Raw genomic sequence first — 57,671 nt, forward strand, 5'->3', positions numbered from 1 at the left:
TTTGTCCAAAAGCGAGGAGTGAAATCTTGTTAAGTTGGTCACGCTACAAAACAAGCATTTGCCCTCGCTTTTTCCTATTCTACCCCCTCAATGTCCAGCACTGAGTCGCAGTATTACCCTGGGGCCATAACTTACTGCTGCTCAATAAGATACAATCACTGGATGCAGTCGAATTTTACGCCAACGAAACCTTGACGAAAGGTTGGTCCAGAGACTTGCTGCTCAATGCCATCAAAATGGATAGCTACAGCCTGGCCGGAAAACCACTGAAAACCCACAATTTTGACCAGACGCTGCCGGCGGCCCATGCCGATTATGCCAATGAGGTGTTCAAAAGCAGCTATAATCTGGGCTTTCTAGGCATTACCGAACCCCTCAAAGAGTTGGAACTGGAAAACAGACTCATCACCAAAATCAGAGCCTTTATACTGGAGTTGGGGAAAGGGTTTAGTTTCATTGGCAACCAATACCGGCTGGAATACAATGGCAAGGAATATTTTGTCGATATGCTTTTCTTTCACCGGGGCCTTCGCTCACTGGTGGCCATCGAATTAAAAATTGGCAGCTTTAAAGCCGAATATGTAGGGAAAATGAATTTGTATCTCTCCCTGCTTGACCGCCTGGAAAAGAGTGTAGACGAAAACCCGTCCATCGGTATCATTCTCTGCGCCGATAAAGACCATCTTGACGTTGAAATTGCCCTGCAAGACATCAATAAACCTATTGGCGTAGCTGACTACCAGCTTTTGCTTCCCAAAGACGAGTTGCAAACCCTGGTGCTCAATGAGCTACATGCGAATGAACAACAAACTAAAAGCTCCGAATGAGTAACGAGAAAAATAAATTGATACCCCAATTGCGTTTTCCTGAGTTTGTGAATGAGGGGGAATGGGAAGAAAATAAATTGGGGAATATGACTATTAAAGTTGGTAGCGGAGTTACCCCATTAGGAGGAGAATCAAATTATAAAAAAACAGGTCGGCCGTTTGTTAGGAGCCAAAATGTAGGTTGGGGAGTTTTTCTCTTAGACAACATCGCATTTATTGATGAGGTAACCCATCAAAATTCTATCAGTACAGAAATTGAGTTAGAAGATGTATTGCTAAATATCACAGGAGCATCAATTGGAAGAAGTGCGGTAGCAAACGAACTGGTTTCTGGCGGAAATGTAAATCAGCATGTTTGTATAATTAGAACCCCAAAAGATATTCTAAATCCGTTTTTTGCTAATCAATTTCTGATTTCAGATTTAGGACAAAAACAAATCAATAGTTTTCAAGCTGGTGGTAATCGACAGGGACTAAACTTCGAACAGATTCGTTCTTTCACAATACCGATTCCGCCAACAACATTAGAACAACAAAAAATCGCTTCCTGCCTTTCTTCCCTAGATGAAGTAATTACAGCCCACAGTCAGAAGTTGGAAGCCTTAAAAGAGCACAAAAAAGCCCTGATGCAAAACCTTTTCCCGCAAGAAGGCGAAACCGTTCCGAAGTATCGTTTCCCGGAGTTTGTGAATGAGGGGGAATGGGAAAAGAAAGTATTGGGAGAGTGCTTAATGAACAGTCCTGAATACGGCCTTAACGCACCAGCTGTAGCATACTCAGAAAAGCTTCCTACCTACCTAAGAATAACAGATATTTCTGAAGATGGGCATTTTCTATCAAGTGATAAAGTCTCGGTTGACAGAGCAGTAAGTGAAAATAATTATTTATCAGATGGCGATATAGTTTTAGCACGAACAGGAGCAAGCGTTGGCAAATCCTATAAGTACAGAAATAAGGATGGAAAACTTGTTTTTGCTGGTTTCCTGATTAGGATAAGACCCAATCCCAATAAGCTTGACTCAGAATTATTATTTCAATTTCTTTCAACAACAAAGTATTGGAGATGGGTAAGTTTCATTTCTGCAAGAAGTGGACAGCCTGGAATCAATGGGACCGAATATTCATCTTTGCCGATATTTCTACCTCCAACAATAAAAGAACAGCAAAAAATTGCTTCTTGCCTTTCTTCCTTAGATGAAGTGATTACAGCACAAGCAGAGAAGATAGAGCAATTGAAGTTGCATAAAAAAGGATTGATGCAGGGGTTGTTTCCAAAAGAAATTGGGTAGAAAATGAAGCACCAACTAATTATATCAGCCCTGAAAGGGCGATGTATCTTAGAAATGGGAGTAGCCCATTAACGATTAACCAAACGGATGTGTGTAGCTACCCCACCCATAAAGCCCTGAAAGGGCGTAATAACCAGAGCATCCTATCTAAATTATGGGACAGTCATTAGTGCAAAATTATATCCACTTAGTATTCAGCACCAAACACAGGCAGCCATTCATCCATCCGCCGGTAGAACAAGAATTACATAGCTACCTGGGAGGCATTTGCAACAAGCTAGAATGTCAGGCTATCAAAGTGGGGGGCTATATCGACCACATACACATCCTTTGTAAACTCTCCAAGAAAATAGCCTTGATGAAGCTGGTAGAAGAAGTAAAGTCACATTCGTCCAAATGGATAAAAACCAAAGGAGACGATTACCATACTTTTTATTGGCAAGATGGCTATGGTGCTTTTTCGGTCAATCCCTCTCAAGTGGATACGGTGATCGCTTATATCGCCAATCAGCACGAGCACCACAGCAAGAAGAGCTTTCAAGATGAATATCGGGCTTTTCTGAAGAAGTACGCTGTAGATTACGATGAACGATATGTTTGGGATTGATATGACTTGGGGAGTTCTATAGTTCGCCCTTTCAGGGCTTAGTTACAGGTTTTGATGACCATCACATCAGCACAGGGAGCACAGGGCTGTTGCCCTGTGTTAAGAGATATAGCCCTTTCAGGGCTACACATTCAGCCCTGAAAGGGCGTAATGCCATAGGGATGGGTAACGCCCATTCCGTAATGCCATAGGGATGGGTAACGCCCATTCCGTATATCATCCGATTAGCAAAACAAGAAATGTCAAATAAAGAACAACAAAGGCTGGGTAAAACCCTTTGGGATATAGCCGATAACCTGCGCGGGGCAATGAATGCGGATGATTTCCGTGATTATATGCTTTCGTTTCTCTTCCTGCGTTATTTGTCATACAACTATGAAGAGTCGGCGAAAAAGGAATTAGGAGCAGACTATCCAAAGTTGGATGAGAAGGATACCCGTACACCTTTATCGGTTTGGTATGCAACCAATGCAGTTGATGTGCCGGAGTTTGAAAAGCAAATGCGCAGAAAAGTGCATTATGTGATAAAGCCCGAACACCTATGGAGTAGCATAACCGAGTTGGCCCGCACACAAAGCACGGAGTTGCTGGTAACGCTTGAAGCCGGTTTTCGCTACATCGAAAACGAGTCATTCGAACGGGCCTTTCAGGGGTTGTTCTCTGAAATCAATCTGAACTCTGAAAAACTCGGCAAAACGTCAGCCGAACGGAATAAAAAACTCTGCACCATTATTCAGAAGATTGCAGAGGGCATAGCCGACTTTTCGCCTGATTCAGATACCCTCGGCGATGCGTATGAATACCTAATCGGTGAGTTTGCTGCCGGTTCTGGCAAAAAGGCTGGTGAGTTTTATACACCCCAGCAAATCTCTACCATACTGTCCGAAATCGTCGTTTTAGACAGTCAGGACCCTACCCTAGGTAAAAAGAAGAAGTTCGACAAGGTGCTCGATTTTGCCTGTGGCTCAGGTTCACTACTGCTGAATGTCAGAAAGCAGATCAGGGCTAATGGCGGTAGTATCGGCAAACTGTATGGGCAGGAAAAAAACATTACCACCTATAACCTGGCCCGGATGAATATGCTTTTGCACGGTATGAAAGACACCGAGTTTGAGATCTTCCACGGAGACACGTTAGAAAACCAGTGGGATTTGCTGAATGAAATGAATCCGGCCAAAAAGATCGAGTTCGATGCCATTGTCGCCAATCCACCGTTTAGCCTGCGCTGGGAACCAAACGACACCCTGGCCGAGGATTTTCGGTTCAAGAGTTACGGGTTAGCCCCCAAATCAGCCGCCGATTTTGCCTTTTTACTACACGGGTTCCATTTTCTGGGACAAGAGGGTACCATGGCAATTATCTTACCACACGGCGTTTTATTCAGGGGCGGTGCCGAGGAGCGAATACGTACTAAACTAATAAAAGACAATAACATCGATACAGTTATTGGATTACCTTCCAACCTCTTTTACTCAACGGGCATTCCGGTTTGTATTCTGGTTTTGAAAAAATGTAAAAAACAGGATGATGTCTTGTTCATCAATGCCAGTTCGGATGAGAATTTCGAGAAGGGAAAGAGGCAGAACAGCTTACGAGAAAATCATATAAGTCGCATCATCAATACGTATAAAAATCGTCCTGAGCACATTGAACGTTATGCACGCCGGGTTTCGTTGGACGAAATTAAAAGCAACGCCTACAACCTAAACATTTCTAGATATGTAAGCACGTCGTTTGACGAAGTACAAATTGACTTAACAGCAGTACATGCAAGATTGACTTTAATCAATGAAAGCATTATAGCTAATACCGACAAGCACAACGGATTTTTGAAAGAGTTGGGATTGCCAACAATCTGAATATGACAACAACTAACGGCATGAAATTGGTTGCAACCGACACGTAGTGATGCCGGTCGATATAGAGCACCAATGCTGTCCACCAGTGTACGGTACGTTGTCCGTTTCTGGACAAGAAATCAATAATATATTTTGGTAAAAGCCTCACGCACGCTGATTTGACCTGTGCTCAACTCTGGCAAAGGATTTGTTATACATTTACACAACTAATCGCTTACCATGAAAGGAACGTACCTGGGCGAGTTTGAGGAAGTGGTCTTGCTCGCCGTAGCCATTCGGGCGGGGGATGCTTATGGGGCAGCCATCGTCAGCGAGATTGAGCAGCAGATGGGCCGCGCCGTTAATCTCGGTGCCGTGCATTCCGCCCTGAACCGCCTACAGGAAAAAGGGCTGGTTACGTCCCAGATGGGGGGCGTTACCCAGGAACGGGGCGGTCGCCGGAAACGACTGTACTCGGTAACCGGGGCCGGTCGGCGAGCCCTGGAAGAGATACGGGTATTGCGCAATCAGATGTGGGATGCCATTCCAAAAGCTGCCTGGTCATGAACACGCCTTCAACTCCAAACCGTCCGCAGTACCCGACTGCTCCGCGCTGGGCTACACGCCTGCTGCATTGGTTCTGCGCTCCGCATCTGGTCGAAGAAATGGAAGGCGACCTCCACGAGCTATTCTGCCAGCGTGTTGAATTAGTCGGATTGCGCCAGGCCCAATGGCGCTACGTGCGGGATGTATTCAGCCTGATGCGGCCTTTCATCATAAAGCGACAACCAAACGGTCCGGCGTACCGGGAATATCCACATCCAAACCATACTGACATGTTACAAAACTATCTTAAAATCGCCTGGCGGGGTCTCATTAAGCACAAGGCGTATTCGTTTATCAATATTGGCGGGCTGGCCGTTGGTATGGCCGTAGCCATGCTGATTGGCTTGTGGATGTACGATGAACTGACGTACAACCGCTATTTCCAGAACTACAACCGTATCGCGAAGGTCATGCAGCGCGGTACAGCTGAGGGTATCGTATTTAACGGAGGGTACATGCCACTGCCGTTAGGTAATGAACTCCGTACGGCATACGCCGGTGATTTTAAACACGTGGTTATGTCATCCTGGACCGGAGAGCATATTCTGGCGTATGGCAATGAAAAATTTACCAAAACCGGTAATTACCTGAGCCCGGAAGCCCCTGAGATGCTGACGCTGAAGATGCTCAGCGGTACACGGGCCGGCTTACATGACCCGGCATCCATTTTGTTATCTCAATCGGTTGCTCAGGCTTTGTTCGGCACTACCGACCCGGTGGGCAAAATCGTTAAGCTCGATAATAAGCTGAACGTTAAAGTAACGGGCGTTTACGAGGACTTTCCGGTTAATACGGAGTTTCGGGATATGAAGTTTATGGCACCATGGGCGTTGTATGTCTCCTCGGAAGAGTGGGTAAAGCGGGCTCAGGACAATGCCGAATGGAACAATAACTCCTGGCAAATTCTGGCTCAGCTTGCCCCAAATGCTGACTTTGATGCAGTATCGGCCAAAATCAAAGATTTACGGGTGAAGCATGTACCCGAAACGGCCTATATGAAGCCGGAATTTTACTTGCAGCCCATGAGCCGCTGGCATTTGTACACAGGCTGGGATAAGGCCGGGAATGTAGACGGCCGGATTCAGTATGTTTGGCTGTTTGGGATCATCGGCGTATTTGTGCTATTGCTGGCCTGCATCAATTTTATGAATCTGAGTACGGCCCGGAGCGAAAAGCGGGCTAAAGAGGTCGGTATCCGCAAATCGGTTGGCTCGGTGCGGAGCCAGTTAATTGGCCAGTTCTTCAGCGAGTCGATACTGGTGGCCGGGTTGGCGTTCATTATATCCCTGCTGCTGGTTGCTATCGCGCTACCTTTCTTTAATGAGGTCGCCGACAAACAGCTGGACATTTTATGGACTAACCCTGTTTTCTGGCTGTCCGGTCTGGTCTTTAGTCTGCTTACCGGTTTAATCGCCGGTAGTTATCCGGCCTTGTATTTGTCTTCTTTTCAGGCGGTGAAGGTGCTAAAGGGAACCTTCCGGGTGGGGCGGCTGGCTTCGCTGCCCCGGCAGGTATTAGTCGTCGTTCAGTTTGCGGTATCGGTAACGCTCATTATCGGGACCCTCATCGTGTTCCGCCAAATTCAGCACGCCAAAAACCGGCCCATCGGCTACGACCGTAATGGACTGATTACGGTCGCGATGAACACGCCCGAGTTGTATCAGCAGTATAATGTCCTGCGGGGCGAGTTACTGCAAACCGGAGCGGTGGTGGAAATGTCTACCTCATCGGCACCGGCCACAAATCTCAACTCAAATAATGGCGGATTCGACTGGGAGGGCAAAGACCCTAATTTCAAAGACAGCTTTGGAACCATTGCCGTCACGCATGACTTTGGCAAAACAGTAGGCTGGCAGTTTGTGGAAGGACGCGACTTCTCGCGGGCATTTGCAACCGATTCATCGGGTATGGTGCTGAACCAGACGGCCGTTAAATACATGGGACTGAAAGACCCGGTTGGTAAAATAGTTACCTGGAGGGGTAGGCCTTTCCGTGTAGTTGGCGTGGTTAAGGATATGGTGATGAAGTCGCCGTTTGAACCAACCTATCAAACGGTTTTCATGCTCGATTACGGCTGGGCAAACGTCATCAACATCAAGCTGAACCCCACCCTAAGCGCCAGCGAATCACTGGCCAAAATCAAAGCGATATTTAACCGGTTCAATCCCGGCAGTCCGTTCGACTATAAGTTCACGGACCAGGAGTATGCCCTAAAATTTGCCGCCGAGGAACGCATTGGTACCCTGGCTTCAGGCTTCGCTATACTCGCTGTATTCATCTCCTGCCTGGGACTGTTCGGGCTGGCGTCGTTCGTAGCCGAGCAACGCACCAAGGAGATTGGTATTCGCAAGGTATTGGGCGCAACGGTTTTTAACCTATGGCAGATGCTCTCGAAAGATTTTGTGGTGCTGGTCTTTATCGCGTTTGGCATAGCGACGCCGGTAGCCTGGTATCTGCTCTCGGGCTGGCTCCAGAAGTACGAGTATCATACGGAGATTTCGTGGTGGATTTTTGCCGTAACCGGAGCAGGTGCGTTGCTTATTACGGTATTGACCGTCAGTTTCCAGAGCATCAAAGCAGCTTTGATGAATCCGGTGAAGTCACTTCGTTCGGAGTAAGCCACATAGCCAATCTGCCGCAGCCTACTAGACAAACAGCCTAAGTAAGTAAGAACCTATCGAACAAAACCTAATTGCTTATGAAACCATCCTATATTTTCCTGCTTCGGCTATGCTGCGTAGTCGGTTTGCTGATAACTTCACCGGCCATCGCTCAGAAGAAGACATCTCCTGACTTAGCTACCCTGGCTCAGGATCCCAAAATCGTTGTAGTAAATCGTTCGGCGACTGCCCTAAGCGAGGGTCCTCAAAAAGGTGTTCGCTTAGATCAGCGTCCCGGCGAGGGCCTGCTCTGGCTACCGGATGTGACGTTTACCAACGGCAGCATTGAATTTGATGTACGCGGTAAAGATGTCTTGCAGCAGAGCTTTGTAGGCATTGCCTTTCACGGGCAGAATGACTCAACGTACGAGGCTGTCTACTTCCGTCCGTTCAACTTTCGGAGCGAAGACCCTGTCCGGCGGATTCATGCCGTTCAGTACATATCTCATCCTACCTATAGCTGGCAGAAGTTACGGACCGAGTTTCCTAATAAATATGAAGCAGCCGTTGCGCCGGCGCCGGACCCCAACGGCTGGTTTCATGTACGGATAGAGGTTACGGGCTCCAACGTACGCGCTTTTGTGAACCAGAGCACAACTGCGGCCCTGGAAGTAGAGCCTATTCAAAAGCGTCCCGGTAACCGGATAGGGCTATGGGTCGGCAATGCCTCCGGGGGCGATTTCGCCAATCTGACCATCACACCCGTTCCGTAATGGGACTGCGAACGCCCCCTACAGTAGCTTATTCTATTGTATTATACCTGATATAAGCTGTCCACTATCGTCCGAATCCTGTCCGTTTCTGGACAAATGAGATTTGTTGCAAATCGCTAAAACTGCCTAAACTATATCAGAAAGCCAGTAACAGAATTTTGGCAGATTATTTGACATACCGAAATAGAAGAAATGCTTTTTACAAAGAACTCTTAACCTGCTGCCCATGCGACGGAGCGATTTAGGCGAGTTTGAAGAAGTTGTTTTGCTGGCTGTGGCCGTACTTTCTCCCACGGCTTACTCGGTAGTGATTGCCGAAGAACTCGAACAGGAGACTGGCCAGACAGTCAGCACCGGAGCCGTGCATGCGGCTCTGCAACGGCTCGAACAGAAGGGATACCTCACCTCGCACCTCGGCGAGGCTACCCCCGAACGGGGCGGCCGACGTAAACGTCTGTTCACTGTCACCGCCCTGGGCGGACGCGTGCTGAATGAGGTACGGTCGGTGCGCAACCGGCTGTGGGAGCGAATCACCCCGCAAACCACCCTAAAGTGGAGTTAGCCAGTCTGCACTATGTACCCTGAGGACTTTAATCAATCGAAAATACCGGCTCCACCCAGGTGGCTCGATACGCTGTTAGGCTGGTTTGTGGCGCCACACCTGAGGGAGGAGGTGCTGGGTGACATCCACGAGCGCTATTACCGACGGGCTCAGCGATTGGGTCAGCAAAAAGCCCGGCGGACCTACTGGCGGGAGGTGCTGGCTTACCTGCGCCCGTCAATGATTAAACGTAAACCCAACCAGTACAGAAAACCTCTTTTTTCAGATATGCTACGAAATTATTTAAAAATCGCTTTTCGGAACCTGGTAAAAAACAAAGCGTATTCGTTTATCAACATTGCCGGTCTGGCGACCGGTATGGCCGTGGCTATGCTGATTGGGTTGTGGATCTGGGACGAATTATCGTACAACAAATACCACCAGCACTACAACCGCATTGCGCAGGTGATGCAGCACATGACATTCAACACAGAAAAGGATACCTGGGCTTCTATTCCTATCCCGGTGGGGGATGAACTGCGTAAATCCTATGGGCAGTATTTCGAACGAGTGGTGCTGGCATCGCACACGGGTGAACACATACTGGCGGCCCGAGAGCAGAAACTCACGACAAGCGGCAAATACATGGAACCCGCAGTGACTGAGCTGCTCTCGCTCAATATGCTGAAAGGTACCCGGGCCGGACTCACAGACCCAAACTCCATTATTCTTTCGGAATCCCTGGCCAAATCCCTCTTCGGAGCCGATAACCCGATGGGTAAGTTCGTAAAGATGGATAATAAGCTGGATGTAAAGGTAACTGGCGTGTACGAAGACCTGCCTTACAACACCAACCTTAAAAGTGTGGCATTTATGGCTCCCTGGGCTTTATTTGTTTCCTCCGAGGGCTGGGTCAAAGCTGCCCAGGAGGAGCCCCAATGGAATAATAATTCCTGGCAGATTTTTGTACAACTCGCTCCCCGTGCCGATTTTGAGCAAGTCTCCGCCCTAATTAAGGATGTAAAGCTAAACCATCTTAAACCGGAGGAGGCTAAAGACAAGCCCGAGCTTTTTCTGCAGCCGATGCGCAAATGGCACCTCTATTCAGAATTCCAAAATGGGGTAAATACCGGAGGAGGTATCCAGTTTGTCTGGCTGTTTGGCATCACCGGCGCTTTCATTTTGCTACTGGCCTGCATCAATTTCATGAATCTATCCACCGCCCGGTCGGAGAAACGGGCGAAGGAGGTAGGCATTCGCAAAGCCGTTGGTTCGGTACGGTCTCAGCTAATCAGTCAGTTTTTCAGTGAGTCGCTGCTGGTGGTGAGTATTGCCTTTCTGCTGTCTATAGGATTGGTGTTGCTGATGCTGCCTTTCTTTAACGAGGTGGCCGATAAGAAACTGTCGATGCTATGGACGAATCCTGTGTTCTGGCTGATGGGACTGAGCTTTGTTCTGCTTACGGGATTCCTGGCGGGGAGTTACCCAGCCCTCTACCTGTCTGCATTTCAACCCGTGAAGGTTCTGAAGGGTACTTTCCGGATGGGGCGGTTAGCGGCTCTGCCCCGTAAGGTGCTGGTGGTCGTTCAGTTTACGGTATCGGTAGCTTTAATCATTGGTACCATTGTGGTCTATCGTCAGATTGAACATGCCAAAGACCGGCCGGTCGGCTATGTCAGGCAGGGGTTAATTACTGTGCCAATCATCACACCGGAACTACGCGACCATTATGAGGTCTTACGGAATGATTTGCTACAGAGTGGCGCCGTTGCCCAGGTTGGTGCTTCGGTAGGTGAACCCACGCAGGTGTATTCAGCGAATGGAGACTTCGAGTGGGAGGGAAAGGACCCCGGCTTCAAAGATATGTTCGGCACCATTGGCGTCACTCATGATTTCGGCAAAACGGTAGGCTGGCAGTTTGTGCAGGGCCGTGACTTCTCCCGCGAGTATGCTACTGACTCAACGGGTATTGTTCTCAATGAGACCGCGGTGAAGTACATGGGTCTTAAAGACCCGGTCGGGAAAACAGTTCGGTGGCCCCGTGCCAACAAAAGTTGGCAGATAGTCGGCGTTATTAAAGACATGGTGATGGCGTCGCCGTTTGAGCCTGTGTATCCTACCTTTTTCTTGCTGGGGTATGATTCACCGAACACCATAACGGTTCGGTTAGCTCCCCAACTCAGCACCAGTGAGTCACTGGACAGGATTAGTCCTATTTTCAAAAAGTACAATCCGGCGGTTCCTTTCGAATACAAATTTGTGGATGACGAATACGCCAGTAAGTTTGGTCAGGAGGAACGCATCAGTAAACTGGCCAGTTTCTTTGCCATATTAGCCATATTCATCAGTTGCCTTGGCTTGTTTGGTCTAGCCTCGTTCGTCGCTGAACAGCGGACCAAAGAGATTGGTGTACGTAAAGTACTGGGCGCATCGGTTGCCAACCTGTGGCAGTTGCTGTCTAAAGACTTTGTGGTCCTGGTGCTGATTTCGCTGGTGATTGCCTCTCCTATCGCTTATTATCTGCTAAGCAACTGGCTTGAGAACTACTCGTACCGCACCGATATTCCGTGGTGGGTATTTGCCGTAGCCGGATCCGGAGCGGTACTGATTACGTTACTGACCGTCAGCTTCCAGGCGCTCAAAGCCGCCTTGATTGACCCGGTGAAGTCCCTGCGCACTGAATAACCATTTACAAGGCTTAACAATTATTAACAGCCTGTGTATAAACCAAGTCCGTATCTTGACCACCGAATCAGGATACGGACTTTTGTATGTGAATGAAGGGCTTATCCTTCGAAGATGTCACTCAAGTTTAGCTCAATGCCGGTTACAGGGTCCTTTACAACACCGGCAGCGAAATTCATCTGCCGCCGGTCAGGAAGGAGGATGGAGACAGTCTGCACGGTGGGGATTACCAGCCAAACTGATTTAACGCCGGCCGGGAAGTGTTTTTTGTAAATACGCTCGGTTAAGCTGTTCAGGCTCTGTTCGGGAGAGAGAATTTCAATCGTGGTCAGAGGAACATCCTGAACAACAATTTCGTCGGCCAGCCAATCGGCTTTGCGTTTCGGCAGGATGCTCAGGTCTGGGCGGGTTTTACCAGAGGCAAATTCAAAATCAAGTTCTGTATAGATGCTGTATTGCTGGCGATAGGACGCACGTAGGAGAAAAGACAGATGGCTTTGTAACTCAGCATGATTAATGCTTGACATTTTTTCGTCTTCGAAGTCGGTAGGATTTTGGGCGACAGCTTCCATAGCATGAGTGTTTCCGGTTTTTAAAGATAACCAAAAAGTACGACAATATGCTGCATAACTACCTTACCATCGCCTGGCGGAACCTGTGGAAGCAACGCACCTATACGCTGCTGAACACGGTCGGATTGTCGGTAGGTATAGCGGGTGGACTGCTCATCTTTCTCTTCCTGCGCCATCACCTCAGCACCGACCGGCACCACGCCAGGTTCGACCGGATTTTTCGAATTGATACAGACCTGTACCTCGAAGACGGCTCTATTGAGTACAACCCCGAAGCACCCCCACCCATGGCTCAGGTGTTGCGTACGGAGTACCCGCAGGTTGAGCAAGCCGCTTTCCTGATGATGAACCGTGACCTGACCGTGAGTGTCCAGCGACCGGAGCAGCCGGAGCCTTTACGCTTTCGGGAACATAAAGGTACGGGCCTTGTAGAGCCGGAGTGGTTCGACATAATGAGTTATACCTGGCTTCAGGGAAACCCTAAAACAGCCCTTCGCCAACCAAACACAGTCGTTTTGACTGAATCATGGGCGAAGCGGTATTTTGGGGATGCCAATCCAATGGGGCAAGTGGTAACCCTCAATAACAAGGTCAATGCCACCGTTACCGGAATTCTGGCGGATCCACCCTCAACAACTGATACTGATCTGGACCTGTTTATCTCACTGGCCACGATGAACAAGCTGTTTCCGGATTTTAAACTAACTGATTGGCAATTTCTAAACAGTTCTCAACGACTCTATTTTACGCTAAAAGACCCAAGTACCGCAGCCAGCCTCCAGCAGGCATTACCAGCCTTATCGAAGAAGCATTATGGCGAGATGGCCAGTATTTTCCGGTTTCACATCCAGCCGATGCGCGAGTTTCACTTCGATGTCCAGCGGGGCGGGGCAGCCATCCGACAGTCACTGCTCTGGGCGCTGGGAGTCGTGGGCCTGCTTTTGGTAGGAGCAGCCTGTATCAACTTCGTCAATCTGGCTACGGTGCAGGTGCTCCGACGCAGCAAAGAAGTGGGTGTACGTAAAACGCTGGGGAGTTCACGGATTCAACTGATTCTGCAATTCCTGCTCGAAACGGCGCTGATTAGCGTAACTGCAACTACGCTGGCGCTGCTGCTGGTGGCCATCCTGCTTCCGCTGTTCAACGACTGGGTTCAATTAAGTCTGGTCCTCCGGCTCGACGGACTACTTGTAGCTTTTATTACTATTCTCCTTCTCGGTGTAATCCTGCTGGCGGGTGGGTATCCAGCCGCAGTGTTGTCGGGTTTTTCACCTTGGGCGGCACTTCGGGGGAAACTGGTGGCTACGTCGGGGCATGGTTTCACCGTCAGACGCGTCCTGGTGGTGGTACAGTTTGCCGTCTGCCAGGTGCTTATTCTTGGTTCATTTATCGTAGCAAACCAGATGCGCTACATGCAGCAGGCCGATTTAGGATTTCGAAAAGATAACGTTGTCGTAGTGCCTCTGCCGCAAAATACCAAACTGGCTCAGGATGCTTTTAAGGAAAAGCTCACGCAGTATTCCGATATTCAGGCGGTCAGTCTTCACCACCGCCCGCCGGCCAGTGACCAGTTGTTTGGGGGCTCGTTTAAGTTCGACGGGAAAGCCGACTGGGAGCCTTACCCAATTCGCGAGCGGCTGGCCGATGCCGATTACCTGCCCACGTACGACATGACCTTGCTGGCCGGCCGCAACATCATGCCCAGCGACACCATCCGCGAATACCTGATCAACGAAAACTTACTCCATAAACTTGGTTTCCAGAACCCGCAGCAGGTGCTGGGCAAACGGTTACAGCATTACCTCTCACCCGTTCCTCTGCCAATTGTGGGCGTAGTCAAAGACTTTCACCAGAAATCGCTACGGGAAGAAATCGGCCCCTGCATCATCGCCAGTCGTGCCGACTGGTACGAACGGGCAGGTATTCGCATTTCAGGACAGAATCCTGCGCAGACGCTCCAACGCATCCGCCAGACGTGGCAGCAACTCTATCCCAATGAAGTATTCGAGTATCAGTTTTTAGACGAGCAGGTAGCGAAGTTCTACGAGACAGAAAACCTGGTTAACCGACTGGTCAACGTCTTCACCGGTATTGCCATCCTGATTTGCTGCCTGGGGCTATATGGGCTGATCTCTCAGGTAGTTGTTCAGCGAACCAAAGAGATTGGGATCAGGAAAGTACTGGGTGCCTCGGTACCGGGACTTGTCTCGCTGCTCAGCCGCGACTTTCTGAAACTGGTGCTGATTGCCATTCTCATTGCTACGCCGATTGCCTGGTACGCCATGGACCAGTGGCTAGATGATTTTGCTTACAAGATCGCTATTTCCTGGTGGTCTTTTGTGGTGACAGGCCTGCTGCTTACCGGTATCGCTTTGCTGACTATAAGCTATGAGAGTATTAAAGCAGCCTCGGCAAACCCGGTCACCTCATTGCGGAGCGAGTAACCGGCCCGGCTTTTGCTATTTGTTTGAGCTAAGGGAAGTTTCTCGCTGCTCAACCAGCATTGTCCGGTTAGGAATTATCTTGGACAGCGAATCTGCCAATAGCCCGGCCGCAAACTCATTACCGGCTATATTCCAGTGCGAATCAGACGGTTTATACAACTCCTGTGCCGGTATAGCCGCCCTGAAAGCGTCATACAGGTCCAGGTACGGAATCTGGTTTTCGCGAAGCCGCTGCGCCAGCATACGGGTAGGGGTCAGCACATCGTAGGGTAATTTACCAGTATCAGCGAAATAAGCGGCTGCGACATCCTGTTGCAGCCGTTCGTCTACCTGTAGTTCGTCGGGTATAATAACAATGACAAATTCCGCTCCCTGCTGTTTGCAGTAATCGCGGGTACGCAGCAGCGTTTCTACGGTTTTCTCAAAAAAACCCTCTTTGCCTGCCGGATACCGACCATCCTGCGGAATATGGTATTGCCACGAGTCCAGGCGCTCCTTTTCAATACGCAGGTATTCGTTGCGTTCAAAGGTATCACAGCTATCGCAGTAAGGCTGATGACCCGCAAAATCTTTTACTTTCCAGGCTACTTTTCCAATATAGTTCAGGGCCGTCAGCATATACGAATGCCGGTACCAGGGCTTGCGTGGCACATCAAAATCATTCCCCATAAAAAACGACAGCAGCACCATATCGGGCTTAAGGTCAGCGCCTTCCTGGGTCAGAATGGTATAGTAATCTGTCGGATTCGTTTGGGAGATACCCATATTGAACAGGCTAACTTTACCAACGCGGTCCCTGAGCTTACTTTCCAGTTTGGTCAGATAGGTCTGGTTCTGGGGCACAATACCAAAAGCAAACGAATCGCCAAGCCCTACAATGCGATAGGCATCGGGTTCAGCGATGAATTCAGTATCGTTGAACCCGCCGGCATTCAGTTTAAAGCCATACAGATTTACGTGAGGTTTCCCCCGATACCGGTTATAGGAGCCATCGTAAAATACATGCGAATGAGCGAAATAGTTGTACACTCTCAATACCACCTCGCCCAACAGAAAGGTAACTATGAGTAAAATGACACCGAATATTATGGAGTAGATAATTGTCCTGAACATAAGCAGACAGCGGACAGGCTTTTAATATAAAGTAAATGGTTTTACAAATACTTATACAATAAATCTCATAATTTTTTATTGATAATTAGCCCCTGTAAAAGCCCGGCTGGTAATCAGGGTATAATTTACGACAAATAATAAAGCAACCCTACCGCTGTATACGTTTTTCGTACGTAACAAAGTCAAATGCCGTTTCGTGACGATTGTCGGCCGGGTGATGCCGTCGGCTTACCTCATCCCATTCGGTCCGGTCAAAGTCCGGAAAGCGGGTTTCACCGTCGTATGCTTTTTCGATCTCGGTCAGGTACAGTGTAGTCGCCAAAGGCATTGCCATGCTATAGATTTCTCCTCCGCCTATAACAAAGATTTCTTCCTGCTCCACCTTTCGGGCTTCGTCAAGTGCCTCTTCCAGGGAATGCACGACAACACAGCCGTCGGCTTGAAAGTCGGCGCTGCGGGTAATGACAATGTTGGTCCGGTTGGGCAGGGGCTTGCCCAGGGCTTCCAGCGTCCGGCGGCCCATGATAATGGGATGGTGACTGGTCTTCTGCTTGAAAAACCGGAAGTCGTCGGGCAGGTGCCAGGGCATATCCGGCCCGCCATCGCTTTTATTCTGACCAATAACGCCGTTCTGCGCAACGGCGGCAATGAGGCTGATTTTCATAAGTGTAAAACGGATTTTCAATCCGTTAAAAAACGTTGAATTAATTTTCAGGGTAGCTGGAAACGGAACAGCGCGTTGGTAGCAACGGATTGGAATCGCATCGGCGCACCGATCCGTTTTACAGGTGATTCCCCCTTAAAAATTCCTTTACTCCCATCCGGCGCTTGCCTTCGGCCTGAAGGTCGTCAATAGAGATCCAGCCATCGGCCACGGCGACGTTGATATACGTTTTGTCGTCGGTATCTATGGTGCCCGGCGAGAATGTACCCAGGCGATTTTCGGCCCGACTGACGGTATACAGCTTATAGAACTTACCGTTCAGAATGGTCCAGGCGGTAGGGTAAGGAGACAATCCACGCACAAAGTTACGCACCACTTCGGCCGGCTGGTTCCAGTTCACCTCACAGGTCTCCCGGTGAAGCTTCGGAGCCGGTTTGAGGTCCGTGGCGCTTGGCTGCGGCATGCGGGGGTAGTCACCGGCTTCAATAGCCCGAACCGTTTTCAGCACCAGATCAGCACCCTTTTCCATTAGCCGGTCGTGGAGGGTTCCGGCGGTATCATCGGGATAGATGGGTTCAGTTTCCTGGAAGATCATCTGACCGGTATCGATCTCTTTCTCAATAAAGAAAGTAGTCACGCCCGTTTCGGTTTCGCCGTTGATAACCGCCCAGTTAATCGGAGCCGCACCCCGGTACTGCGGCAGCAGCGATGCGTGCAGGTTAAACGTACCAACGGTGGGCATGGCCCAGACTACTTCGGGCAGCATCCGGAAGGCGACCACTACCTGCAGGTCGGCCTGGTAGCTGCGGAGTTGTTCCAGAAATGCCGGGTCGCGCAGCTTTTCGGGTTGCAGGACCGGCAGACCAGCGGCTTCGGCGGCTTTCTTTACCGGCGAAGCAATCACCTGCAGCCCCCGCCCCGAAGGCCGGTCGGGAGCCGTTACGACAGCTACCACCTGAGAGCCGGCATCCAGCAGCCGCTGGAGGCTGGCGACGGCAAAATCAGGAGTACCCATAAAAATGATCCGTAAAGACCTGCTCATATTCCGTTCAGTATGTTTTTATTCAGAGGCATCGACAGGTATTGCCCGTGCCAGTAAGTATTGCTATTTTTGTCGTCCCGACTGGATCATCCGGAGTTGATCAAACCCGATCCCAAAGTCTCGGCATTTGCCTGAAACGGTTTAACTGCCGTAGGGAGAGCGGAGTAAATATGCAAAAAACGAACGCTTACATACACCGACCGTTTCGCCGACCGGCTGTGTTCCGACGGCGTTTCTGACGTGGCTGCAAATAAAACCACTTTTGTTGCAGAACGGTCAGTGTACCGTTCTTTTCTTTTTTATAGCCTCTGACCCGTTGAGAGGCTACCGAATAAGTTGGATTACATAGCATAGAATTAAATACATGGGAAAGATTTCGTATTACACCGAAGAAGGGCTTAACCGACTGAAAGCAGAATTAAGCGACCTGAAAACCAAAGGCCGCGCTGATATTGCCCGCCAGATTGCCGAAGCCCGCGATAAAGGAGACCTGAGTGAAAACGCCGAATATGATGCCGCCAAAGATGCACAGGGTCTGCTGGAGATGAAGATTGCCAAACTGGAAGAAATTGTGGCTAATGCCCGGCTGCTCGATGAGTCGACTATTGATGCCTCACAGGTATCTGTCTTGTCGAAGGTAACGATCAAAAATAAAAAAAACGGGGCCAAAATGACCTACACCCTGGTCTCCGAAGAAGAAGCCGACCTGAAACAGGGTAAAATTTCGGTTGGTTCGCCCATTGGCAAAGGACTGCTGGGCAAGAAAGTCGGCGACTCCGCCGAAATCACCGTACCCGCCGGCGTTATGGAGTTTGAAATCGTTGAAATAGACCGATAAGATGCCTTCTATCTTCACCCGCATTGTAAACGGCGAAATTCCGGCGCATACAATAGCCGAAACCGACAACTACCTGGCGTTTCTGGATGCCTTTCCAACGGCCGTTGGTCACACTCTTGTCATTCCTAAGAAGGAGGTTGATTACCTCTTTGACCTGGATAATGACCTCTATACCGGTCTTATGCAGTTTGCCAAACAGATTGCCCCGGCCATTGAGAAGGCCGTCCCCTGCAAACGCATTGGCGTAGCCGTTGTGGGCCTGGAGGTACCGCACGCGCATGTACATCTGATTCCGCTCAACAGCATGGCGGATATGAACTTCAATAATAAGCTGAAGCTGAGTCAGGAGGAACTGGCCGCAACGGCCGGGAAGATACGAAGCTTTTTGTAGCAACCCGCGGAACGCGGGTTGCTACTTCAGCAGCATCTTCAACCGATTCATCGCAGCGCCGGGTGAGACCTTTTCGTACAGGATATTGTACACCGCTTCAATAATGGGCATCGGCACCTGGTACTGCTGGTTGAACTCGTGGATGCTCTTTACGGCATAATACCCTTCCGCAATCATATTCATCTCCATCTGGGCCGACTGCACGCTGTACCCCCTCCCAATCAGGCTGCCAAATGTCCGGTTGCGGCTAAAGGGCGAATAAGCCGTCACGAGCAGATCGCCCAGGTAAGCGGAAGCACTGAGGTCACGCAGTTTGGGGTAGATCGTATCGACGAAGCGACGGATCTCCTGCATAGCGTTTGAGACCAGTACGGCCTGAAAGTTATCGCCGTAGCCCAAGCCGTGGGTGATCCCACAGGCCAGCGCCACAATGTTCTTCATCACCGCACTGTATTCAACCCCGTAAATATCGTCCAGGGGTGATGCCTGCACAAAGCGGCAGGTAAGCAGCTGGGCCACGGTACCGGCGCAGTCGGGGCCAGACGAGGCAATGGTCAGGTACGATTGTTTTTCCAGCGCTACCTCTTCGGCATGACAGGGACCCGCAATCACGCAAATCCGCTCGGCGGGTACGCCGTAAACTTCCTCTACCCAGTCGGTAACGAGTTGGTTCCGCTCCGGAATCATACCTTTTATGGCAGAAACCACGTGCTTTCCCTCAAAATCTTTGGATCGGGCACCGGTCAGCGCATCGGCGATAAACGCAGCCGGTACGGCCAGCACAATGTAATCGCTGTTCCGGAAGGCATCGCGGATGCTGGTGCAGACACGAACCTTCCGTGGATTAATCTGCACATCGCTCAGGTAACTGGGGTTATGGTGGTATTTGCGGATATGGTCGGCATCGGCTTGCTGGCGCAGCCACCAGCGGATACTGACGTTGTTTTCGGAAAATATCTTAACCAGAGCAGTGGCCCAGCTACCGCCCCCAACAACCGTCAGCCGTGTGGGTTCATGAGGTTTCATGGCGTAAAGGTACCGGACTGCCTCCCTGCTGTCCAAACCGGCAACGCAATAAAATGTTCATAGTTTCCAGGTAGCGTAAGTAAAAAGGCCAGCAAGGATGCTGGCCGGACCCTTACAACGCTCCTTCCAGCTTAAACACCCAGGCGTACTGGCTGGGGTTTGCAGAGGGCGATACGGCAGGCGGAGTAATGCTGAGGCCGTTGCCGCGAGCCGCCGTCGTGACAGCGCCTTTGTAGCCCAGCAGCGTAACTTTGCCGGCTTTACGAACGCCACTGATTACCACCGGCTGCTCGGGCCATTTGGTGCAGAGCAGGTACAGGTCATTGCCTTTCCGGGTAAAATACGTAGTGGTACTTTTCCCGATGGCAGGCGCTTTATCCCACTCGCGGGTTTCGTAAATAGCCTCTCCGTTGACCGACAGCCAGTCGCCGATGTCTTTCAGACGCTGCTGCATAATTACGGGTATACGGCCGTCGGCGGTAGGGCCAATGTTCAGCAGCAGGTTACCCCCGCGAGCTACTTTGTCAATCAGCACATCGATGAGTTGTTTGGAGGTGGAGTAGTCAGCCAGGTTTTCCTTGCGGTTAAAGCCAAACGAGCCACCAATGCCCCGGCATTCTTCCCACGGCCGCGCAAATTTCACACCCTCCGACGTTCCTTCATGCACCAGATCATATTCTGTCGTGAAAAATCCGCCATGCTTGCCACGGGTTTCCTTACCCCAGCGGTCGTTGATGACAACGTCATTTTTGATGGGAGAATCGTTATACAGCCACGACAGAAACTGGGTGCTTCTCCAGACATCGCTGGGGTGATCCCACTCCCCGTCGGTCCAGAGAATATCGGGTTTATAACGGGTCACCAGGTCTTTCATCTGCGGGATCATGTGGTTGTCTACGTAGGCATTCACATCAGCCTGATAGAGCGGATTGAACCACTCATACAGCGAATAGTAGTAACCCATGCGCAGACCTTTATCCTTTACGGCTTTAATCAGATCACCAGCGAGGTCGCGGTGCGGTCCTACGTCCATGACGTTCCAGTTCCAGGCCTGAGCGCTGGGCCAGAGCGTAAAGCCCTCGTGGTGTTTGGAGGTCAGCACCACGTATTTCGCCCCTGATTGCCGGAATACATCTGCCCACTCGGTTGGATTGAACAGCTCGGCTTTAAACTGACTGGCAAAATCTTGGTATTTAACATCCTCGCCGTACACCGAGTTATGAAATTTGGTAAAAAGCGGATACGTCTTGGCGTTGGGGTCGGTGAGTTTCCGCCAGTACCACTCGGCATAGCGGTCATAAATGCCCACACCATCACGCTCGGTAGGGCCCCAGGCAGGTACGGAGAAAAGGCCCCAGTGTATGAAAATGCCAAACTTGGCGTCTTCGAACCACTTCGGTACGGGCCGGCTGTCAATAGATTGCCAGGTAGGTTCGTAGCGGGTCTGAGCTAGCGAGGATATACTGGTTGCCAGTAGTAGCAGTAAAGGAAATAGCCGTCTCATAGAAGAAAAGCGTTTTCCTCTATAAGTAGAAACGCCGGAGGTTTTACCACGGAGTAGACCGGAGTTGTACTCCGGTCTACATTACTCGTCCTTCTCTGGCTTGGCCTGCTTCTTCGGATCGCGTTTGATCACGGCATCGCCTTCTTTCAACCGCTTGGAGACCGCCAGGAAGGGGCCGGAAATGACCTGCTCGCCTTCCTTCAGTCCGGAAGTGATCTCAATATTTTCGTAGTCACTGATGCCGGTTTTGACTACCCGGCGTTCGGCTTTACCATCTTTGTTGACAAACACCAGCTCCTGCACCACCTCTTTTTTGGCAGCCAGTTTCGCTTTCTGCTCGTCGACGACTGTGTTATTGTTATTTTGATTGGGCTTGTCCTTTTCGGCTTCTTCGTCATCGGTACCCCGCGTGGTTACGGCGGCAATGGGTACCGACAACACATCCGATTTACGCTCGGTGATAATTTCGACTGAGGCTGTCATACCAGGTTTAAAGGGGTAGCCTTTGCGCTGTTGATTGGAAAGCAGGTCCTGGTAGGAATTATTCAGAATGCGCACTTTCACCTCAAACTCCGTCACGGCATCAGTTGAGAGCGATGAGGCCGACGAAGCCGATGAACTGGCTAAACCAATGGCCGTATTGGCAATTTCTGTCACAATGCCCTTGAACTTCCGGCCGGATGTCGTGTAGGAATCAACCTCAATATCGGCCGTATCGCCCATGCTGACACGCACAATGTCATTTTCGTTCACGTTGACACGCACCTCCATGTTACTGAGGTTAGCCAGCCGCATGATTTCGGTACCGGCCATTTGAGACGTACCAACCACGCGTTCCCCGAGTTCGACATTCAGTTTAGAGACGGTACCGGTAACGGGGGCATAGATAGTCGTTTTACGGAGGTTTTCGCTGGCGTCGCGCAGACCGGCTTCGGCGCTGCGGATGTTGAACTGGGCCGCTTTAGCATTGGAGCGGGCGGCTTCTACATCCTGCCGGGCCACGTTGTAGTTAGCTTCAATCTGTTCAAAATCGGCCTGGGAGATCACTTTATCGGCCAGTAGCTTTCGGTTGCGCTCGTAGTCGGCTTTGGCGCGAATGAGCCGGGCTTCAGCCTGAGCGATAGAGGCCCGCGCCTGCTCGTACTGCGCCCGGTTGGCGTTGACGGTCGCCTGCGCCCGCGACAGCAATGATTCGTAATTATCCGGCCTGATCTTCACCAGAAGTTGCCCCTTGGTAACCGGATCACCTTCGTTGACATACAGCCCAATGATTTCACCGGACACATCCGGGCTGAGTTTCACTTCCACCTCCGGCTGCACCCGCCCCGACGCGCTGACGCGCTCAATAATATCAATACGCTTGACGCTGGCAAACTCTACTTCAACAGCTTTGGGCTTACCGATGATACCGGTCTGTTTGGCCGCTACCAATCCAACAATCAGCAGCACTGTAATGCCGCCCAGAATCCACCAGATACGATTTGATTTACGCTTCATCGGTTAAGAAAAGTGAACCCTCCGGCGCAGAAGAACGAATGAACTCGTATAACTGATGCAGGAACAGGATTAACCTGTCCCCCTTTAGTCAGTTATTCCGGTTTGCCGGGCAGTTCACCATTCCTCAAAACGACAGCGGTTTGTTTTGATAAAAATCCAGGATTTTCGTCCTGAAAATATAATCGTACTTGGCCTGCACCAGGTTCGCCCTGGACCGGTCAAGGTTTGTTTTAGCGATATTATAATCCACGGAGTTCAGCGCCCCGGCATTCAGTCGGCTTTCGGCCGCCCGGAATGCCTGTTCCAGCGAGGCTACCTGTACCTGCGTAGCCCGGTATCGATTGGCCGAAGCCAGCATGTTGGTATAGGCCTGCTCAATCTGCTGACGAAGTTGCAATCGGGCATTATCAGCGGCAATTTCGGAATTTTGTTTCGTAATTGTAGCAGATGTCACCCGGGTTCTTGCCTGCATGTTGTTAAAAATCGGGATGCGCAAATTTAAAGATACCGAACGGTTAAGGTTATTTCTCAATTGTTCACCATATGCATAGGGTACAAAAGTGCCTCCCTGCTGCGTTTGAAAAACCTGTTGCGGTGTGCCGTTCATATTCACAAAAAGACCCGGCACTGGCTGCTGAATCAGCGTTCCATCCGAGACCAGACGCTGTAAACCAACACTGGAATACAGGGTACTCAGGTTTCCGTTCAGCGTTAAGGACGGATACATGGAAGCACGGGCCACATCAATACCCAGGGCATCACTCTTCACCCGCAGTTCGGCCGCCTTTATTTCGGGCATAATACCCAGCGCTGTTTCATAGACTTGCTGCGGAGATGCCGTATACGGGGCAACCGCAGGATCATCAAACTGGATGCGTTCCACTTCTATCGCTCCCGGACTTCCCGTACCAGGCAGGTTCATGGTCTGCAACAGGGCCAGTTTTGCCAAGTCCAGGTTGTTCTGGGCGTTTACTATTGCCAGTTCGTCGTTGGCCAATTGCGCCCGGATATCATACAGCGTAGCCTCGGCCACCGTACCGGCATTCACCAGCCGCTGCGTCCGCTCTACCTGGCCACGGGTAGCCTCTACCTGCCGGCGGGCAATATCTAACTGATCTTCATTATTCAGCACATTCAGGTAATTCTGGACCACCGTCAGGGCCACGGTGTTTTGCGTTGCTTTCAGGCTTTCCTCCGACGACTGCAGGAATAAATCCGTCTGTTTAATGTTATTTTGAATGGCAAACCCGTTAAACACGGTTACGCTGGTTGAAAGCTGGTAGTTATTAGAACTCACCGCCCGCTCCACAAACGTATTGGTGGTGGGGTTAATATTCCGCCCGGAACTGAAGGCCTGCGAGCCAAAGGCGTTCAGGGTTGGAATGCGGTTCATTTTAGCCTGATAGAACTGCAGGTCGCTGTTCTGCACCTGCAACTGCCCCTGCTTCACCGTCAGGTTATTTTGCAGCGCAATGTCAATGGCCTGCCGGAGCGAAAAGCGGTTACTGTTCGGGCCGGCGCTTTGCGTTGGCTGTGCATAGGCAGCGCTTACCAGCAACACCCCGGCCAGCCATTTCGGGCTTCGAAACAATCGATTGGCTACCGTTCTCATCATGGCTACACGTTTCATGGTTTAATATTACAAAGTTAAATTTGACCGCTCTACCGTTTTGGGATAAACGGCAGAAAAAGATTATGTATCTGGTTTATAATTCTGATATACTGCCTGAGAGCAACCTGCTGCTAACTGCCGACAACCGGGCCTTCCGGTACGGCGATGGCCTGTTTGAAACTATCCGCTTTGAACAGGGGCAGCTTTGGTTCTGGGCCGACCACTACACCCGTTTAAGTCGGGGGATGCAGGCGCTGCAGCTGCAGGCCCGCCCCGATATGACGCCGGATGTTCTGGAAGGCCATATTACCGCCCTGCTATATCTGAATGGTCTGGCCGGTCAGGCTGCCCGTATCAAACTGCAAGTGTGGCGGCAGCCGGGGGGGCTGTATACACCGGCCGGCAACGAATCGGAGTACCTGCTAACGGTACTGCCTGGCCAACCCTTCACTATAACAGCCCGTAATCGTCTGGGTGTGTACGATGCGGTTCGCCTGACCTCCTCGCCGGTCTCAGCGTTTAAGACGCTTAATGCGCTGCCGTATGTGCTGGCGGGGCTTTACAAACAGCAGCAGCAACTGGATGATGTCATTCTGCTCGATACAGCCGGGCACCTCGCCGAGTGTAATGCCTCCAACCTGTTCTGGTTTCGTGCGCGAACCCTGTTTACCCCGTCGCTGGCGTCAGGTTGTATTGATGGGATCGTCCGCCGGCAGCTGCTTCGCCAGGCTGCTCAGGCCGGCTTTTCGGTAAACGAAACCCTTTCTAGGCCGGATGCGCTAACGGAAGCCGGGCTTATCTTCTGCTGCAATGCAGCCGGTATTCAATGGTTCCGGCAGCTTGATATTGACGGCGTATCCACCAACATGGCCAACGCTGCACAAGCCCTCGATACCCTACGCCCGCTGTTTGCTACACTGATGCCGTAGCGGCCGGTTCGAGCCAGCCGTCTTTCAGGTGCAGAATGCGATTGCCGTAGCCGGCATTGACATCGGAGTGGGTAACCTGTACGATGGTTACACCGTCTTTTTCGTTCAATTCCTTAAACAACTCCATAATCTGCTTCGCGTGCTCGGAGTGCAGATTACCCGTCGGCTCATCGGCAAAAATCACCTTCGGATGGGCCGCAATGGCGCGGGCAATACCCACCAGCTGCTGCTGACCACCGGATAACTGATTCGGAAACAAATCTTTTTTAGCCACCATATTGAACCGGTCGAGGAGTTCGGCTACGCGGCTCTTGCGTTCCGATGATGACATCCCCTGGTACAGCAGTGGCGTTTCAATGTTTTCGTATACCGTCAGCTCGTCGATGAGGTGGTATGCCTGAAAGACGAAGCCGATGTGGTTGCGGTGAATGTCGGTCCGCTTCTTCTCCGACAGCTTCTGCACTGGCTGATCCAGAAACAGGTACTCGCCTTCGGAGGGTTCCTCGAGCAGACCCAGAATGTGCAGCAGCGTTGACTTACCCGACCCCGAAGGCCCCATAATGGATACAAATTCACCGGGCTCAATGTCTAACGTAATGTTACGGAGCACGTAAGTTTTGCCGAAGCCGGCGGGGTAGTATTTGGAAACGTTGCGTAGAGAAAGCATGCGTATAGGTATAAGGCTATTAATGTCAAAATTAGGTTAAATACTGGCAATACGGATAATCAGCGAGTTAGCCTGATCCATCTGAACGGTTATTTTCGTAGACCCGCCCAGGTGGTTGGTGGTCAGACAAACGGTTGTCCGCTCCTGGCGCATTGCCCGCTCGGCTTTTTTTGCCCGCCGGAAGATAAACCCTTTATCCATCAGAAAATCTGTATGGCGGGTCTGCTTTGTCACCGACTTTTCTGCTGCTACCTGACTAGTCTGGTATTGTTCCGCAGCGCAAACCGAAGTCATCACTGAACCGGAAGAAATACCAGCCAGCATACTGATCCCGAAGAATACGTTCGCCAGGACTTTAACGAGGATGCCGGTGTTTATGTACGTTGTCATAACAGAAAGAAGTATATGTACCCTACTAAACTCAATGCCTGTGCCAAAAACGAAAAGGGCTGAAAAACAGCGAAAATCAGGCATATAAAGCAAAAAAGTGTCCACTAGCGGACACTTTTTTGTTCACAAACGGACAGGTACGTTAACTCACTGGTTGATATAAACATTACCGCTGTTGGCGGCAATGGTAACGGGGACACCTCCGCCGTTCAGTTTACCGCGGATACGGTCCTCGTCGGTGCTGCCGCTAAAGTTTTTCAGGGGCACAGCCACCCGCCGGCCACTCAGATCGAGGTCAATGCCTTTGTCGAGCGGCATCCGGACGCGCACACTACCCGGCCCGGCCGTGAGTTTTACATAGTCGCCCAGTTTGGTGATTTCCACGTCCATACCGCCCCCGCTGGTACGGGCCTCAACGCTGCCGGCAATACCCGCCAGTTTGACCGAGCCGCCGGAGGTGCCGGTGATTAGTTCGCCATTGACGCCGTCGGCTTTCACGCTGCCACCGCTGGTGGTGGCGTTGATCTTGCCCCGCAGGTTGTTCAGGTGTACGCTACCGCCGGAGGTACGGAGTGACAGGTTCCCTTCTGAATCGTCGGCGTGGATGGAGCCCCCGCTGGTAGAGAGGTCAATGTCTTTGCGGCAACCGGCCAGGTGAATGCTGCCACCGGAGGTGCGGCCTTTGATAGCCCCTTCCACATCGGTCAGGTGCAGACTGCCGCCACTGGTGGTAAAGTTCTGCTGCCCGTTCAGTTTGCTGATCCGTATGCTACCGCCGGAGGTTTTCAGGTCGGTGGCAAAATTGCGGGGCGTATACACCCGGAAGGATATATTGACTGATTTTTTCCAGTCCCAGTTATCGCGGCCTTTGCGTTTGGCAGTGGCTACTACAGTGTTACCCTCCGTGTTGATGTTGATATCGTAGTCTTTCAGCCGTTCCTCAATTTCCTCCTTACTCATTTTATTGTTCGGCCAGTTGTTGGGGCGGACGTACATATCCACTTTCACACCGGAAGGCTGGCTACCTTCCACCAGAATGCTGCCGCCCGAGGTTTCAACGCGTACGGTATTGAGGCTGCCGGTGAAATTTTTGGTCTGGTAAGGTTGTTCGTCGCGGTCGTTCTGAGCGTAGGTTAAGCCCGTCAGCAACAGACCGCCGAGCAGTAATGTAAATCGGGAACGGTTCATGATGGTTCGTTTTAATGTTTAGTCAATAGATGCAGAAACCGCCGGCAACGTTGCACGCGTCCTACGATTCTCTCAAGGTAAGGCAATATCCAGTACGTCGATCTCTTCCAGCGGTACCTTTGCCCCAAACCCGCACTCAATTGTCCGGGATTTGCCAGTTATTTGGTAGCGTATCTTTACCTCTGCACGCATCAGACCTGTCTGAAACAGGTTACTTTTTTCGGCAAACTCCCGTACTTTTTTCTCTGACGCTTCGGTCGGTGCAAACCGGCTCGATTCATCGCCGTTGTCGATGGAGAAGTGCCAGGAACAACCATCGACAGGCAGTTCGTAAACCAGTATTGCTTTTTTCTCAATCACTTCGGCAGCTGCCGGCTCTATATCGGTTGTTTTCTGGCAAGTCCAAACCGCTCCTGCAATCAGGCAAAAGATAATAGCTATCGTTTTCATGGCTAATGGTGTTTTTGCCGGTATAGACCCGGATTTGCGGTAGAGGGTTGGAATACCAGTCGGCAGTTCTCAGTAGGCAGAAAACAGGCCACGTAGGTTGATTAATTCCTTCCTTCTGCTTACTGAGAACTGCTCACTGCCTACTCTAAAACTGCCTACTCCGTTCTCAGGCTCTTTACCGGATTCATCAGCGCGGCCCGGATGCTTTGGATACTGACGGTCAGCAGCGCAATCAGGGCCACCAGTAAGCCAGCCGCAACGAATATCCACCAGTCAATATCGACCCGATAGGCAAAGTCCTTAAGCCAGCCGTTCATGGCGTACCACGCAATCGGTGAGGCAATCAGAATAGCCACCAGGACCAGTTTCAGGAAGTCCAGAGAAAACAGGGCTACAATGCTCGTTACGCTGGCACCCAGCACTTTGCGAATACCTACCTCCCGAACCCGCTGCTGCGTGACCAGTACCACCAGCCCGTATAATCCCAGGCAGGAGATAAACATGGCCAGCACGGCAAAGTAGGCAACGATATTCCCCAGCCGCTGATCGCGTTCGTACAACCGGGCGATGTCTTTATCCAGGAAATCGTATTCAAAAACTTTTTGCGGAAAGAAATCGCCCCACTGTTTCTCGACAAAGGCCAGGGTCTGCGGGATATTCTGGTTCCGGATCTTGACCGACAGCATGGACAAAACCGACGGGTTAATATCGAGCACCAGCCCTTCTATAGGCTGTTGCAACGACTCCATGTGGAAGTCATTCACCACGCCCACCACCTTCCCGGTTTTCCCCTCCAGTTCGATCTGCCTGCCGATAGCCCGCGCCGGACTGCCCCATTTAAACTGTTTCACCGCCGACTCGTTGACAATAAACGCTTCAGCCTGATCGGTACCGTACGCACGCGAAAACTCCCGGCCGGCCACCAGTTTCAGCCCGTAGGTTTTAATAAAGTCGTAGTCGGTCGCCAGCGAGGTAGCGAATAAGTTGTCATTGCGGGCAAACCCTTCGGGCACCACGCCACGACGGGTACCACCCAACCCCAACGGCCCGCTCGACAGCGCTACCTGCTCTACCTGAGGGTGGCTCCGCAGCACGTCTTTAAGACTTTTCAGCTTTGTGAACAGACTATCGGTCGGGTCATCGAAGATGTTATTTAAGTTGTTGCTTTTGAAGGGAATCGTGATGACATACTCTTTATTAAAGCCCAGTGGCTGTTCCTGCACGTACCGGAGCTGGCGATACGTAGTGATGGTGCCGATGATAAGCGCAACGGAAGCCGTAAACTGCACCACCATAAGCGTCTGCCGCAGCATCCCGCCCTTTGCCTTGCCGCTGGTGAAGCTACCCTTCAGCGTCTGAATAGGCAGGAAGCGGGCCACAAAAAAGGCGGGGTAACTACCTGCCAGCAGGCCCGTCAGCAGCGCAATACCCACAAAGCCAGCCAGCAACTGTCCATTGCCGAGCAGATACCCCATTGTCAGCTCCTTTCCGGTCAGATGATTGAGCACCGGCAGCATCAGATTAATGAGCACCAGCGAGAGACCAAAGGCAATGAAGCACAGCAGTAGCGATTCGCCCAGGAACTGGCCGATCAGTTGGAACTGCCCGGCACCCATCACTTTTCGCATGCCTACCTCCCGCGCCCGCTTCAGCGACCGGGCGGTTGCCAGATTGACAAAGTTGATGCAGGCAATCAGCAGCGTGATAATGGCTACGCCGATAAAAATGTATACATAGTCCATGCGGCCGGTCGGCTCTACCTCATTGGCCAGATTCGAGCGCAGGTGAATGTCGGTCAGCGGCTGGAGTTCATACACAATGTCTTTGGCAAACCGCTCATTGGCATGCGTCAGCAGAAACTGCGGGAACTTGGCATTGACCGTGGCTGCCGACTGACCTGGTTTCAGCAGTACGTACGTCAGCGAATGGCTGATTACCCAGTTGCGGGGCAGGTTTTCGCGGGCTCCTTCACTGATCGTGGCAAACATGGTTTCGTAATTGGCCAGCAGATCGATGTAGACATGCGAATTATCAGGTAGCGCTTTGATTACGCCCGTAACCGTCATGGGGTACTGCCCGTCCAGGGTTAATGTCTTGCCGAGTACATTACCGCTACCGAAGTACTTTTCGGCAACCTTGTCGGTGATCACGACCGAGAACTTATCCCGCAGCGCCGTAGCCGAATTTCCCTGCAGGAAGGTAACCGTGAAGATCTTGAAGATGGCCGGGTCGCCGAAGAAGAACCGCTCTTCTTCGTACTTATCTGGTCTTCCGGCGACACCCTCTTTCGCTTCAATAGAAGCGCTCCGCCGGAATAACCGTGCCGTCTGCTCCACCTCGGGAAACGAGCTGGCAATCAGCGGCCCGGCCGGTGTGGGCAAGGTAACCAGCGCTGTTGGTACTCCGGCGAATTTTGGATTGTAGGTAACCCGGTAGATCCGGTCGGCTTTTTCGTGAAACCGATCGTAACTCAGCTCGTGGCTGACGAACAGCAGAATCAGAAAGCAGCAGGTCAGACCCAGCGTTAAACCAATGATATTAATAAACGAGAACGCTTTCTGCTGCCGCAGGTTGCGAATGGCGATTTTTAGGTAGTTGCGTAGCATAGTATTCAGTCTACAGTGGGCAGTTTGCAGTAGGCAGTTCTCAGTCGGCAGAAAAAGCTGATGCCTGCCGACTGAGAACTGCCTACTCCTTTATCTACTCTGCTCTCAAACTCTTCACTGGATTCATTAAAGCCGCTTTGATACTCTGGAACGATACGGTGACAAAAGCAATGAGTACGGCTACCACACCAGCCATGATGTATACCCACCAGGGTACGTCGATCCGGTAGGCAAAGTCCTCCAGCCACTTATTCATCGCCCACCAGGCAATGGGGGTAGCAATAATAATGGCAATAAAAACCAGTTTGAGGAAGTCCCAGCTAAGCATCGTGACCAGGCTTGGTACCGACGCGCCCAGCACTTTGCGAACGCCGATTTCCTTGGTGCGTTGCTCGGCCATGAAGGCCGCCAGCCCAAATAGACCCAGGCAGGCTACCAGAATGGCTATTACCGAGAACGTAAGGGCAATGGTGCCGATGCGCTGCTCGGCCCGGTACATGGCATCAAATTTATCTTCCAGAAACGAATAATTGAACGGTTGGCCGGGAGCCAATTGCTTCCATTTCGTTTCGATCTGGGGAATCAGGGCCGCTACGTCCTGCGTGCTCAGCCTGAACGTGGCCGAGGTTGTATTTTTGCCCAGAAACAGGCCCAGTGCGCCAACATTACGACGCAGGGATTCAAAGTGAAAATTCTTTACTACCCCAATGACCGTGTACACTTTTTGTGTTTTACCCGATGGGTCTCCAAACTGCACCACCCGCTTGCCAAGGGGTTCTTTAAATCCGAAAATTTTTACCGCCGTCTCATTCAGAATAATGCCGGATGAGTCGGCTCCAAAATCGCGTGAAAAGTCACGGCCCTGAGCAATCTGCATGCCGAGCGTCTTCACATAGTCATGGTCAACGGCCCACTGCTGCATGCTGACGGCTTTTTTCTGGTCGATCTCCCCTTCAGGGAACATTGGGCTATCGCTCCGGTCAGAAGGTACCGGCAGATAACCGGATATCGTTCCGCTGACAACCCCCGGCAAACGCAACACCTCGTTCTTAAAGGCGTCGACCTGGCTGTCGAGGCTATAGGCTTCGTGAATGGTCAATACCTGCTCCCGATTAAAGCCCAGTTTGGTGGTTTGGATGTAATTGATTTGCTGATACACCACTATTGTTCCAATGATCAGAATAACAGACATCGCAAACTGAAAGACCACCAGGCCACTGCGCAGGCTTACCTGTTTAGATCCCCGGTTTACGGATTTGAACGCTCCCCCCTTCAACACCAGCAGCGGCCGGAACGACGACAGGAAGAACGCCGGATAGCTACCCGCCAGCAAACCCACAACGACCGGCAGCACCAGAATGAAAGACAAAAATCCGGGCGATAGCAGGCTTTGAACAGCCAATGATTTAGCCGCCACCGTATTAAACAAGGGTAACGCCAGGGAAACCAGCACCAGAGCCAGCCCCATAGCCAACATAGCCATCAGGACCGACTCGACCATAAACTGGCCTATCAGTTGCTGCCGCTCTGAACCCAGCACTTTTCGGACGCCCACTTCTTTGGCGCGATTGGCCGACCGGGCCGTTGCCAGGTTCATAAAATTAATGCAGGCAATCAGCAGAATGAAGATGGCGACGGCCCCAAAAATGTAGATGTACTGCATATCCCCGTTGGGGGCCAGTTCGATGTTCTGGCGCGATTTCAGGTGAATATCCGTCAGCGGCATCAGCCACATCTGGTACCGGTTACCCGCTTCGCGAAATTGTTTCATGCTGACACCGATGTACTGCAAGGCCTGTGGTCCCACGTATTTTTCGATAACCGTAGCAAAATTCTTCCCGAATGCTTCCGGATCGACACCCGGTTTAAGCACAATATAGGTATGGTGATTATTGCTGAGCCACTGTCCCCATTGGTAGTTGTCGTTCAGCATGGTCACAAAGAAGTCGGTGCGGAAGTGCGAATTTTCCGGCATATCCTCCATCACCCCGGTTACTTTAAGTAGTTGTTTGTTGTCAAAGACCAGCGTCTGCCCGATTGGATTCTGATGCCCGAAATAACGGCGGGCGGCCGATTCACTAATCACCACGGTATTGGGTTCCGCCAATGCCTGCTTCGGGTCGCCGGCTATAAAGGGTAACGTAAAGACATCAAACAGGGTGGAGTCAGCAAAAATGATTTTGTCTTCCCGTAGGTTATTCGGTTGTCCGGACCGTTTCACCAGCCAGGTGCCCCGATCGTGCAGCCGCACGTAATTTTCGACCTGGGGGTAGTCTTTTTTCAGGGTGGGCCCAACCGGGTCCGCTGATACCGCAAACCGCATATCGTCTCCGCCAAACAGGATATCGGTATGAACCCGGTAAATGCGGTCGGCTTTGGTATTGTACCGGTCGAAGCTGAGTTCATCGACCACATACAGGGTAATGAGCAGACAGCAGGCCAGCCCGACGGCCAGCCCAAATACATTGATAAACGTGAAACCCTTGTGCTTACGCAGGTTTCGGAGGGCGATGGTGAGGTAGTTCTTTAGCATAGCTATTCAGAGCGAAGCGAGGTGACCGGGTTCAGCAAAGCGGCCCGGATGGATTGATAGCTTACGGTTAATAAAGCAATTATTGTTGTCAGCAGCCCGGCCAGCAGGAAGACCCACCAGGGGATGTCTGTCCGGTAGGCGAAATCTTCGAGCCAGCGGTTCATGGCATACCAGGCAACGGGGGTAGCGATGACAATGGCGATCAGGATCAGTTTCAGGAAGTCGCGGCTGAGCAGGGAGACAAGGCTCGGCACCGACGCACCCAGCACTTTGCGGATGCCAATTTCTTTGGTCCGGCGCTCGGCCGTGTAGGCGGCTAAGCCAAACAACCCCAGGCAGGAAATCAGCACGGCCAGGGAAGCAAACAGGCCAAACACCTGTCCGGTTCTCACTTCCGATTTGTAGGTCTGGTTGAACGTATCATCCATGAAGGCGTACTCAAACGGCTTACCGGAGAAAGAACGGGTCCAGAGGGTCTGTATCTGCTGGACAGCCATTGGCACATTACCCGCACGGAGTTTGATAGCCATTTGGCCTTCCCAGCCGTCGGGCAGCGAAAAGAGCATCGGCGCTACGGTCGTTTTCAGGTCGGCATGGTGGTAGTCTTCAACTACGCCCACGACATCGCCCCGCACCGGCACTTCGCGGTAGCCCCCTTTGGGATCGTACTGAAAGGTATAGTAGCCGGTCTGCTTCCCCGCAAGGTCCGACCAGCCAAAAAACTTCATAGCTGCCTTGTTTACCAGAAACGCCTGCCTGTCGGCGGGGCGGTTGGGATCCAGGGTTCGCCCTTCCAGGAGTTTTATACCAAACGTGTTCAGGAAATCCCCGTCGGCGGTCAGACGGACAATACCGCCGTCGGCAGCCCCTTTGGGCACGAATTCGCTCACCAGCTTTTCACCCCGGAGCCGGCCACTGCCCGGAAGCCCAAAGGATCGCGTGGCCGATACAACACTGGGCAATGCTTTCACCTGCTGCTTAAATAATTCCTTTTGGTTATCGGCGGCATCGCGCAGGTCAAGGGTTAAGATCTGTTCACGCTGGTAACCCAGGTCTTTATGCCGGATGTAATTCAACTGCTGATAAACCACCACCGTCGCTACGATCAAGACAACCGATACCGTAAACTGCCCGACCACCAGAACCTGGCGCAGCAGGGCTTTTTTGCCAATGGCGGTCAGGCTCCCCTTCAGCACGAGGACGGGGCGCAGTGACGACAGCACCAAGGCCGGATAACTGCCCGTCAGCACACTCAGCAGCCCGATACCACCCAGCAGCCAGAGTCCATACTCCCTGGTGAGCAGGGAAGTCAGCGAAAGCTGTTTATCGGTAAAGGTATTAAAGTAAGGCAGCGCCAACTGCAACAGCCCAACCGATACCAGGACCGCGAGCAGCACATACAATGTGGTCTCGCTCAGAAATTGTTGCCACAGCTGGCCGAACGAGGAACCCATCGCTTTCCGGACACCCACCTCACGGGCACGGGTAGCCGACCGGGCCGTGGTCAGATTAACATAGTTGAAGCAGGCCAGACCGATTATCAGCAAAGCCACCAGCGAGAAGATGTAGACATACAACAGCCGGTCTGAGGCTACCAATTCCGTTTTTAAGTAAATGTCCCGCAGGGGTATCAGGTTAAACCGCCAGACGGCGCTGTTTGGGTCACCCAGGCTTTTAACGTAGGCCGGAAATTGCGCCAGCAGCGTAGCCGGGTCGGTGCCGGGAGCCAGCAGGAGGTATGTCCAGGTATTCCCCCCCCAGTAATTGGTGGTTACATCGTAACCGACGAGGTCATTGGCACTGGCATAGCTGGCCAGAAAATCGATGGTCACGTGGGCGTTGCGGGGCAGATCCTGCATCACGCCCGTAATGCGCAGCGGTGTTTTGCTGTTGTATAGCAGGGTCTGACCCAGCGGGTTCTGATTGGGGAAGTATTTCCGGGCGGCCGACGCTGAAATCACTACACCGTTCCGCTCAGCGAGAGCCGTGCGCGGATTGCCCTGTACCATCGAAAATGAAAACACATCGAAGGCGGTGCTGTCAGCAAAATAGAACTTCGGCTCGTAATAAGCGGTATTCTGAAAGGTAATGAGTGGTGTGGTATTCAGGAGTCGCACCGTATTTTGCACCTGTGCGAACCGGGCTTTCAGGTCGGTAGCCAGCTTGCCCCCGCTGACGCCAATATTCTCAAACTGCTGTAACAGCACAATCCGGTCGGCGTTCAGATGGAAGTTATCGTAACTTACTTCATCCCGGACATACAGGGTAATCAGCATGCAACAGGCCAGCCCTAAGGCCAGCCCAAATACATTGATAAACGTAAAGCCTTTATGCTTACGCAGGTTACGGACAGCAATGAGGAGGTAGTTGCGCAACATATCTCATCAGGGAATTCAACGGTGTGGATAGCAGCGATCAGCCTGCATAATCTTTAATGCCAAAGCTTGTACCAAACTTTATCACCTACTGATAATCAACTCTTTACAAAAAAGGAATGAAGAAAAAATGTCCGCAATCGGACGGTTTGGCGTACAGTTGCGGACACGGACGTAATCGTATGGGATGGCCTACGCCATGGGTAAGTCAGGAAACGATTTTGCATCAGCCTCCAGCGTTATGGTGAAGGTGGTTCCCACACCAGCCTTGCTCCGTACAGCGATGGCGCCACCGTGATTTTCGGTTATCTTCTTACAGAGAGCCAGGCCAACTCCGGTACCGGGGTATTTTGAAACACTATGCAGCCGCTGAAACATCTGAAAGACCCGTTCACTATGCTGCTCGTCAAAACCAATGCCGTTGTCGATGACGTCAATCTGAACATACCGCTTTTTAGCCGCGAGTGGCTTCAGGTCCGTAAAGATATGACCAATAAGGTATTGCCCTCTGATGACGATGTCCGGACGCTGACCAGGCTTATGAAATTTAAGCGCATTGCTCAGCAGGTTAGAAAACAACTGGGTTAACTGCGCCCGGTTGCCAGTGACTACCGGCAGGAACTCAATGATAATTATTGCTCTGGTTTGGCGGATGGTTAGATCCAGATCATCCAGCACCTCTTTTAACAGCGTATCCAGGCTCACGGGAGCCATCAGGTTCGCACCCGTACTTAAACGGGAGTAAGCCAGCAAGTCCCGCACCAGCGACTGCATCCGGGTGGTTGCATTCTGCATCCGCTTAACCAGATCGGCTCCTGTTTCGCCAAGTACGTCGCCATATTGATCCATCAGCACATCACCGAAGGATTTCACCTTGCGCAGCGGCTCCTGCAAATCATGAGAAGCCACATAGGCAAACTGCTGAAGGTACTCATTGGACTGTTTCAATTGACCCACCAGCGACTCGGCCTGGTTCAGGGCCTGCCGTAGCGGAGTCTGATCAACAACGGACACAACAATCCCTTCACCCTGACGGGCAATCGATATGTCAAAAACACCGTCGATGCCATCCGCCTGGTACACCTGCTCAATGCGTTGAGGAACGCCTGTTTCGGCCACCTGCACGTACCGGGCAAACATACCGCACGCTACCAGTCCCGGCAGCAAATCGAGCATCGTCTGTCGGGGCACTTCGGTACCTGTCCAGTTAATCAGCCGCGCATTGGCCTCATTATGGGTCACATACCGAAAATCAATGATAGTCCCCTGATCGTTGCGGATAGGTTCAAACAGCGACAGAGCAATCTGGCAGCCATTGAGCACACTTATCAACTGTTCCTTCTGCTCCCGTTCTTTCCGTTGGAGTTGTTTGGTTTCGGATATATCCTGAAAGGTGAACAATACACCATCGCCCTGCTTTACCAGATTAATGTCAATCCAGCGGTCGGAGCCGCTGCCTACCAGGCGCTCTTCAAAACGTACCGGCTGACCAGACTGCATCACGGCCATCAGGCGCACCAGGAACCCTTGTTCAGAAGCAGGTGGGTAGACTTCTGATAAGGTACTGCCAACTACCCGGTGAAGTGGCCGGCCGGTAATTTTGGCATAAGCCTCGTTAGCGAAGACATACAGAAAATCAACAACTCTTCCCTCAGCATCCCGAATAGCCTGGTACAATACCAGCCCAATCGGCATGTTGTCGATAACATCCTGAAACACTTCGGATGACTGCCGCTCTATAGATACACCTTTCAAAATGATGGAGAAGTAGTTGTTGAATAGGCACTGGGCCCGAAACCAGTTTCAACCTACAACAAAATTCAATCCGGTCAAACCGCTCGCTCCGTTAAATTCCGGAGCGAGCGGTTTGACCGGACTATTTTGCCTTACCAACTTTTCAATACGATCATTTACGCATATTGAAGCTAACTTGCTCATAATAAGTCTTTCTTCCTTATCTTTAAGCACTTCTCCTTTCCTTTTTCTCAGGTGCTAAGAGCAAGATAACCGTGAAATCTGCCAGCTTTGCCTTAATTCTACTGGTTTGTTGCTGGACGCTGGTATCGGCCCAGCAATATACGGCCTCGGTGAAGCACTACGGCCCGGAGCAGGGTCTGGCGCATCGGGAGGTGAACGCCATCTTCCAGGACCGGCAGGGGTTTATGTGGTTTGGCACCCGGTTTGGTCTCTGCCGCTTCGATGGGTTGCGGTTCACCACCTATACCAAAGAGAAGCATGGTCTTGTTTTTGACGATATCCAGGCGATAGCGGAGGATGCCGATGGCCTGTTGTGGCTGATGGGGCCTTATGGTCAGCCACAGGTCATGCTTTTCGACCCTCAAACCGGTGCGGCTGTTTCCTTTGAGGAAAAGTTTAAGAAAAAACTTCCCTTCAGATATGACAAAGGGGCGATTCCGGAATGGGGGATAGCCAGCGAAAACGGCACGGTTTTCCTATCCATTCATCAGCCTGCCTTGCTGGTGTCGTATCATCCCCGATCAGGTTTGCGCTTTACGGATTTCCCGCAGTTTAAGCGGTTACGGCTTGAGCGGGTAACGTCTCATAATACTGTATGGGCGGTGGCGGATGACAATCAACTGGTCGAACTATCGGTAGATGGCCGGGTGCTTCACCGGTTTTTGTATGACGGGTATATAGTCCGGGCCTGTCTCGGACAGCAGCACGCGGGTACCGAATTTTTTTATATTGCTTATAAAGGCTACACGTTCCCCTATTCATCATTACACAGTATCACGGAACAGGGTGAGCATCGGGAGTGGCCTCCGCACATGCTCAACACCATGCTGCAGGATCGCCTACCAGTCTGTGTAACTATGGGTCAGGACGATCTGCTTTGGGACGGTATCCACCTGCAGCACCCGAAAAAAGGTATTATCCTGGATATTACGGGTCAGTTGAACGGCGAACCGGTCACCAACCGTAGCTTTTATCGCGATCGCTACGGTCAGTTCTGGTTAGGTACCAGTTTCGGTGTTTATCAGGTTCGGCTTATCCAGCATCATTTTCACCGGCTCTTCTTCGAACCTTCCAGCAAAGGTGACCGCATGGCCGCCATCCGGGGCATAGAGGTTATTGGTGATCAGGTATACGCGAACCAGGAGAAATTCGGCCTGTATACCTGTAACCGGTTGGGCGGGGCTACCAAAGCCCTGTTCGAGAAAGCCACTTTTGCTTCGATGTTTGGACTAAGCCGTGACCGGCGGGGCAGGCTGTATGCCGGTGCGGATATCAAGCTTTTCCGCTATGATCAACTACCAAGCAAGGCTACCATTTTATCCGATATGGCCGGGTTGAGTATATGGGCGTTTCACCAGTATAGCGATGAACAGATGCTGGCGGGAGGTCTGCCTGGACTTTGGACCGTTGATCTTACACGGGGTCAGGTAAGCCGGTTTGCCCGCTACAACCAGTTTCCCGAACTGGATCAGGCGCATGTGCTCCATATCGGAACCGACCGGCAGGGCATTATCTGGATTTGTGCCAATTCAGGACTATATACGTTTGACCCGGACAAAGGTATTACGGCCCGGTACTGGAGTGGAGGTAAGGGACCATTTTATCTGCCGGCCGACAATGTTCAGCATTTTTATCAGGATGTTCAGGGAGTTTACTGGCTTGCTACCGCCAATTCGGGTTTGATCCGCTGGGATCGCAGGCAGCAGCAATATCGCCAGTTTCGACGCAGCGAGGGGCTATCCAACGACAACATTTATGCCGTTTATCCCGACAAGCGGGACCACCTCTGGCTAAGCAGCGATTTTGGGATTATGCAGTTTGACCCCACCCGGCTGACTATCCGGGCTTATTTCGTCGAAGATGGCATTACCCATAATGAGTTCAACCGCATTGCCCATTTCCAGGAGCCCAGCGGCCGGATTTATTTTGGAGGGCTGAACGGCATTACGGCTTTTGACCCCCAGGATTTTTTCCACACCCCAACTGTCACCCGATCTCCACTGCGAATCACCTCGTTTCGCCAGTTTGATCCATCGACCAAGACTATCGTTGATAAAACAGATGACGTGCTGAAAAATGGCGTAATCACCATCCCCCCCGATGAGCGTTCCAGCGTGCTGGAGTTTGCGATGCTCAATTATGCCAACGCGGAAAAGAACGTTTACGCGTATCAGTTCAGGGATATAGATACCTCCTGGCTTTATCAGTCGGAAGCCGCGTTGCCGCTGAGCAGTTTGCCCTATGGCGAACACCAGTTACTAATCCGGGCGCAGGCAGCCAACGGACAATGGGCGGCCAATACGCTGGCACTAACAGTTACGGTGCGTCGGCCGGTTTACCTGCGTACCTGGTTTGTGCTCAGTATGATTTTGCTCGCTGGCGCTGGTAGCTGGGCGTGGGCACGCTGGCGGGTCTGGCACCATCGGATGGAACAAAGCCGGCTGGAAACAGAGATCCGGCAGGCCACCGCTTTGATTGCCCAGCAGGCACAGGCGCTCCAACAACTCAATGAAACCAAGTCGCGCTTCTTTGCCAATATCTCCCATGAATTTCGGACACCCCTGACCGTCATTTTGGGTATGGCGTCCGAACTTAAAGACAAACCGGACCAAAGTGCCGGGACACTCCAGCAGGCCGCCCGGCTCATCCAACAGAACGGGACCAATCTGCTGCGGTTGATCAACCAGATTCTGGACCTGTCAAAACTGGAAGCGGGCGAGATGCACCTGCACCCGGTACGGGCTGACCTGATCAGCTTCACCCGGTATGTAGGCGAGTCATTTCATTCGTTGGCGAAGGCCAAAGACATTCAGTTACACTTTCTGTCTGACACTGAGACTTGTGACGCTGATTTTGACAAAGAAAAGCTTCAGGACATAATTGCCAACCTGTTATCAAACGCCCTGAAGTTTACTCCTGCGGGTGGGCATGTATATTGTCAATTGCAGGTACTTGACAGGTGGCAATCGTTAAGTCCTAAAGGCTATCAGGAGGAACTTATCCCAACGGAGCATCTGGATGACCCCTGGATTCAGATGACCGTGAGCGATACGGGGCCTGGGATAGAGCCTGCCAGCCTGCCGAAAGTATTCGACCGCTTTTATCAGGCGGGGCCGCCACAGGCCGGGCCACGAATGGCGGAAAATCAACCAGTATCGGAGGCCGATCCGGGCCTGGCTGGTGGTACCGGTATTGGTTTATCGCTGGTGCGGGAACTGGTGCTGCTGATGCGCGGTGGGCTGGCCGTTCGAAATCGCCCGAAACAAGGAGCCGAGTTTGTCGTCTGCTTACCGCTTACCCGCCAGGCCGCATCGGCCGAAGGGATCTTGCCGGCTCCTGTGCTGGTCAGCCCCGACCGCAGCGACCTGGCCCAGCCGGCTCCGGCCGAGGCCGGTCATAAACCCGTATTGCTGCTGGTCGAAGATAATGAGGATGTCGCTACGTACATCCTGACCTGCGTAGAAGCTGACTACCGGGTAATCCGGGCCGAAAACGGACAGGTGGGCATCGATACGGCGCTCGACCAAATGCCGGATCTGATATTGAGCGATGTGATGATGCCGGTGAAAGACGGCTTTGCCCTCTGCGACACCCTGAAAAACGACGAGCGCACCAGCCACATATCTATCGTGCTGCTCACCGCCCGGGCCGCCGTGAGCGACCGCCTGACCGGCTTACGGCGCGGGGCCGATGCCTACCTGGTGAAGCCTTTCCAGCGCGAAGAGTTGCTGCTAGTGCTGGGTAACCTGCTCCAGACCCGGCGGGTGCTGCAGCTTCACTATAGTCAACTTGCGCTCGGAAGCGTTGGGAAAAATCCGGTGCCGGTGCCCCCGGCCGATTCGGTGGAGGACCAGTTTCTGATCCGGCTCCGGGATGTAATAGAGCCGCAACTAGGCAATACGGAGCTTTCCGTCGACGACATCTGTCAGTTGATCGGCATGAGCCGCACCACGCTGCATATGAAACTAACGGCGCTGACGGGCATGCCGGTCAGACTCTATTTACGAAGGTTACGCCTGCGGAAAGCGCAGGAACTGTTAACCAATTCTCCGCTCAATATTTCGGAAGTAGCGTATGCGTCGGGCTTTGCTGATCCCCGGTATTTCAGCCGGGTTTTTGCCGAAGAATTTGGCGTTACCCCCGGCAATTTCCGCCTGTCGGGCCGTGACTGAACATTTGTCCACCTATCTAGAACATTAGTCCACACAGGCCGAACATAGCTCCACCCATTCCGAACAAGGCTCCACATTCGTTTCGGCCATTACCTGTACACTTGCTGTGCTGTTTCACAGACCATTAAACCTGACAGCGAGTGTGTTATGAACGTACTATCTACCTCTTTCCATCCAACACGACCAGCCGGCCGGTTTGCCTTACTGTTTGCCAAAAGCAGGATGTTTCTGCTCGGATGCCTCCTCTCCATATCGGCAACTGTCTCTGCCCAGACCATCCGCTACGTCACCACGATCGGTACAAATGCCGATCCGGCTACTGCTACCAGTTGGGCCACCAGTACGACCAGCTTACAGGGAGCTATCAATGCCAGTGCTGCGGGCGATCAGGTCTGGGTGGCGGCCGGGATCTATAAACCCACCACGACCACTGACCGGACTATCAGCTTTTCCATGAAAAACGGAGTAGCCATTTACGGCGGCTTTGTGGGAACAGAAACGTTCCTTAGTGAACGACCTCAGATAAACTTGACAATGCCTTCCTCCGCTACGCTCAGCGGAGATATTGGGAATGTGGATGACTACACAGATAATAGTTTCCATATAGTTTCAAACAATGGCTTAGGCGAAACAGCTGTACTTAATGGTTTTGTTATCAAAGATGGGAATGCCGGTGCCCCTTTTTTTAGTGGTAACGACGTAGGCGGAGGTATTCTCAACTATAATAGTAGTCCGGTTCTAACTAACTGCCTTTTTCAAAACATCAAGTCGAATTTAGATGGTGGGGCAATTTACAACTCTGGCGGTAGTCCGGTTCTGACAAATTGTTCGTTTCAAGGTAACACGACTAACTCACAAGGGGGTGCGTTCTATACCATTTCCGGAAATCCGGTTTTAACGAACTGCTCCTTTCAGAACAATAGTGCTCAATATGGCGGGGCAATTATGAACTATAATTCGCTTATTCTGACCAACTGTTCCTTTCAGAATAATAGTGCGGGTATTCACGGCGGGGCAATATACGTATTCGGCAACCCTGTGTTAACGAACTGTTCCTTTCAGAACAATAGTGCGGGTATTCACGGCGGGGCAATATATATAGGCTCTGGACGCAATCCATTTCTAACGAACTGCTCCTTTCAAGGTAATTCGATCTTTCTCGACAATAGTACTGCCAACCTGGATAACTGCATTATTTGGGGTGGAATTTCTTTTTCTTCACCTACCCTAATAACAGCGAATAATTGCCTGTTTGACACTTCAGTAACTGGCTACACCGGGGCTAACAACATCACTAGCCCTATCTCGCCCTTTGTGAGTACTACTGATTTACGGCTGAATGGCTGTTCTTTGGCCATTAATGCAGGGTCCCTCGCCAGTGCAACTGCGGTAAGCGGACCGTACAGCGTAACGGCTTTGCCCCAAACCGATCTGGCCGGCTTGCCCCGAATCTCTGGTGGCAGAGTAGATATGGGTGCTTTTGAATACCAGGGTACACCGGGCAATGTAACGGTTTCAATGGCAACCTCGGCCTCCGGCGTTTGCGTCGGCCAATCGGTCAGTCTGTCGGCTACAGTTACCGGCAGTGACAACGTGAGTTATACATGGTCGGCACCGGCTGGGTCCAGCCTCAGCACCAATAATGCCAATGCTACCAATGCTACCGTACTGACGAGTGGCCCCAAAGTTTTTACATTAACGGTAACGAATCTCAATTCGAACTGTACAAACACCTCCACAATTGTAGTTACTGGGAATGCCTCTCCTACCGCCAGTATTGCGCCTGGTTCGGCTACAGCAACCTGTGCTAGCCCAACTGTAAGTCTGACGGCTAGTGGCGGTGGTACATACCTGTGGAGCACAACCGAGACTTCGGCTGTGATTAACATTTCCCCAGTCAGTACAACAACGTACTCATTGACGGTTACGAACGTTAATGGTTGTACCGCCATAACAAGCAGAACTGTCGCTGTAGAAAAAACGACGCCTATCGCCAACATTAATCCATCTTCCGCTACGCTGAGTTGTGCAAGTCCCAGCACTACGCTGACGGCATCGGGTGGGAACACGTACCTGTGGAGCACAACCGAGACAACCCCTGCCATCAGCGCTACGGTAGCTGGCACCTACTCGGTGACAGTGACCGCAGCCATTGGTTGTACGGCCACAGCCAGTGTGGAGGTTAGTAGGGATAATACGCCCCCAGTCGCTACAATTACGGCTTCGGCCACGGCGGTGAGCGCCGGGCAATCGGTGACATTAACGGCCAGTGCGGGTACAGCGTATCTGTGGAGCACAGGCGATACTGATAACCCCCTCATCGTGGTACCGCCAACGGGCGCGACCAGCTATTCGGTCATTGTCACCAACGCAGCCGGCTGTTCGGGTATGGCGGCCATCAGTATTACCGCTGTAGGTGGGTCGGATCTGGTTAGCGGTCCCGACCGGCTGTGTGTGAAGTCGGCTCCTCCAGGCCGGGAATCCGTCAGTGTGCCGCTAACGATGACCGTGTTGGGCACACCTTCCTCGTACAGCTACGCCTGGTCCTACAAAGCCCCCAACTCAATCAACTATAAGTCTATACCAGCAAAAGGGGTTACTATTGGCAAAGTCAGCCTGGTGCCGGGGGGGAGTGTGCCTTACAGCCTTGTCATTACCGGTACCAAAGGTAATCTCAATTCCCTGCAGGGATACCTGATCCGGCTAATGGTGAGCGACAGTCGGGGCAGTGACTTTGCCGAGACGCTGCTGGATGGCGGTTGTGAGTTAGGCAGCAGCACGGCGCGGATGGGGGTCTTCACGGCCGAAGCCGTGCAGGTGGAGGTATACCCCAATCCGGTGACGGAGGTGCTACAGGTCAAAATTAATGGCTTGCATCAGCCGGCCAGGATAGGCTTGTTTGACCTGCAGGGACGCCGGCAAGGCCAGTGGTCTGTGGAGCCGGAGCAGGGCGTGGGCAAGTTGCAGGCACCGGTGAGCGGTTTAGCGGAAGGGCTTTACCTGTTGCAGGTTGAAACCGCATCGGGCGTACTGCATCGCCAGCGAGTGCTGAAACAGCGGTAATACCAGTCCGGATTTTGCGGATCAGGAGAGGTCGCTCTGCCAGCAGGCAGGACGACCTTTTTTGCTGGGCCGCTACTCAGCCTGTTCATGTGTTTTCAGGCTGCAACAGATCGACCTTCTCCAGGCGGCCGTAGTGGTATACCCCCCAAACAACCAACGCCGTTCACCTGGCCGGCTTACTCCGTTTTTAAGGTTATCACCGGATTCATCAGGGCCGCTTTAATGCTTTGGAAACCGACTGTCAACAGGGCGATCAGCACCGCCATGCCCCCCGCCAGCGCAAATACCCACCAGGCCATATCGATCCGGTAAGCGAATCCCTGCAGCCACGTACGCATAACCCACCACGCCACCGGCGACGCTACCAGTACGGCTATAAGCACCAGTTTAAGCAGGTCGGATGAAAGCAGGCTAACGATACTGGCGATGGATGCGCCCAGCACCTTGCGAATACCAATTTCTTTCATCCGCTGCTCGGCGTTAAAAGCAACCAGGCCAAACAAGCCCAAACAGGCAATGAGAATGGCCAGACCCGAAAAGTACAGAATGATGCGGGCGGTTCGCTGCTCGCGCTGGTATTGCCTGTCCAATTCCTGGTCGATAAAACCGGTATGCAGCGGAGATTCCGTCTCGTAGCGTTTGTACACCTGGGCTATCGTTTGCAGGGCATTGGCTACCTGGCCAGGTTTGGTCTTGACCAGCATGTTGAAATAGAACTCGCGGGGCCGGTAACGCAAAATCAGGGGCGCAATGGGTACGTTCAGCGGCCGGTAATGGAAGTCTTTGACCACGCCGACAATATTGCCGGTCTGGCCCCAGAACGTCACCTTTTTACCAACGGCATTGCTGGTGTAGCCCATGCGCCAGGCGGCCGCTTCGTTGATGATAAAACCCGATATGGAATCGGTGGTAAATGCCGGAGAGAAATTACGACCCTGCCTCATTTTCATGCCAACGGTAGGGATGAAATCTTCATCGACGTTCATCTGGGTAATCAGAAACTCGTCGCCTTTCTGCTGCCCCTCCCACTCAATATTCGTTTCGTTACCGACATTAATCAACGTGGCCGTGGTGGCAGCCGCCTTCTGAACGTGGCTGCTGTTTTCCAGTTCCTGCTTAAACAGCAGGGCTTTCTGCTTAAGCTGCCCACCCATCCGCACGTACAGCAACTGTGCTTTATCGAAGCCCAGGTCTTTTTGCTGCATAAAGGTAAGCTGCCGGTAAACCAGCATCGTGCAGATAATCAGAATAACCGACAAGGCAAATTGTCCCACCACCAGCGACTGCCGGAACGCCTTACCCGACCGGACGTTGAATATTCCTTTTAGCACTTTGGCTGGTTTGAACGACGATAGCAGAAAGGCGGGATACAAGCCCGCTAATAAGCCAATACCAACAACCAGCAGGCCCATCGTCAGCAGAAACGGCCGGCTGGCATAAGTAATGGACAGGTTCTTGCCCGACAACTCATTAAAGAGCGGCATCAGCGCGGTAGCGATCATCCCCCCTACTAAGGCCGCCACCAACGTAAGCAGCACGGATTCACCCAAAAATTGCATGACCAGATGCCAGCGCTGCGCCCCAATCGTTTTGCGTACACCCACCTCGCGGGCACGTCGCATCGACCGGGCGGTTGACAGGTTCACAAAATTGATCCCGGCTATCAGGAGTACAATCAGCCCGACGATTGAGAAGATCTGCACGTAGAGAATGTCACTCCGCGAACCCCAGCTATCGGTGTTGAACGCAAATTTGGAATACAGGTAGATGTCAGTGAGCGGTTGCAGCGCTAGTGTTGTCTCGGTAGACGGGTTATAGCGCTTCAGGTGCTCCTTTATCTTTTCATTAAAGGCCGTAACGTCGGTTCCTTCCCGCAATTGTACATACGTATAGTAGCTATTGCTGCTCCACTGGTATCCCCACTTATCGTTTTTAACGACGTGCTCAAACGAGAGCAGCACGTCAAACTGGAGGTGGGAGTTGTAGGGTCTGTCCTGAACCACACCGGCTACAATATAATCAGTTTCGTTATTTAGCCGCAACGTTTGCCCCAGCACATTGGGGTTTTTCTGCCAGTCGGCACCGAAATACTTCCTGGCCATTGTTTCGGTCAGCAGCATTTCGTTTGGCTGGAGCAAGGCCGTTTTCGGATTACCCTTCAGCAGGGGCATATCGAACATCGACAGCAGGGTATTATCGGCAAAGTAGACTTCGTTCTCCTCGAAGGATTGTTTCCCCAGTTTAAAAATACCACTCCACATCCCAAGCCTCGCCGTTTGTACCACCTCCGGGTAGTCGCTTTTCAGAGTAGGGGCCAAAGGGCCGGGCGTGACGGCCACCTTGAACCACTCGTCTCCCTGCTTCTGGTCCTCCACAATCCGGTAAATACTACCGGCATGTGGGTTGGCGCGGTCGAAGTTCCATTCATCCCAGACATACAGCGCAATTAAGGTGCAGCAGGCTATGCTGAGTGCCAGGCCGGCGATATTCAAGAGACTATACAGCGGATTCTTCCATAGAGTCCGGACGGCGATTTTCAAATAGTTGTAAAGCATTGCGAATGACTTTTTAGTTATCTTTAAAATGCACTACCGGAATCTGTTTCGGCCAAAACGCCAAAGTTGTATGGAAACGTCCGGCCTTACCACCCCCGAACTTGAAGAAGAAAAAATATCAAGCTATAACCATGCTGAGTTGCAAAGCCACTTAGCTTTTCTGCTGCGTCTCTCCTATCGTCATCAATACAGTATTCTGACAGAGCTTGATTTTGAGTTTGCCGCCGGCAAAACCCGGCCCGACTTGTGCATTCTTCCCAAGAGGCAGGCTGACTGGCTTAGCGATGAGATTGTTGCACACGATGCGCCCCTGACTACTATCGAGATTTTGTCGCCGGAGCAAAGTTTGAATAGCCTTATCGAGCGGATTTACACAAAGCACTTCCCGGCTGGGGTCAAAACCGTTTGGATTGTTTCCCCTGCGCTTCAAATTATTACTATCTTTTTGCCGGACCGGCAACGCATCAACTTCACCGAAGGAGTCGTTACCGACCCGGCAACCGGCATTCAGGTTAACCTGGCCGAAGTTTTTGAGGGGTGACGTAGATTTAGCTCATCGTCAGCAACGCCCGCTGTTTGGCCATATCTTCTTTCCGCACAAACGTAATCGGCACAAAATTGTCGGTGGGCGTGCCGATGTAGTACAAAGTCCAGTCCTGGTCGTAACTGGCCAGCAGTTGCCTGATACACTCCACCCGATCGAAGGTCGGGATGGTGCAGTCGCCCCAGTAGAAGAGTTCGACGCGGTAGTGCAGGGCCTGTTTCTGGCCGTTGATGGTGACTTCAATTTCGACATCCTGCTTGCCTGGCAAGTTCGGAATCGGGATTGCGATATGTGCCATACTGTTGTCTAAAGCAGCAGGATGCTGCTTTTCTGTTTTAGGGTTATTAGTTATTAGTAAAAGCAGCAAGGATGCTGCGGCAGCCGACGCTGCGGCAGCCGCTGCTGCTTGAAACTTTACTCCGCGCGTAAACTCTTCACCGGATTCGCCGAAGCGGCCCGGTACGTGCGCCAGCCGATGGTGAGTCCGCCCAGCAGGAGCATCACCAGAAAGCAGACACCCAGCGTCTCAATGCCGATGCTGACGTGGTAGGCAAAATTTATCAGAAACGCCATGCCCGCCAGCGCACCAAGCGGTAAGGCAATAGCACTGGCAATCAGCAGCAGTTTGACAAAATCCCACGACAGCAACGCCACAATCTGAGTGATATCGGCACCCATTACTTTCCGGATACCCACTTCTTTGGTGCGGGTTTCGGTAGTATAGGTCACCATGCCCAGCAGCCCCAGACAGGCTATTGACAAAGCTAGACCCGTCAGCAGTGACAGAAAATCCAGGTCTTCGCGGTGGTTATGGCGCTGGTACAGGAAATCATCGTACCACTGTCCGGTAAACGGCTCATACGGTGTCAGCTTCTTCAGCACCGCCTTCGCATCGGCCAATACCGCTTCCCCGGCTCCTTTGGCCACGCCGACATTCAGGTAGCGAAACTGCGCCGGCTGGTACCGCAGCACCAGCGGCTTAATGGACCAGGCAAACGACGTAAACCGAAAATCTTTCAGCACCCCGGCAATCTGCAGTTCGGTACTGTCATTCAGCCACAACGACTGCCCGACTGCCTCTCTGGCCGAACCTAAGTGGAAGGCGTTTACCGCTTCTTCGTTGATGAGTACAAAGCGACCAGCTGTATCGGCAGCTGGAACCGGCATGTTTTGCCCGGCCAGCAGGCTGAGGTTCATGTTGGGCACAAACTGGTGGTCAACGGCAAACGTAAAGGCCATCATGGAGTCGGAGGTCGCCCGCTGCCGACGGAACACCTGAGAATCGCCAAAAGAGCCAAACAGATCGGAAGTGGCCGACACCCGTTCCACACCCGACAGTTGGCTAAGCTCATGGGTCAGCCGCTGGTACGGAATCCCATTGAGCGGAATGTTCAATACGCTCTCCCGCCGGAAACCATAATCAGCCGTAGCCATGTAGTGCTGCTGCCGGCCCATGGTCAGCAGGAAAATCAGGGCGATCATCGAAATAGCAAATTGGGCGACAATGAGTGACTTTCGCAGCGAGATACCCCGAAGCACCCTCAACCCGGTTTGGCTACGCAATACCTGCGCCGGCTGAAAACCGGAGAGAACCCGCGCCGGCACAATTCCGGCTAGTACGCCCGTTACAATGCTGAACAGGATAAAGACGATCCACAGCGTCTCGTCCCACTGCACTCCGCCAATTAGCCATTGCTGCACAAACGGCATCGGCTTCACAAATTGCAGCATCACATACGCCAAGCCCAGGGCCAACAAAGACAGCACCACCGACTCCGCCATAAACTGACCCATCAGTTGCCAGCGCAGGGCACCCGATACTTTTCGGATACCCACTTCCCGCGCCCGACTAAGCGACCGGGCCAGCGTCAGGTTGATGTAATTGAAAGCCGCCAGCAGCAGGGTCAGCAAGCCGACCCCGATTTCCACCAGTAATCCACCAATCTGCCGCTCGTAGGTCGACATGGCTAACTCTTCCAGACCGGGAGATACATTGGTGAGTGCCTGGGTGCGGAAGCTATACCCTTTCTCTCTGGTAAATTGCAGCCCCTGAATTGTCTGTTTATTGATGGCAGACAGAGCGTCCGACAGGGCTTTTTCCATTGTACCGGGTTTCAGCATGACGTAGGTATAGCCAACCGCATACTGCCGCCAGTCTTCGAACAGGTGCCGGTACGCCGGATTACCCGGTGTTTTCAGCGAGAGCAACAAATCGAACTTAAGGTGTGAATGCGTCGGGTTGTCCGCCAGGACGCCGGTAACGGTCAGCGGCCCTAATTCGTCATGTTGCAGCACCCGGCCAATCGGATTTGCCGTCCCGAAAAACTTCTCAGCCGTTTCGCGGGTCAAAACCACCGTTCGCGGCTCGGCAGCGGCCTGCCCCTGGGCCAGTTGAAAGCCGCTGAAGATGGTGAAAAAGCCGGGGTCAACAGCCCACGATAACAGGTTAAACCGCTTGTGGCCTTCGGCAAATTCTCCATACACCCGCACCACCCGGGCGGTCTGCTCCACAAACGCATAATCCTGTTGTAAAGCCCCAGCCAGCGGCATCGGTGAACTGGCATGCGCCACTACCCCATGTTCGTTGGTGGCTACATCCGTTAATACGCGGTAAACCCGGTGGCGGTTGGGATGAAAGTTATCGTAGTCGAAGGCCCCTTTGATATGAATAATAGCCAGCAGGCACACCATCATTCCCGATGCCAGGCCAAAGATGTTGATAGCCGAAAACAGCTTGTGTTTCCAGAGGTTGCGCAGGGTGATGGTGAGGTAGTTTCGTAGCATAGCTATTCCGAACGGAGTGAGGTAACCGGGTTCATTAACGCTGCCTTGATACTCTGGTAACTCACCGTGAGCAGAGCGATGCCGACGGCCAGCACACCAGCCAGGACAAAGGCCCACCAGGGTACGTCGATGCGATAGGCGAAATCTTCCAGCCAGCTATTCATGGCGTACCTGGCAATGGGCGAGGCAATGAGGAGGGCGATGAAGACCAGCTTTAAGAAGTCGCGGGAGAGCAAAGCCACGATACTGGCGACACTAGCCCCAAGTACTTTGCGAATACCAATCTCTTTGGTCCGCTGCTGGATGATGTAAATGGCCAGACCCAGCAGACCCATGCAGGCGATGAAAATAGCCAGTAGGGAGAATACGCCGAAGATGCGCTGCGAGACCTGCTCGGCCTGATACAGGGCTTCCCAGTCTGAATCCAGGAACGAGTAGTGGAACGACTGGTCGGGCAAATACCGCTTCCAGAGACTTTCGATGCGGGCGACGACGGGCTGCAGGTTATCAGTCTGCACCCGAACGACAATCTGGTTGTCTGTACGGCCAAACCAGCGGTTATGGAGTACGAACAGAGGTGCTATCCGCTGGTGAAGCGATTGAAAATGGAAATCTTTCACCACCCCCACTACGGTCAACGGCACGTCGGCTCCGTTAGCCCGGTTAAATGGGTCGGGGCTGAATACTTTTTTTCCGATTGGGTCGGTAAAGCCAAGTTGCCGGACAGCCTCCTCGTTCAGAATTACCGACAACGAGTCATTAAACGCTTTGGAGAACGTTCGACCAGCCACCATCGCCATCTTCATCGTAGGTAAATAGGCCTCGTCGACCACCGTGCCCCGGCCGGTTACCGTTTCGCTCTCCCCCTCTTTATGGAAGATAATGCCGAAAAAGCCATTTTGATTGCCGGGTGCAGAATTGGTACCACCCACGCCGGCAACCCCGGCTATCTGAGTAACTTCCTGCTTAAACGCTTCGGTATTCGGTCCCAGGAACCCGGCTCCCTGTAGATTAACTACCGCTTCTTTGGCAAAGCCAAGCTCTTTGTTCTGAATAAACCGGAGCTGCGTAAACACCACCAGTGTGCTGATGATAAGGATAATGGAGATGGCAAACTGGAATACCACCAGTCCATTTCGCAGCGAGTGGCCCTGATTAGTCGAGAAGAACTTCCCTTTTAATACCTTGATTGGCTCGAAGGAAGACAATACCCCGGCCGGATAACTACCCGCCAGCAGGCCGATAAACAACGCCACCAGCAACATTTGGGGCAAGGTATCCGGCTGCAGTAATGACCAGGCCGATAGTTGCTTTCGGGCCAAGTCATTGAAGGCCGGTAACAGCACCGCTACCAATATCAACGCAAGCCCGAAACTAAACATACTCAACAGCACCGATTCGGTCAGAAACTGTGCTGCCAGCTGGCCTTTGGTCGAGCCAAGGCTTTTGCGGATACCCACCTCTTTGGCCCGCTCCGATGACCGTGCCGTGGCCAGATTCATGAAATTAACGCAGGCAATCAGCAGTACGAATGCAGCTATGACCGAGAAGATGTAGACCAGCGTACGGCTACCGTTCGGCTTTAGCTCTGCCTCCAGATGCGAGTCGAGATGAATGCTTTGAAGGGGCTGGAGAAAATAGAAGTAGCCATTGCCGGCCTTCAGATACTCCTTGAACGACACGCCGAAGTTACGCTGCACTTCGCCGGCGGCATACTTCTCAACGATAGCCGGAAATTTACCCTGCACAACTGCCGGATTAGTACCCGGCCGTAGCAACAGATACGTATGCGCCGAAAAGCTGATATGGTTAGGCTGTTCGGCAAAGGGCGCACCCGGGGTTGATATTAGGATTGTATACGCCAAATGCGCATTCTCTGGCACATCCTCACTGATACCGGTTACCTCTACCTTGGGGCCCTGCACAAGCTCCAGGGTTTTGCCAATTGGGTTTGTATTACCAAATATCCGTTTCGCCGTACTCTGGGTCAATACGGCGGCATTGGGCCGGTTAAGCACCCGATCCGGTTGCCCCTGAATGAGCGGCACCTGAAAGATCCTAAAGAAGCTGGAATCAGCCGCCATAACATTCCGCTCCTCAAACGTCTGATTCTGGTACTTGACCAGCGTTGCACCGTTCCCAAAATTGAAGAGTCTGACACTTTCCTCCACTTCCGGAATATCCTGCTCCACATCGCGGGCATAAGACGCCGGAATCATGGCGTATTTGGATACCCGGTCGGTGTACTTCCGCTCCAGCGCCATGCGGTAGATGCGGTCGCCGTTGGCCCAGAAGCGGTCGTAGCGCAGTTCATCCACCACGTACATCACAATGAGCATGCAGCAGACCATGCCGATGGACAGGCCGATGATGTTGATAGCGGTATTCAGCTTGTTCTTCAACAAGTTCCGCCAGGCTGTTTTGAGGTAGTTTCGTAGCATAGCTATTCCGAACGAAGTGAGGTCACCGGGTTTGCTATTGACGCTTTTACGGATTGATAAATGACGGTTACCCAGCAAATGAGCAGGGTAAGCAGACAGGCAACTACAAAAACCCAGATTTCAATGTCGGTCTTGTAGGGGAAGCTTTGCAGCCATTTATACATCGAGTAGTACGCAATCGGAATGGCGATGGGAAATGAGTACAAAACCAGCTTCGTGAAATCTTTGGACAGCAGCAGCACGACACTGGACACCGATGCCCCCATCACTTTGCGAACGCCAATCTCCTTTACGCGCTGCTCGATAGTGAAGGTGGCCAGGCCAAACAGGCCGAGGCAGGCAATCAGGATGGTTAAGAGCGCAAATACCGTGAAAATCCGGCCGCGCAGCTCATCGGCATGGTACGCCGACTCAAAATCCTGGTCCAGGAACCTGTACTCAAACAGCCGGTCGGGGTATGTCTCCTTCCATTTCTGGCTGATGAAGGCTACAGTTTTTGGGACATCCTGTGCTTTAATTTTGATATGGATAATTGCGTTAGCAGGCCGGTAAAGCATGATAAGCGGCTCAATCGGATTGTACAGAGACTGCTGGTGAAAATCCTTCACTACACCCACCACCTGCGCCATGGGCCTTTCGGGCTCGCCGGGCTGCGGATTGCCCCCAATGCGTACTTTTTTGCCCAGCGGCTCTTTCCAGCCCATCCGCTCCACTACGGCCTGATTGATGATGACACCGTTCAGCGTATCGGCGGGAATCTTGTCCGAAAAGTCACGGCCGCTGACGACTTTCATACCCATCGTTTTCAGGTAGTCATGGTCGATGCCCATCGGCTTAAAGCCCATTTCTTTCAACCCATCATTAGCTTCCATGGTGAAGATGACGCGGCCATTGATATTGCTGGTGGGCGATGTAGCTGTACCGACGCTCTGAATGGCCGGGTTTGCCAACAGCTGGTTCTTTAACACATCGTAGCGGGTTCTGGGCTGCCTGTCCTGGTAATTAATGGTTAGTACCTGCTCTTTATCATAACCGAGGTCTTTGTTCCGCATGTAATTGAGCTGGCGGTACACAATCCAGGTGCAAATCAGCATAATCAACGAAATGGCAAATTGAGCAACTACCAGGGCTTTTCGGAAGAAGGAGTTTCCTCCTCGGGCTTTAAAAGACCCTTTCAGCACGGTGGCCGGCTCAAAGCTTGACAGGTAAAAGGCTGGGTAGCTCCCTCCTATAAGCCCTGTAAAAACGACAACCGACAACGCAATGAGTACGAAGCGCGGCTGAAGCAACTGCCAGTACGAAATGTCTTTCCCAGAAACCGTATTGAAAAACGGTAATAAGGCCGCCGTCAGCAGTAAACTGGCTACCAGCGCAAAGACTGTCATCAAAATTGACTCGGTTAAGAACTGGGTCATCAGCGCCTTCCGGACCGAGCCCATGACTTTACGCAGCCCTACCTCTTTTGCCCGCTTCGCCGAGCGGGCGGTGGCCAGGTTCATGTAATTGATACTGGCAATCAGGAGCATAAACAAAGCCACGGCGCTGAAGATATACACATACCCGATGTCGCCGTTGGTTTCGCCTTCAAGCTTGGAGTACAGATGCACAGACGTCAGCGGCTGCAACTCATAGGTAATCTTAATGCCCATTCGGCCGAAGATGGGCTTTGCGTATTTATCGTACACCTGCGGAAACTTAGCCTCCAACAGTTTGGGGTCGTAGTTCTGCGGCAGAACCAGGTAACTGGTTACGTAAAAGCTCCCCCAGTTAGTAGCCTGACTGCGTTCGTTCTGGCCGGTAGAGAGCAGCGCGTTGAAGGTGAAATGGGAGTTTTTGGGCACATCTTCCATGACCCCCGTTACCTTGTAGAACGTGGTGTCGTTGGTTTGCAGCGACTCACCCAGGGCACTGCGGGAGCCGAAGAACTTCTGGGCAACGCTTTGGGTCAGCACCAGACTACCTGGCTGAGCCAGCGCCGTCTTCGGGTCACCTTCTACGAATTTGTACGTAAATACATCGAACACGGTCGAGTCGGCCGCGTACACATTCTCTTCATAGAAGCGCTTTTCGCCTTGGCGGAAGGTGACCTTACCGTAGGGGAAGAACCGCACGAAGTTTTCTACAACCGGATAATCCTGCTTCAGTGTTTTGGCCAAAGGCGGTTGGGTACTCGCCCAGCCAAATGCCTTATCTGGCTCCCGAATCTGCGAAGCCACGCGGTAAATTCTGGAAGCGTTGGTGTGGTATCGGTCATAGCTCAGTTCGTCCGTTACATAAAGTAGCAGCAACAGACCACAGGTAACTCCGATGGTCAGGCCCAGAATATTAATCAGGCTGTAGAACTTGTCCTTCCGAATATTCCGCCAGGCAATTTTCAAATAGTTACGTAGCATAGGGTTGGGGTGTGTAGGGGACCGACGCTTCGGGGCTGACCAGTATATACTACTCCGCTTTTAAGCTTTTCACCGGATTCACCAGAGCCGCCTTCACACTTTGGAAGGAGACCGTTACGAGCGCTATGCTTACCGCCAGCAGACCCGCCAGGGCAAACATCCACCATTCGATGTCAATCTTGTAAGCAAAGTCCTGGAGCCAGCTATGAACGGCATACCAAGCGATGGGTGACGCAATCAGGATGGCGATAAAGACTAGTTTCAGGAAGTCGCGGCTGAGCATGGAGACGAGGCTCGGCACAGACGCACCCAGCACTTTCCGAATGCCAATCTCTTTGGTACGCTGCTCAGCGGTAAACGTTGCTAAGCCGAACAAGCCCAGGCAGGCAATCAGAATGGCCAGTCCGGAAGCAATGGTGAACAATAAGCCCGACTGCTGCTCGGCCTGGTATTGCTGGTGGTAGACCTCATCGACAAAGAAGTACTCGTACGGATTGCCGGGGAACTGCTTTTTATAAAGCTGCTCCAGTTGTCCCATCTTCTCCTGTATCCGGTCGGACGTCAGGCGGACGGTCATATAATAGTCGCTGAATTGCGGGTAGAAGATAATGGGGTCGATGGCCTGCCGGACTGACTGGTGATGATAGTCTTTTACAACGCCCACAATTTCGTAGTCGTGGCCCCACATCAGCTTTTTGCCCACGGCCTCTGCCGGTGACGCAAAGCCAAGCTGGCGCACCGCGGTTTCGTTGAGCAACACGTGCTGTACTTCATTCCACCCCAGCGTACACATAGCGGCCGTTATATTCTGGCCAGCTAGCAGCGTAAGTCCATAGGTGGATACAAACCGGTGGTCGACGGAGGCAATGGCATAGCTTTTCTTTTCGTCGCCGGGACGGGGATTCTGCCGGGTAATGCCTTCCGCGTTGAAATTGTACCACTTGCTCGGTACGCTGCTCGTTGCGCAAAAATCCCGGATAAAGGATAGCTGTTGAATCTGCTGCTGAAAAGCGGTACTGCGCTGCTTAAAACTTTCGTCTTTACCCATCTCCGGGCCACGGATGACCAGTAGCTGGTCTAATTTGACGCCCAGATCTTTGTTCTGCATATACTGCAACTGCTGGTACAGCACCACCGTAGAGGCAATTAGCGCAATGGAAATACTGAACTGGAACACCACCAGCGCCTGCCGGAGCAGTACTCCCCGGCCGGAGCGGGCAAACACACCCTTCAGCGTCTGCATCGGCTCAAACGACGACAGCGCAAAGGCCACATAGCCACCCGACAGCACTGAGCCGAAAACCAACGCCAGCAAACCGGCCATCCACAAACTATCCTGCCCCAGCACAGAAACCGATAGCGACTTGCCGACCAACTGGTTAAACGGCTCCTGTAACACACTGACCAGGACCAGCGCCAGCACCAGCCCAAAAGCATTCAGCACCAGCGATTCGCTCAGAAACTGCCGGATGAGTTGCCAGCGACCGGCTCCTATCACTTTACGCACACCCACCTCTTTGGCCCGCTTCAGCGAACTGGCCGTTGAGAGATTAATGTAGTTAAACCAGGCGATGGCCAGAATGAGCAGGGCAATGCCGCCGAGCAGATAGATGAACTTCAGATTACCGGTGGTTGGATATGGGTCGTTCAGCGATGGTGCCAGGTGTATGTAACGCATAGGCTGCAACCGTATCGACATATCGGCTGATTCCGGCTTAAGTTTGTTTTTGAAGGTATTGATTTTGTCTTCCAGCATCCGGTAATCGACACCCGGTTGCAGTTGAACAAAGGCCGTAGCAAAGGCGGATTCCAGACCGTTCAGGTCGGCCCAGCCATTGCCGTTGAGGTTAGCCGGAATAGTCAGTGTCTGTAACGAAAACAGCAGGTTGTAGCGGAAGTCGGAGTTCTCGGGAAAGTCTTTGTAAACGGCAGTGACTTTGTAGGCTACTTTCCCAAACTGGTTGTTAAGCGTCAGCATCTTCCCTAATGCCTCTCCTGCGCCAAAATACTTTTTAGCATATGATTCGGAGATGGCTACGGTATAGGGCTGCTTGAGCGACTCTCCTGAACCGGCTACGATTGGAAAGGAAAATAACTCAAAGAAAGTACCCTCCACCATGGTGATGTCACTGTCG

General features: G+C 52.1%; 38 protein-coding genes and 1 pseudogene (1 of these 39 running past the window's edge). 17 read left to right on the top strand and 22 right to left on the bottom strand.

All coding sequences use genetic code 11. The features are described from left to right. Positions 1-119: 119 nt before the first annotated feature. The 10 genes and pseudogenes from ABD949_RS01165 to ABD949_RS01210 form a co-directional block, all read left to right on the top strand. Positions 120-236 (top strand): annotated as a pseudogene (locus ABD949_RS01165) (DUF1016 domain-containing protein); the annotation flags it as partial. Continuing rightward, positions 237-827, top strand: coding sequence for a PDDEXK nuclease domain-containing protein (locus ABD949_RS01170; RefSeq protein WP_345240045.1), 591 nt, complete (start codon positions 237-239; stop codon positions 825-827). It abuts the pseudogene before it with no gap. Beyond that, positions 824-2,116, top strand: a complete 1,293-nt coding sequence (locus ABD949_RS01175; RefSeq protein WP_345239794.1) for a restriction endonuclease subunit S — start codon at positions 824-826, stop codon at positions 2,114-2,116. Before ABD949_RS01170 ends, ABD949_RS01175 begins: the two co-directional genes overlap by 4 nt. A 154-nt stretch (positions 2,117-2,270) precedes the next feature. Continuing rightward, the gene (gene tnpA, locus ABD949_RS01180) at positions 2,271-2,723 is read left to right on the top strand and encodes an IS200/IS605 family transposase (protein WP_345239796.1); all 453 of its coding nucleotides are present in this window, start codon (positions 2,271-2,273) and stop codon (positions 2,721-2,723) included. A 239-nt stretch (positions 2,724-2,962) separates the two neighbouring features. Further along, positions 2,963-4,582: a type I restriction-modification system subunit M gene (locus ABD949_RS01185; RefSeq protein ID WP_345239798.1), complete on the top strand. Its 1,620-nt coding sequence runs from the start codon at positions 2,963-2,965 to the stop codon at positions 4,580-4,582. A gap of 219 nt (positions 4,583-4,801) precedes the next feature. Beyond that, positions 4,802-5,128, top strand: a complete 327-nt coding sequence (locus tag ABD949_RS01190; protein WP_345239799.1) for a PadR family transcriptional regulator — start codon at positions 4,802-4,804, stop codon at positions 5,126-5,128. Next, the gene (locus tag ABD949_RS01195; RefSeq protein WP_345239801.1) at positions 5,125-7,785 is read left to right on the top strand and encodes an ABC transporter permease; all 2,661 of its coding nucleotides are present in this window, start codon (positions 5,125-5,127) and stop codon (positions 7,783-7,785) included. The genes ABD949_RS01190 and ABD949_RS01195 overlap by 4 nt, the downstream gene beginning before the upstream one ends. Before the next feature lie 80 nt (positions 7,786-7,865). Continuing rightward, entirely contained in the window at positions 7,866-8,540 is a 675-nt protein-coding gene (locus ABD949_RS01200; protein ID WP_345239802.1) for a 3-keto-alpha-glucoside-1,2-lyase-like domain-containing protein, read from the top strand. Positions 8,541-8,766: 226 nt separating this feature from the next. Further along, positions 8,767-9,102 (top strand): PadR family transcriptional regulator, encoded by a 336-nt coding sequence (locus tag ABD949_RS01205; protein WP_345239803.1) that lies wholly within the window; start codon positions 8,767-8,769, stop codon positions 9,100-9,102. 12 nt (positions 9,103-9,114) lie between these two features. Continuing rightward, the gene (locus ABD949_RS01210; protein ID WP_345239804.1) at positions 9,115-11,766 is read left to right on the top strand and encodes an ABC transporter permease; all 2,652 of its coding nucleotides are present in this window, start codon (positions 9,115-9,117) and stop codon (positions 11,764-11,766) included. A gap of 101 nt (positions 11,767-11,867) precedes the next feature. Here the strand turns inward: ABD949_RS01210 and ABD949_RS01215 are convergent, their stop codons facing one another. Then, positions 11,868-12,338: a Uma2 family endonuclease gene (locus ABD949_RS01215; RefSeq protein ID WP_345239806.1), complete on the bottom strand. Its 471-nt coding sequence runs from the start codon at positions 12,336-12,338 to the stop codon at positions 11,868-11,870. Between the two features lie 47 nt (positions 12,339-12,385). Between ABD949_RS01215 and ABD949_RS01220 the strand changes: the two genes are divergently transcribed. Further along, positions 12,386-14,782 (top strand): ABC transporter permease, encoded by a 2,397-nt coding sequence (locus ABD949_RS01220; protein ID WP_345239808.1) that lies wholly within the window; start codon positions 12,386-12,388, stop codon positions 14,780-14,782. A gap of 15 nt (positions 14,783-14,797) precedes the next feature. Here ABD949_RS01220 and ABD949_RS01225 read toward each other — a convergent pair whose 3' ends face one another. The 3 genes from ABD949_RS01225 to fmt form a co-directional block, all read right to left on the bottom strand. After that, the gene (locus ABD949_RS01225) at positions 14,798-15,895 is read right to left on the bottom strand and encodes an alginate O-acetyltransferase AlgX-related protein (RefSeq protein ID WP_345239809.1); all 1,098 of its coding nucleotides are present in this window, start codon (positions 15,893-15,895) and stop codon (positions 14,798-14,800) included. Positions 15,896-16,043: 148 nt separating this feature from the next. After that, a complete protein-coding gene (locus ABD949_RS01230; protein WP_345239810.1) occupies positions 16,044-16,559 on the bottom strand; it encodes a dihydrofolate reductase in 516 nt (171 codons plus the stop codon). Positions 16,560-16,677: 118 nt separating this feature from the next. Then, complete coding sequence (gene fmt / locus ABD949_RS01235; protein WP_345239812.1) at positions 16,678-17,601, bottom strand: methionyl-tRNA formyltransferase; 924 nt, start codon at positions 17,599-17,601, stop codon at positions 16,678-16,680. Between the two features lie 364 nt (positions 17,602-17,965). Here fmt and greA point away from each other — a divergent pair, with 364 nt between their 5' ends. Together greA and ABD949_RS01245 are read left to right on the top strand one after the other, a co-directional pair. Next, positions 17,966-18,439, top strand: coding sequence for a transcription elongation factor GreA (gene greA / locus ABD949_RS01240; protein ID WP_345239814.1), 474 nt, complete (start codon positions 17,966-17,968; stop codon positions 18,437-18,439). 1 nt (position 18,440) lies between these two features. Further along, the gene (locus ABD949_RS01245) at positions 18,441-18,830 is read left to right on the top strand and encodes an HIT family protein (RefSeq protein ID WP_345239816.1); all 390 of its coding nucleotides are present in this window, start codon (positions 18,441-18,443) and stop codon (positions 18,828-18,830) included. 21 nt (positions 18,831-18,851) lie between these two features. On the opposite strand, the gene ABD949_RS01250 is transcribed toward ABD949_RS01245, so the two are convergent. The 4 genes from ABD949_RS01250 to ABD949_RS01265 form a co-directional block, all read right to left on the bottom strand. Continuing rightward, positions 18,852-19,856 (bottom strand): NAD(P)H-dependent glycerol-3-phosphate dehydrogenase, encoded by a 1,005-nt coding sequence (locus ABD949_RS01250; protein WP_345239818.1) that lies wholly within the window; start codon positions 19,854-19,856, stop codon positions 18,852-18,854. A gap of 112 nt (positions 19,857-19,968) precedes the next feature. Continuing rightward, positions 19,969-21,360 carry an alpha-L-fucosidase gene (locus tag ABD949_RS01255; RefSeq protein WP_345239820.1) on the bottom strand — a complete coding sequence of 464 codons (1,392 nt, stop codon included), beginning with the start codon at positions 21,358-21,360 and terminating at the stop codon, positions 19,969-19,971. Between the two features lie 81 nt (positions 21,361-21,441). Further along, the gene (locus tag ABD949_RS01260; RefSeq protein ID WP_345239821.1) at positions 21,442-22,857 is read right to left on the bottom strand and encodes an efflux RND transporter periplasmic adaptor subunit; all 1,416 of its coding nucleotides are present in this window, start codon (positions 22,855-22,857) and stop codon (positions 21,442-21,444) included. Positions 22,858-22,981: 124 nt separating this feature from the next. Next, a complete protein-coding gene (locus ABD949_RS01265) occupies positions 22,982-24,487 on the bottom strand; it encodes a TolC family protein (RefSeq protein ID WP_345239823.1) in 1,506 nt (501 codons plus the stop codon). Between the two features lie 65 nt (positions 24,488-24,552). Between ABD949_RS01265 and ABD949_RS01270 the strand changes: the two genes are divergently transcribed. Then, positions 24,553-25,398, top strand: coding sequence for an aminotransferase class IV (locus tag ABD949_RS01270; protein ID WP_345239825.1), 846 nt, complete (start codon positions 24,553-24,555; stop codon positions 25,396-25,398). On the opposite strand, the gene ABD949_RS01275 is transcribed toward ABD949_RS01270, so the two are convergent. From ABD949_RS01275 to ABD949_RS01310, 8 genes are all read right to left on the bottom strand, one after another. Further along, on the bottom strand, positions 25,382-26,065 hold the full coding sequence (locus tag ABD949_RS01275) for an ABC transporter ATP-binding protein (protein ID WP_345239827.1): 684 nt from the start codon (positions 26,063-26,065) through the stop codon (positions 25,382-25,384). The two genes, ABD949_RS01270 and ABD949_RS01275, sit on opposite strands and share 17 nt — an antisense overlap. Before the next feature lie 36 nt (positions 26,066-26,101). After that, positions 26,102-26,455: a hypothetical protein gene (locus tag ABD949_RS01280; RefSeq protein ID WP_345239828.1), complete on the bottom strand. Its 354-nt coding sequence runs from the start codon at positions 26,453-26,455 to the stop codon at positions 26,102-26,104. Positions 26,456-26,602: 147 nt separating this feature from the next. Next, on the bottom strand, positions 26,603-27,643 hold the full coding sequence (locus ABD949_RS01285) for a DUF4097 family beta strand repeat-containing protein (protein ID WP_345239830.1): 1,041 nt from the start codon (positions 27,641-27,643) through the stop codon (positions 26,603-26,605). 72 nt (positions 27,644-27,715) lie between these two features. After that, positions 27,716-28,093: a hypothetical protein gene (locus tag ABD949_RS01290; protein WP_345239832.1), complete on the bottom strand. Its 378-nt coding sequence runs from the start codon at positions 28,091-28,093 to the stop codon at positions 27,716-27,718. A gap of 155 nt (positions 28,094-28,248) precedes the next feature. Then, positions 28,249-30,699: an ABC transporter permease gene (locus tag ABD949_RS01295; RefSeq protein ID WP_345239833.1), complete on the bottom strand. Its 2,451-nt coding sequence runs from the start codon at positions 30,697-30,699 to the stop codon at positions 28,249-28,251. A 94-nt stretch (positions 30,700-30,793) separates the two neighbouring features. Then, positions 30,794-33,232 carry an ABC transporter permease gene (locus ABD949_RS01300; RefSeq protein WP_345239835.1) on the bottom strand — a complete coding sequence of 813 codons (2,439 nt, stop codon included), beginning with the start codon at positions 33,230-33,232 and terminating at the stop codon, positions 30,794-30,796. Between the two features lie 2 nt (positions 33,233-33,234). Continuing rightward, a complete protein-coding gene (locus tag ABD949_RS01305; protein WP_345239836.1) occupies positions 33,235-35,610 on the bottom strand; it encodes an ABC transporter permease in 2,376 nt (791 codons plus the stop codon). 189 nt (positions 35,611-35,799) lie between these two features. Continuing rightward, the gene (locus ABD949_RS01310) at positions 35,800-37,362 is read right to left on the bottom strand and encodes a sensor histidine kinase (RefSeq protein ID WP_345239837.1); all 1,563 of its coding nucleotides are present in this window, start codon (positions 37,360-37,362) and stop codon (positions 35,800-35,802) included. Positions 37,363-37,616: 254 nt separating this feature from the next. Between ABD949_RS01310 and ABD949_RS01315 the strand changes: the two genes are divergently transcribed. Together ABD949_RS01315 and ABD949_RS01320 are read left to right on the top strand one after the other, a co-directional pair. Continuing rightward, complete coding sequence (locus tag ABD949_RS01315; protein ID WP_345239838.1) at positions 37,617-41,756, top strand: two-component regulator propeller domain-containing protein; 4,140 nt, start codon at positions 37,617-37,619, stop codon at positions 41,754-41,756. 147 nt (positions 41,757-41,903) lie between these two features. Then, positions 41,904-44,819, top strand: coding sequence for a right-handed parallel beta-helix repeat-containing protein (locus ABD949_RS01320; protein ID WP_345239839.1), 2,916 nt, complete (start codon positions 41,904-41,906; stop codon positions 44,817-44,819). A gap of 176 nt (positions 44,820-44,995) precedes the next feature. On the opposite strand, the gene ABD949_RS01325 is transcribed toward ABD949_RS01320, so the two are convergent. After that, positions 44,996-47,374 (bottom strand): ABC transporter permease, encoded by a 2,379-nt coding sequence (locus tag ABD949_RS01325; protein ID WP_345239841.1) that lies wholly within the window; start codon positions 47,372-47,374, stop codon positions 44,996-44,998. Positions 47,375-47,444: 70 nt separating this feature from the next. On the opposite strand from ABD949_RS01325, the gene ABD949_RS01330 reads away from it, so the two are divergent. Further along, on the top strand, positions 47,445-47,915 hold the full coding sequence (locus ABD949_RS01330; RefSeq protein ID WP_345239843.1) for a Uma2 family endonuclease: 471 nt from the start codon (positions 47,445-47,447) through the stop codon (positions 47,913-47,915). 7 nt (positions 47,916-47,922) lie between these two features. Here ABD949_RS01330 and ABD949_RS01335 read toward each other — a convergent pair whose 3' ends face one another. The 5 genes from ABD949_RS01335 to ABD949_RS01355 all read right to left on the bottom strand — a co-directional run. Beyond that, entirely contained in the window at positions 47,923-48,216 is a 294-nt protein-coding gene (locus ABD949_RS01335; protein WP_345239846.1) for a hypothetical protein, read from the bottom strand. Positions 48,217-48,332: 116 nt separating this feature from the next. After that, positions 48,333-50,702 carry an ABC transporter permease gene (locus ABD949_RS01340; protein WP_345239848.1) on the bottom strand — a complete coding sequence of 790 codons (2,370 nt, stop codon included), beginning with the start codon at positions 50,700-50,702 and terminating at the stop codon, positions 48,333-48,335. Between the two features lie 2 nt (positions 50,703-50,704). Then, entirely contained in the window at positions 50,705-53,143 is a 2,439-nt protein-coding gene (locus tag ABD949_RS01345) for an ABC transporter permease (protein WP_345239850.1), read from the bottom strand. 2 nt (positions 53,144-53,145) lie between these two features. Next, positions 53,146-55,536: an ABC transporter permease gene (locus tag ABD949_RS01350; RefSeq protein ID WP_345239851.1), complete on the bottom strand. Its 2,391-nt coding sequence runs from the start codon at positions 55,534-55,536 to the stop codon at positions 53,146-53,148. A gap of 49 nt (positions 55,537-55,585) precedes the next feature. Then, positions 55,586-57,671, bottom strand: the 3' portion of a protein-coding gene (locus tag ABD949_RS01355; RefSeq protein WP_345239853.1) for an ABC transporter permease. It continues 350 nt past the right edge of the window; only the last 2,086 of its 2,436 coding nucleotides appear in the window; its start codon lies off the right edge, out of view — the gene reads right to left on this strand; the stop codon is at positions 55,586-55,588.

Source organism: Nibrella saemangeumensis, from assembly GCF_039541915.1.
Classification (GTDB): Bacteria; Bacteroidota; Bacteroidia; order Cytophagales; family Spirosomataceae; genus Nibrella; species Nibrella saemangeumensis.

Coding starts and splice junctions, on each gene's coding strand:
- ABD949_RS01215 (WP_345239806.1), bottom strand. CDS start 12,338: ATGGAAGCTGTCGCCCAAAATCCTACCGACTTCGAAGACGAAAAAATG.
- ABD949_RS01350 (WP_345239851.1), bottom strand. CDS start 55,536: ATGCTACGTAACTATTTGAAAATTGCCTGGCGGAATATTCGGAAGGAC.
- ABD949_RS01185 (WP_345239798.1), top strand. CDS start 2,963: ATGTCAAATAAAGAACAACAAAGGCTGGGTAAAACCCTTTGGGATATA.
- ABD949_RS01255 (WP_345239820.1), bottom strand. CDS start 21,360: ATGAGACGGCTATTTCCTTTACTGCTACTACTGGCAACCAGTATATCC.
- ABD949_RS01335 (WP_345239846.1), bottom strand. CDS start 48,216: ATGGCACATATCGCAATCCCGATTCCGAACTTGCCAGGCAAGCAGGAT.
- ABD949_RS01285 (WP_345239830.1), bottom strand. CDS start 27,643: ATGAACCGTTCCCGATTTACATTACTGCTCGGCGGTCTGTTGCTGACG.
- ABD949_RS01190 (WP_345239799.1), top strand. CDS start 4,802: ATGAAAGGAACGTACCTGGGCGAGTTTGAGGAAGTGGTCTTGCTCGCC.
- ABD949_RS01245 (WP_345239816.1), top strand. CDS start 18,441: ATGCCTTCTATCTTCACCCGCATTGTAAACGGCGAAATTCCGGCGCAT.
- ABD949_RS01210 (WP_345239804.1), top strand. CDS start 9,115: ATGTACCCTGAGGACTTTAATCAATCGAAAATACCGGCTCCACCCAGG.
- greA (WP_345239814.1), top strand. CDS start 17,966: ATGGGAAAGATTTCGTATTACACCGAAGAAGGGCTTAACCGACTGAAA.
- ABD949_RS01325 (WP_345239841.1), bottom strand. CDS start 47,374: ATGCTTTACAACTATTTGAAAATCGCCGTCCGGACTCTATGGAAGAAT.
- ABD949_RS01295 (WP_345239833.1), bottom strand. CDS start 30,699: ATGCTACGCAACTACCTAAAAATCGCCATTCGCAACCTGCGGCAGCAG.
- ABD949_RS01345 (WP_345239850.1), bottom strand. CDS start 53,143: ATGCTACGAAACTACCTCAAAACAGCCTGGCGGAACTTGTTGAAGAAC.
- ABD949_RS01320 (WP_345239839.1), top strand. CDS start 41,904: ATGAACGTACTATCTACCTCTTTCCATCCAACACGACCAGCCGGCCGG.
- ABD949_RS01340 (WP_345239848.1), bottom strand. CDS start 50,702: ATGCTACGAAACTACCTCACCATCACCCTGCGCAACCTCTGGAAACAC.
- ABD949_RS01260 (WP_345239821.1), bottom strand. CDS start 22,857: ATGAAGCGTAAATCAAATCGTATCTGGTGGATTCTGGGCGGCATTACA.
- ABD949_RS01220 (WP_345239808.1), top strand. CDS start 12,386: ATGCTGCATAACTACCTTACCATCGCCTGGCGGAACCTGTGGAAGCAA.
- ABD949_RS01265 (WP_345239823.1), bottom strand. CDS start 24,487: ATGAAACGTGTAGCCATGATGAGAACGGTAGCCAATCGATTGTTTCGA.
- ABD949_RS01200 (WP_345239802.1), top strand. CDS start 7,866: ATGAAACCATCCTATATTTTCCTGCTTCGGCTATGCTGCGTAGTCGGT.
- ABD949_RS01230 (WP_345239810.1), bottom strand. CDS start 16,559: ATGAAAATCAGCCTCATTGCCGCCGTTGCGCAGAACGGCGTTATTGGT.
- ABD949_RS01205 (WP_345239803.1), top strand. CDS start 8,767: ATGCGACGGAGCGATTTAGGCGAGTTTGAAGAAGTTGTTTTGCTGGCT.
- ABD949_RS01270 (WP_345239825.1), top strand. CDS start 24,553: ATGTATCTGGTTTATAATTCTGATATACTGCCTGAGAGCAACCTGCTG.
- tnpA (WP_345239796.1), top strand. CDS start 2,271: ATGGGACAGTCATTAGTGCAAAATTATATCCACTTAGTATTCAGCACC.
- ABD949_RS01330 (WP_345239843.1), top strand. CDS start 47,445: ATGGAAACGTCCGGCCTTACCACCCCCGAACTTGAAGAAGAAAAAATA.
- ABD949_RS01300 (WP_345239835.1), bottom strand. CDS start 33,232: ATGCTAAAGAACTACCTCACCATCGCCCTCCGAAACCTGCGTAAGCAC.
- ABD949_RS01225 (WP_345239809.1), bottom strand. CDS start 15,895: ATGTTCAGGACAATTATCTACTCCATAATATTCGGTGTCATTTTACTC.
- ABD949_RS01175 (WP_345239794.1), top strand. CDS start 824: ATGAGTAACGAGAAAAATAAATTGATACCCCAATTGCGTTTTCCTGAG.
- ABD949_RS01275 (WP_345239827.1), bottom strand. CDS start 26,065: ATGCTTTCTCTACGCAACGTTTCCAAATACTACCCCGCCGGCTTCGGC.
- ABD949_RS01195 (WP_345239801.1), top strand. CDS start 5,125: ATGAACACGCCTTCAACTCCAAACCGTCCGCAGTACCCGACTGCTCCG.
- ABD949_RS01290 (WP_345239832.1), bottom strand. CDS start 28,093: ATGAAAACGATAGCTATTATCTTTTGCCTGATTGCAGGAGCGGTTTGG.
- ABD949_RS01170 (WP_345240045.1), top strand. CDS start 237: ATGGATAGCTACAGCCTGGCCGGAAAACCACTGAAAACCCACAATTTT.
- ABD949_RS01305 (WP_345239836.1), bottom strand. CDS start 35,610: ATGTTGCGCAACTACCTCCTCATTGCTGTCCGTAACCTGCGTAAGCAT.
- ABD949_RS01250 (WP_345239818.1), bottom strand. CDS start 19,856: ATGAAACCTCATGAACCCACACGGCTGACGGTTGTTGGGGGCGGTAGC.
- fmt (WP_345239812.1), bottom strand. CDS start 17,601: ATGAGCAGGTCTTTACGGATCATTTTTATGGGTACTCCTGATTTTGCC.
- ABD949_RS01280 (WP_345239828.1), bottom strand. CDS start 26,455: ATGACAACGTACATAAACACCGGCATCCTCGTTAAAGTCCTGGCGAAC.